The following is a 55,111-nucleotide window of genomic DNA, read 5'->3' as shown; positions in this document are numbered from 1 at the left end:
CGCGGGCGTCGAGCGCCGCGCCGAGCTGCTTGAGCGTGCCCTTGTAGGTGACCTTGACGGAGAGTCTGGCCAGCTCCGCGAGTGCCGCCTCGCCCGTGGCCGCCGACAGCGCGGTGACGCCCGCGCCCGCGATCTTCGGAGCCCGTGGGCCGACGCCGGGGACCTTGCGCAGGGCCGTCTCCACGAGGGCGCCGAGTGCACGGGTGAGGTCCGGCGAGGGCGGCAACTGTGCGGCGAGCCAGGCGGCGCCGCGGAGGGCGTCGGTGTTGCACGGGTCGAACAAGGCGTTGTGGTCGGGCCATCCCGGCCGCGTGTACAGCGTGAGGGTGCGGGGAGCGGCTGTCAGCCGGAGCCAGCCCAGCACCGCCCGCTGGAGCTCGCCGGGCCCGATCTCGTCGATCAGGGCGGCCGCGGCCTGCTGCCACCTGGCGGTGGGCCGGGCCGATGTCGCGGTACGCAGGTGTTTCAGCAGCCGTCTTCCGGCGTCCCCGAGACGCCCGGCGTCCGCGAGGGCCTGGTCCGCCCATGCCTCTCCGGGGTTGAGGAGAGGGTCCTCGATGCCCTTGAGCAGCACGGCCAGTTCGGGCGAGTGGGCATAGGTGTCGGTCATGGTGCGCCGCAGCAGGGCGACGAACGGGCCGGGCAGGCCGCGTCCCGCGTCCAGTTCGCCCCGGGCCAGGGAGACCAGCTCGGCGTAGGTGTGCAGGGAGTAGGCGGTGCCCAGTTCTTCGATGCGTCGGAGCCGTTCCACGCTGAACTCCCCCTCGGGCAGGCCACGGCCGGCGATGCCGGCGAGGGTCATCACCACGCCGCGCACCTGCTCGGTGTCCCCGCCGTCCTGGTGGCGGACGACCAGGGCATCGGCGAGACGCCTGCGCAGGTCGGTGTCCAGATCGCCGATCAGCTGCGGGATCCGTGCCCGCTCGCCGTCCCAGCGGTTTCCGGCGAGGGTGCCGATCCGCACCAGGTCCCGGGCCAGCCCGGCCATGTCGCCGTCCGCGATGCGGGTCTCGACCCGGCGGACGGCGTCACGGTCCTGTGTCGTCGTCGCCATCAGCCACCCACCAGGGGGACGAGCCGAAGGAAGGTGACCTCGGTGGAAGCCGTGAGTTCCACGCGCTCGTCGAGGTCGGTGAGCTGGCGGTCCCCGACGAGCACCAGGAAACCGTTGCTTCCGAAGGCAGCGAGGGCGCGCTCGTACGCCTCCTGGGCGCCCTCGCCGGTCTCCTGGAAGATCCGGCGGCGGATCAGCTCGCGCAGGGCCAGGCGCTCTTCCGCGACGGGCAGCCCCAGGGCGTCCCGCCGGTCACCCGATGTCGTCTCGTCGACGAAGGTCACCATAGCCATGGCCGAACAGTAGGACGCCCCACTGACAGTCAGGTCCCGGGGGGCGTGTCCAGCGGGGAGACCGGACGTTCGAAGAACGTCTCCAGCGAGACCGTCGCCTGGGTGCCGCTGACGCCTTCGATCGCGTACAGCCTGCGCAGTACGTCCTGGAGTTGTTCGGTGGTGGCGGTGCGCACCTTCACGAGCACGGAGGCGCTGCCCGCGATGACGTGGGCCTCCTGGATCTCGGGGATCGCGGCGAACGCTTCCGCGGACTCGCCCATCCAGGCGGAGGACTCGACCATCACGAACGCCAGGACCCCGCGCCCCAGGGCCGCCGGGTCCACCTCGACCGTGGTGCGGCGGATGACGCCGCGTTCCCGCAGTTTCCGTACGCGTTCGTGCGCGGCGCCGGCGGACAGGCCGACCGCCTTGCCGAGGGCCGCGTAGGCCGAGGTGGCGTCCTCCTGGAGGAGGGCGATGAGTTCACGGTCGACGGCGTCCATGGTTGGCGACCATAGCGCCTTCCGGCTCACCCTTGGCGGGCCGAAGCTTGTTCGGAGTCCTCCCCTGCCGGGCTGATGACGTCCCGGCTGAGCCGGTGGCCGATCGTCGACTTGCCGGACGGCCGCGGGCCCGTTGTCTGCGGCGGGCCCGCGGTCCGCGGGTCTACCGGGTGACGTGTTCGGCGAGGAATCCGGTGATGAGGGGGGTGACTTCCGCGGGCCGTTCCAGGCTGGGCAGATGCTGGGCCCAGGGCAGTTCCACGTGGCGGGCGCCGGGGATCAGAGCCGGCAGGCCGGCCGCGATCTGCCGAAAGTCCTCCACGTCGTGCGCGCCGGAGACAGCGAGGCAGGGTGCGTCGATGCGGGAGAGGTCGGGCTCGGGCGGCTGGGCAGGTCCGGCCTCGGCCTCTCCGGCACCGTCGGCGGCGCCTTCTGCGGGCTCCGCGTCCGCAAACTCCTTCTCGGCGGCCAACTGTACGTCGAAGGCGTGCCGCTGCATCTTCCGCACGGCTTCGCGTGTCTCGTCGTCGGCCTCCGGTCCGAGCCAGGTGGAGACGTTCAGTTCGACGGCCGCCTCGAGGTCACCGGCCTCGATCAGGGCGTCCTCCTGCCGGCCGAAGGCCCTGAGCTGCGGGCCCGGTGGCCGGCCCGGCTGCCCGGCGCAGAGCAGTACGAGCGCGGCGGCCAGCTCCGGCCTGCGCGCGGCCACCTCCAGGGCGACCTTGCCGCCGTAGGACGACCCGATCAGGGCGGCCCGGCGTATGCCGAGGGTGTCGAGGAGTGCGAGGACGTCGTCGGCGTCGCTGTAGGGGCCCGCTTCCGCGGGCGTTTCGCCGAATCCCCGGAAGTCGCAGCGCACCACCTCGTACCCGGTGTCCGTGAGCGACTGCCACTGGAAGTCCCACATCCGCCGGTCGCACACGCCCGAGTGCAGGAGTACGACGGTGGGGCCTTGGCCGGTCCGGTCGAAAGAGATCGTCATGGTGCCTGACCTTAAGGGCCCTTGCCGCCTGCGGCACACCTTTTCCATGACTGCTTGAACATGTTCAAAAGGAGGTCTACAGTCAGGACCGCCAGCTTTTGAACATGTTCAAGGGAGGGTGGGGCATGGACCTCACTGTTGTCACGTACGTCGCCTACCTGCTGATCAGCGTCGGCCTCACCGTCTGGGTCGCACGCACCCTCAGCAAGAACGGCCGGATATTCCTCGCCGACGTACTCAAGGGGAACGAGAAGCTGGCGGAGGCCGTCAACCACCTTCTGGTGGTCGGCTTCTACCTGGTGAACCTCGGCTTCGTCGCCCTCTACCTGAGGACGGCCGATGCGATCGAGGAGACCCGTGGTCTCCTGGAAGCACTGTCCGTCAAGATCGGTGTCGTCCTGCTCGTCCTCGGTGTCATGCACCTCGGGAACGTCTACGTCCTCAACAAGATCCGGCGTCGCGGAGTGATGGAGGACCGGCAGACCCCGCCGGTCGGCCCCCAGGGGTGGACCCAGCAGGCCCCCGCGGGCCCGTGGACGCCGCCGGCCACCGGCCGGGCCGGAGCGTGACACCGATGAGCCTCGCGGTCCGGGCACTGACCGTCCTGTACGACGCCGACTGCTCCCTCTGCGTGCACCTGCGGAGCTGGCTGCTGCGGCAGCCCCAGCTCGTGCCGCTCCGGTTCGTGCCCGCCGGGTCGGACGCGGCGCACCGCGCCTATCCGCAGCTCGACCACGCCCGCACGATGCGCGAGATCACCGTCATCGGCGACCGCGGCCAGGTCTACTCGGGCCAGGCGGCATGGATCGTGTGCCTGTGGGCACTGGCCGAGCACCGGCCGAGGGCCCACTGGCTCGCCACCCCGGCCGGCGCCCCGTTCGTGCGCGTCACGATGCTCGCGGCGGCCAAGTACCGCGAGATGACGGGTGCGGGGGCGGGTGCCGCTCCCTGCGACGACCGGTGCTCCGCACCCGACTAGGCTCGGACACCGTGACTGAAGCGAACGACCCGGCCGACACGAGGGCCCCCAAGAGCGAGCAGACCCGGACGCTCATCCTCGAGACCGCGCTCCGGCTCTTCCAGGAGCGCGGCTACGACAAGACGACGATGCGGGCCATCGCCAAGGAGGCCGGGGTCTCGGTAGGGAACGCGTACTACTACTTCGGCTCCAAGGAACACCTCGTCCAGGGCTTCTACGACCGGATCGCCGCGGAGCACCAGGCGGCGGTCCGGCCCGTGCTGGACAAGGAGACCGACCTCGAGTCGCGGATGGCGGGAGTGCTGACCGCGTGGCTGGACATCGCCGCGCCGTACCACGAGTTCGCGGCCCAGTTCTTCAAGAACGCGGCCGACCCGGAGAGCCCGCTCAGCCCCTTCTCCCCCGAGTCGGAGCACGCCCGCGAGGCCGCCATCGACGTCCACCGGGAGGTACTGGCCGGGTCGAAGTCGAAGGTGGCGGAGGAGCTGCGGGACATCCTCCCCGAGTTGATGTGGCTCTCCCAGATGGGACTGGTCCTGTACTGGGTCTTCGACCGTTCCGAGGGAAGCGAGCGCAGCAGGCGGCTGGCCGAGCGCGGTGCTCGGCTGACGGCCCGGGGTGTGGCCCTGGCCCGTTTCCGGGTACTGCGCCCGCTCGTCCGCGAAGTGCACGAGCTGTTCACGGACTTCCTCCCCGGCATGGCGGAGACCGTGGCGGCGCGCAAGAAGGACTGACCGCTCGCTGGCGGCAGTCTCCTACGCCTGACGCGACGCCAGCTCCACGACGGTGATGTCCGAGGACGCCCCGACGCGCACCGGAGGGCCCCAGGCGCCCGCACCCCGGCTCACGTACAGCTGGGTGTCGCCGTAGCGTTCCAGGCCGGCCACGGTGGGGTTGGCCAGTGCCGCCAGATGATTGCCGGGCCACAGCTGACCGCCGTGCGTGTGACCGGACAGCTGGAGGTCCACGCCCTGCTCGACGGCGTCGTGGATGACGACGGGCTGGTGGGCGAGGAGCACGGCGGCGCGGGCGCGGTCCCGGTCGCCGAGGGCCTTCACGAAGTCGGGCCCCTGTCCCTCGTCCTCGCCGGCCACGTCGTCGACGCCGGCCAGGTCGAAGCCGCCGGCGATCTCGACGCGTTCGTTGCGCAGGGGGCGCAGGCCGAGTTCCCGGACGTGGTCGACCCACTCGTCGGCGCCGGAGAAGTACTCGTGGTTGCCGGTCACGAAGAACGATCCGTGGCGGGAGCGGAGCCGGGCGAGCGGCTCGGCCGCGGACCCGAGGTCGGCCACCGACCCGTCGACGAGATCGCCCACGACGGCGACCAGGTCGGGCTGGGTGGCGTTGATGGAGTCGACGATGCGCTGCGTGTGGGACCGGCCCAGGATCGGCCCGAGGTGGATGTCGCTGACGACGGCGATACGGAAGCCGTGCGCCGCCCGGGGGAGCTTCGCCAGCGGAACGGTCACACGCTTGACGCGCGGGCCCCGGAGCACGCCGTACGTGCCGTACCCGACGGTTCCGAGCGCGGCGGTGGCGGCTGCGCCGCCGACGATGCGGGACACGAACAGACGCCGCGACACGCCCGTGGCGGGGCGGGCGTCGTCCCCGCCACCGGCGGTGGCGTCCGTGGCCCCGTGGGGTGCCGCAGGGCCGTCGGTGGCGGTGTCTGCGTCTGTTTCTGCTTCTGGGTCTGTTTCTGCGTCCGTAGCGGACGGCTGCGTCGCGGGGGCGCTGTCGACGGCGACCGCCGCAGCCCGGCCGTGACCGGCCCCGGCGTCATCACCCTTCCCGCCCACGGCGGCACCGGCGCCGGCAGGACGCAGCCGGTCCCCCGCCGTCCCGGACGCCTGTGCCGCGGCTGTGGCACCGGACGGCTCCGAGGGCTCGCCGTCCTCGTCCGGGCCGCCCGCGGCGGCGCGGTCCCGGCGATCCAGCACCCTGCGCAGCACGGGACGTACCGCCTCACCGACCAGCAGTGCCAGGACCAGGTACAGCAGTACCGCCAGCCAGAGGTAGCCCGGCCAGGCCAGGACCCGCTCCAGCCAGAAGGGCGCACCGACGCGCCCCGAAGTGAGGGCGGCGAAGGACAGCAAGGGCAGCACCCAGATCGCCGCCGTACCGAGCCGGCGGGCGAGCCCGCCCGGAGCGGTCGTGTCGCCGACGAGCCGGCGCCACACGTACCAGTGCACCCCGGCGAGCAGGGAGACCACCAGAATGATCACGAGCACGACGACCGCCGCCACGATCAGTTCCCCGTTCCCTGACCGCGCTCACGGCGCGAAGCGCGCACGCCGCGCAACCCGATGACCCCGATGACCGTCCCCAGAACAAAGGACGTAACGGCGAGCAGCAGATGGACCCAGAAGTAACCGGTGGGGTCGCCCGCGTCGTCGAAGGCGAGCCCGCTGCCGTCCTTCCACAGGTTTTTGACGAAAGTGATCCAGATGAACCAGCTCCACACCCCGAACGCGAGCAGGAACCAGGAGACGGAGCGGCTGAGCTTCATGAAGCAAGTATCGCGGCCGTCCGCCGACCGGGTTGTTCGGGGTGGGCTGTCCTGGCGTCAGTTCCGGACGAACAGCGGGCCGATCTCCATATTCTCAGACCGGCCCTGTACGTTCTCGTCCGTGTCTGCTCTGAAAACCACCGCGCGAAGGACCGCGTTGACGGTCCTGGCCGCCGCCTTGCTGTCCGCGATGACCGCTGCTCCGGCCTTCGCGGCCACGCAGGAAACCAATCCGGAGCGGAAGAAGCCGAAGCCGCCGGCGGTCATGTCCTCGGTCGGCGGGTCCCTGCTGGCGAAACCGGGTACACAGGTCCGGCTCGGCCCCGGCGCGCCCGTCCTCCCCAAGGACGTCAGCGGCAGGTCCTGGATCGTCGCGGACGCCGAGAGCGGGGAGGTGCTCGCCTCGCACAACGCGCACTGGCGGCTGCCCCCGGCCTCGACCATGAAGATGCTCTTCGCGGACACGCTGCTGCCGCGGCTGCCGAAGACCACCGTCCACAAGGTCGCCCCCGAGGAACTCGCCGGCGTCGGCGCCGGCAGCAGCCTCGTCGGGATCAAGGAGAACCACACCTACTCGGTCCACGACCTGTGGCTCGGCGTCTTCCTGCGTTCCGGCAACGACGCCGTCCATGTCCTGTCGGCGATGAACGGCGGTGTCGGCCGCACGGTCGCGGACATGCAGGCGCACGCGGAGGAGCTCCAGGCACTCGACACCAAGGTCGTCTCACCCGACGGCTACGACGCCCCCGGCCAGGTTTCGTCCGCCTACGACCTCACGCTGATCGCCCGCAGCGGCATGCAGAAGAAGGACTTCCGCGAGTACTGCTCCACGGTGAGCGCCGACTTCCCCGGCGAGCAGGAGAAGGGCAAGAAGCGCGGCACCTTCAAGATCCAGAACACCAACCGGCTGCTCACCGGGGCGAGCGGCATCAGCCCGTACAAGGGCATCGCGGGCGTGAAGAACGGCAGCACCACGCACGCCGGCTCGACCTTCACCGGTGTCGCGGAGCGCAACGGCAAGGTGCTGCTCGTCACCGTCATGAACCCGGACTCGGGCGAGAGCCAGGCCGTCTACAAGGAGGCGGGCAGGCTCCTGGACTGGGGCTTCGCGGCGGCCGGCAAGGTGCAGCCGGTGGGTGAGCTGGTCCCGCCGAAGTCGGCGGAGCCTGCGGCGTCCCTCGACCCGCAGCCCGTCAAGAACGACGGGGACAAGGACGGCTCCGCCGACCCGGTCGCCGCCTCACAGACCGGCTCGAGCGGATTCGGCGTCGCGCTGAGCGTCGCCGGCGCCGTGCTGGCAGGTCTCGGGACCACGATGTTCCTGATCAAGCGCCGGTGGCCGCTGCCGGACCGGGTGCGTCGCGCGCCTCGTCCGTAGCGGGCCGGGCGGGCTCCTCCTTGCTCTGCGTCGCCGTCCAGGCGGCGCAGAACAACAGCAGCTTGGCGGTGAAGTTGATCCACAGCAGCAGGGCGATCGGCACGCCGAACGCGCCGTACATGCTCCGCGAGGCGACCCCGCTGATGTAGCCGCCGAGCAGCAGCTTGAGCAGTTCGAAACCGACCGCGCCGATCAGCGCGGCCACGAACAGACGACGGCGCGGCGGCTGGACCCCGGGCAGCAGGGTCAGCACGTAGAGAAGGATCAGGAAGGTCGCCAGCACACCGACCGCTACGGCGGCGATCTTCAACAGCACCCCGCCGACGCCGCCCTCGTCGAGGCCGAGCAGTTCGGCGGTCCGGCCGACGGTCATGGAAGCGAGCGCGGAGGCCGCGAACGAGGCGAGGCCGGTGCCGCCGAGACCGGCGAGCACCCCCACGTCCTTGATCTTCCGGACGACCGGATTGCCCTCGTCCTCGTCGTCGAGCTCCCACACGGCCCGCAGGCACTCCCGCATCGAGCCGACCCAGCCCACACCCGTCAGCAGCAGCAGCGCGCCGGCGACGACCCCCACGGTGCCCGCGTTGGCCACCAGTGCCTGGATGTCGAGCTGGTCGGAGATGCCGGGCACCTGTTCGGCGATCTTGTCGTCCAGCTTGTCCAGCGCCTGCTGGTCGAGCGCGGCGGCGATGATCGCCGCCGCGACGGTGATCAGCGGGAAGAGCGCCAGGAAACTCAGGAAGGTGATCGCGGCGGCCAGGCGCGTCCAGTGGACCCGGTCGAGCGTCTCGTACGACCGCCAGGCATGGGTGCGCATCAGCCGCTGCACCATCGGGCCCACGACGGGAAGCTTGATCAGCCAGTCCATGGGCTACGCCTACCCGCCGTGACGCCACGCAGGCAGGCGGCACGCCGGAACGGCGTCGAACGCTACGCGCGGTGACCGGCGCGCCGGGTCAGAGGGTGGTGACGTGGTCGTCGACCGGTGCGCCCTGCGGGGGCACACCGGAGATGCCGCCGCCGAAGGCGAAGGTGGTGAGCTTGCGCCACACGGCGTCCGCGCCCTGCTCGTAGAGCGCGAAGGAGGCGCAGGTCCACTCGGCGCCGTACTCGGACAGCTCCTCGTACGCCCGGTCCATCGCCTCCTCGGAGATGCCGTGCGCCACCGTGACGTGCGGGTGATAGGGGAACTGCAGTTCGCGCACCAGCGGCCCGGACGCGTCACGCACCCGCTTCTGCAGCCAGGTGCAGGCGGAGCCGCCCTCGACGACCTGGACGAAGACCACGGGCGACAGCGGGCGGAACGTGCCGGTGCCGGACAGCCGCATCGTGAAGGGCCGGCCGGCGGCGGCGACGGACGCGAGGTGCGCCTCCACCGCGGGAAGCAGCGACGAATCGACCTCGGTGGGCGGCAGCAGGGTGACGTGAGTCGGAATGCCGTGCGCGGCGGGATCACCGAAGCCCGCGCGCCGCTCCTGGAGCAGGCTGCCGTAGGGCTCCGGGACCGCGATCGAAACGCCGAGCGTTACGGTCCCCACGTCGTTCTCCTCAGTCCTCGGTACGGATCGGTGAGTGGGTGTGCAGCCGCCAGTGTGGCGGCTGCACCCTCGCTGTGGCCAGAGTCCTTGGACACAGGTCCTCCGACTCTTTCCGGCTCAGTGCTTGGCGGGGACGAATCCCAACTTGTCGTACGTGTCGGCCAGCGTCTCCGCCGCGACCGCCCGGGCCTTCTCCGCGCCCTTGGCCAGGACCGAGTCCAGCGTCTCCGTGTCGTCCAGGTATTCCTGCGTACGGGTCCGGAACGGTGTGACGAAGTCGACCATCACCTCGGCCAGGTCCGTCTTGAGCGCACCGTAGCCCTTGCCCTCGTACTTCTGCTCCAGATCGGCGATGGCCGTACCCGTGAGGGTGGAGTAGATCGTGAGCAGGTTGCTGACGCCCGGCTTCTCCTCGGCGTCGAAGCGGATCACCGTGTCGGTGTCGGTGACGGCGCTCTTGACCTTCTTCGCCGTCGTCTTCGGCTCGTCGAGGAGATTGATCAGGCCCTTGGGCGTGGAGGCCGACTTGCTCATCTTGATCGTCGGGTCCTGGAGGTCGTAGATCTTGGCGACCTCCTTGACGATGTACGGCGCGGGGACGGTGAACGTCCGGCCGAAGCGGCCGTTGAAGCGCTCCGCGAGGTCGCGGGTGAGCTCGACGTGCTGGCGCTGGTCCTCGCCGACCGGCACCGCGTCCGCCTGGTACAGCAGGATGTCCGCGACCTGCAGGATCGGGTACGTGAAGAGACCGACCGTGGCACGGTCGGCGCCCTGCCGGGCGGACTTGTCCTTGAACTGCGTCATGCGCGAGGCCTCACCGAAGCCCGTGAGGCAGTTCATGACCCACCCGAGCTGGGCGTGCTCAGGGACGTGGCTCTGCACGAACAGGGTGCAGCGCTCGGGATCGAGACCGGCCGCGAGCAGCTGGGCGGCGGCGAGCCGGGTGTTGGCACGCAGCTCCGCCGGGTCCTGCGGGACGGTGATCGCATGCAGGTCCACGACCATGTAGAAGGCGTCGTGGGTCTCTTGCAGCGCGACGTACTGGCGGATGGCGCCGAGGTAGTTCCCGAGGTGGAACGAACCGGCGGTGGGCTGGATACCGGAGAGCGCGCGGGGTCGGGATGAGGCCATGCACACCATTCTCTCAGGTGCGGAACCGATCTCCGGCCGCCGGTGTATCAATGGTGTGAGGACGCGGGAGGGGACCCTCGAGCGGGGTCCGGAGGGGGGCCGCCTCGTCGATGCCGAGGGCGCGGTGATCGCCCGCGTGCGCGCCGGAGAGCCGGAGGCGTACGCGGAGCTGGTCCGCGCGCACACGGCGGTCGCGCTGCGGGCGGCGGTGGCCTTCGGAGCGGGCGCGGACGCGGAGGACGTGGTGCAGAGCTCGTTCCTCAAGGCGTATCAGGCGCTGGGGCGCTTCCGGGAAGGGGCGGCGTTCAGGCCGTGGCTGCTCCGGATCGTCGCCAATGAGACGAGGAACACAGTGCGTTCGGCGGTGCGGCTGCGGGCGGTCGCCGGCCGGGAGGCACTGCTGCTGGGACCCGAGCCGCTGATACCCGAGTCGGCCGATCCGGCGCTGGCCGCCGTCGCGCGGGAGCGGCGCGGGGTGCTGCTCGCGGCCCTGGCCGAGCTGACGGAGGAGCAGCGACAGGTCGTCACCTACCGCTATCTGCTGGAGATGGACGAGGCGGAGACGGCGGAAGCTATCGGCTGCCCGCGGGGCACGGTCAAGTCCCGGCTGAACCGCGCCCTGGCACGGCTGGGGCAGCTGATAAGCGGTGAGGGAGGTGAGGGGCATGGCTGACGGGGCCGAGGAGCGACGCGAGGAGCGGGGCGTGGGCGCCGGTGAGGACCGCGCGGAGGCACCAGGGGCGCCGGCGCACGACGGGCAGGAGCGGCGCGAGAGAAGGCATGAGGGGCACGACGACGGGCGCGAGCAGCCCGGGTCGGCGCACGGCGGGCACGAGGAGTTGGCGGAGGAGCTGCGCGGGCTGGGGCGCGGTCTCCGCATCCCGGACGTGGACGGCGGGACCATGGCGGAACGGGTCCTGGCGCAGCTCCTCGCCGAGTCGGCCGCGACCCCGGCCACGCCGGAGGTGGTGGCGCTGAGCGGCCCGTGGGCCCCGGCCGTCACCCGCAGGCGGCGGGCGGTGCGGTGGCTGCGCCGGCGGTGGCGCGCGCTGTCGGTGGGCCTGTCCGGAGTGCTGGTCGTCCTGGTGCTGACCCCGCCCGTGCGGGCGGCTGTCGCCGACTGGTTCGGCTTCGGTGGGGTCGAGGTGCGCCACGACCCCACGGCCCGGCCGTCGAAGGCCTCGGCCGTGCCGTGGTGCGAGGACCCGGTCGGACTCGCGGAGGCGGGCCGGCGGGCCGGGTTCACGCCCAGGGTGCCCGGCGCGCTGGGCACCCCGGAGGCGGTCTCGGTGGCCGTGGGGCCGGAGGGGCGTTCGGTGGTGAGCCTGTGCTGGCGCGAGGACGGCAGGACGGTCCGGCTGGACGAGTTCCCGGCGCGGCTCGACATCGGCTTCGCCAAGCAGGCCAGGCTGATGCCGCAGTGGCTGATGCTGGGCGACGACGGGACGGGGACGGGCACGCCGGAGTCGACCGGGCTGTGGTTCTCCGAACCGCACCGGCTGCGCTTCATGATGATCGACGCCCACGGCGACGACTGGGTCCAGGCCGAGCGGACGGCGGGGCCGACGCTGCTGTGGACCACGGCCGACGCCGTGACCACGCTGCGCCTGGAGGGTGTGGCGTCGGTGCCGCGGGCGGAGGAGATCGCCGAGTCGGCCCTCTGACGGCCGCGCACGGTCCGCGAGCGCCACGGGACGGTGGTGCGGTGAACCGGTGGGCGCGTGGGCGCGTGGGTGCGTGGCCGCGTGGGCGCTTGGTCACGGGGTCGGGTGGTCGGTGAGACCGGCTCGAACGGCGAGATTGGCGAGTCCGCGAGATCCGCAATATCCGTCAAAGATTTCCCCGCCGGGACGGAACCTGAGGCGCTCGGGCGGTGTACCAGAGATGACGCGGGTGCGGAGGGTCCGGGCCGTGCGTCGGCTGGGGGAAGTATGCGACTGCTACGACGAGTTGCCGCACTGACGGTCCTGTTCGCGCTGACGTGGGTGTTCGCGCCCGTGGCCGCAGCCGGCGGGCCGACGAGCGTGTTCCTCACCTCTCCGGAGAGCGGCGAGACGGCCTCGCTGTACTACTCCGACAAGGAGTACGGGACGCTGACCGACTTGCTGGGGCCGACCGGTTCCGACGGCACGAAGGAGCGGCCGCCGTCCCTCGACATGGCGATGGGGACACGGCAGATCACGGTGACGTGGATGGTCCACGATGTGGATCCGTGGCGGGTCGACCGGCTGTATCCGGGCGAGGCGCGCGACACCGTGTGGATACACACCTCGACGGAGAGCGGCGGGGAGCAGGGGACCTGGCACACGGCGCAGCGGCCCGGCGAGCTGGTCGAGTTGCTCCGCGAGCTGGGACTGATGGGTGAGAAGTCGCCGTCCGGGGGTGGAGCCGCGGGATACCCGGCGCCTTGGGAGCAGGATGCCGGCGCGACGGAGGAGGCGTCGGCCGAGTCCCCCGCCACGCCGCCGGCCGAGGACCGGCCCCGGCCGGCGGCGGCGGCGACCGCCACGACCGGCTGGTGGTGGTCGATACCGGGCCTGGCGGCCGGCGCGGCCCTCGCTCTTCTCCTCAGTCGGCTGCTGCCGTCCTTCCCGCTCCGCCGTGGCACCGGCGACCCGGGGCCGCGCCAAGAACTACTGGACGCTTCCTAGCGACGCGGCGGCGCGTCGGGGCGGGGCCTCGTCGGCCCGGCCCGGCCCGGCGCCGCGTGGCCGGGGGGTGGCCCGGCCGGCGCGGCGCGAGGGTGGCCGGGCGCGGCCCGGCTTGCGACGGCTCAGGCAGAAAGGCCGGGTGCCGGATGCGCGGCCATCAGGTCGGCCACCTCGGCGCGAATCGTGGCGAGCTCGTCCTCGTCGCCCTTGCCGGCCGCGGTGACGCCCCGGTCGATCCACGCGGCGACGGCGGCCATGTGCTCCGTGCCGAGGCCACGGGAGGTCAGGGACGGCGTGCCGATGCGGATGCCGGACGGGTCGAACGGCTTCCGCGGGTCGTAAGGGACGGTGTTGTAGTTGACGACGATCCCGGCCCGGTCGAGCGCCTTGGCCGCCACCTTGCCGGGGACGTCCTTGGAGGTGAGGTCCATCAGGATCAGGTGGTTGTCGGTCCCGCCGGACACCAGGTCGAAACCACGCGCGAGCAGCGCCTCGGCGAGTGCCTTGGCGTTGGCGACCACCTGGGCGGCGTAATCACGGAAGGAGGGCTGCGCCGCCTCGTGGAGGGCAACGGCGATGGCGGCGGTGGTCTGGTTGTGGGGACCGCCCTGGAGCCCGGGGAACACCGCCTTGTCGATGGCCTTGGCGTGTTCCTCACGGGACATCAGCATCGCGCCGCGCGGCCCGCGGAGCGTCTTGTGGGTGGTGGTGGACACGACGTCGACATGCGGCACGGGCGAAGGATGGGCGCCCCCCGCGATCAGACCGGCGATGTGCGCGACGTCGGCGACGAGTACGGCGCCCGCCTCCCGGGCGATGTCCGCGAAGGCGGCGAAGTCGATGGTGCGGGGCAGCGCCGTGCCGCCGCTGAAGATGACCTTGGGCCGTTCCTTGAGGGCGAGCTCGCGCACCTCGTCGAAGTCGATGAGGCCGGTGTCCTGGCGTACGCCGTACTGGACGCCGCGGAACCACTTTCCGGTGGCCGAGACGCCCCAGCCGTGGGTGAGGTGGCCGCCCATGGGGAGAGCCATGCCCATCACGGTGTCACCGGGCTCGGCGAAGGCGAGATACACGGCGAGGTTGGCGGGCGAGCCGGAGTACGGCTGGACGTTGGCGTGCTCGACGCCGAAGAGCGACTTGGCGCGGGCGACGGCGAGCCGCTCGACCTGGTCGATGTTCTGCTGGCCCTCGTAGTACCGGCGGCCGGCGTAGCCCTCGCTGTACTTGTTCTGAAGCACCGTGCCGGAGGCCTCGAGCACGGCCTGGGAGACGTAGTTCTCGCTGGGGATGAGCCGCAGCGTCTCGGACTGGAGCTGCTCCTCCGCGCCCACGAGAGCGGCGAGCTCCGGGTCGGTCGTGGAGAGAGCGGGGTGAGAGAGGGGAAGGGTCATCGGAATGGTCCTCCGGGGCGATCCGTGGTCGTCGGTCGTGTTCCCGGGGTGCCCAGGCGGGGCGACACCTCGTGCGAAAGCCCGCGCACGGCTTCCTCGGGGTCGTTTCCCCGTACGCCAGTCGCCGCGCGTGCCGCCCACAGTAGCGGCCCGCCGGGCCGCCGCGCGGTGTCGTCCACACTGCGAGCCGCGGCCGGAGAGCGACGATGGAGGTGAGCGCCGGCCGCGCCGGCGCCGGAGGTCCGTCCCGACGATCGGAGGCCCCGTGCCGAGCTCGACATCCGCCCTCACCGCCGCGGAGGCGCACAGCGCGCACAACTACCACCCGCTGCCGGTCGTCGTCGCCTCGGCGGACGGCGCCTGGATGACGGATGTCGAGGGACGCCGCTTCCTCGACATGCTCGCCGGATACTCGGCCCTCAACTTCGGGCACACCAACCGCCGGCTCGTCGAGGCGGCGAAGGCGCAGCTGGAACGCGTGACGCTGACCTCGCGCGCCTTCCATCACGACCGGTTCGGGGAGTTCTGCGCCCAGCTCGCGGAGCTGTGCGGGATGGAGACGGTCCTGCCGATGAACACCGGTGCGGAGGCGGTGGAGACGGCCGTCAAGACCGCCCGGAAGTGGGGGTACCGGGTCAAGCGGGTGCCGGACAACATGGCCAAGATCGTGGTGGCGGCGAACAACTTCCACGGCCGGACGACCACGTTGATCAGTTTCTCGACCGACCCGGTGGCGCGGGCCGACCACGGCCCCTACACACCCGGGTTCGAGATCGTCCCGTACGGGGACCTGACCGCGATGGACGCGGCGGTCACCGAGAACACGGTGGCCGTGCTGCTGGAGCCGATCCAGGGCGAGGCCGGGGTGCTGGTGCCGCCGGCCGGGTATCTGCCGGGCGTCCGCGCGCTCACCCGCGAGCGGAACGTGCTGTTCGTCGCGGACGAGATCCAGTCCGGCCTGGGCCGTACGGGCAGGACGTTCGCCTGCGAGCACGAGGGCGTGGTGCCGGACATGTACGTGCTCGGCAAGGCGCTGGGCGGCGGTGTGGTCCCGGTGTCGGCGGTGGTGTCCTCGGCGGAGGTGCTCGGCGTCCATCGGCCGGGTGAGCACGGTTCGACGTTCGGCGGGAACCCGCTGGCGTGCGCCGTCGCGCTGGAGGTGATGGCGATGCTGCGCACCGGCGAGTTCCAGCGGCGGGCCACCGAGCTGGGTGAGCGTCTCCACCGGGAGTTGGGCCTGCTGGCCGCCGAGGGTGCGGTGACCGCCGTGCGGGGACGCGGGCTGTGGGCCGGTGTGGACGTCGCGCCGGACCGCGGCACCGGCCGGGATGTGTCGGAGAAACTGATGGATCGCGGTGTGCTGGTGAAGGAGACCCAGGGCGCCACGATCCGGATCGCTCCGCCGCTGGTGATCAGCGAGGAGGACCTGGACTGGGGCCTTGCCCAGCTCCGGGCGGTACTGACGGACCGACCCGCACACACGTCCGCGCCGACGACCTGACCGACCGGACCGCGCCGAGCCGGACCGCGCCGACGACCTGACCGACGGGCCTGGCCCGGCGGGAGCCCGGCCCGGCCCCGCGTACACGAGGCCGTGACGCGCCCGGCGGGGCGTGGCTCACGCCAGTGAGCGGCACAGCGCGTCGAGCGCGCCCGACCACGCGCTGTCCGGCGGGGTCGCGTATCCGACGACGAGCGCGTCGCCGCGCGGTGGAGCGTCCGGATGCCGGAAGCGGCCCATCGGCTCGACGGCCAGACCGTGCCAGGCCGCGGCCCGCACGGCGGACTGCTCGGTTCCGGGCGGCAGTTCGAGGACCGCGTGCAGCCCGGCGGCGATTCCGCTCACCCGGACGCCGGGGGCGCGCTCCGCCAACTGCCGCACCAGATGGTCGCGGCGGCGCCGGTAACGCAGCCGCATGCCCCGCACATGCCGGTCGTAGGCGCCGGACGCGATGAACTCGGCCAGGGTGAGCTGGTCGAGCGAGCTCGACGTCCACTCGACGCCGCCCTTGGCCGCGAGCACCTCCCCGACCAGGCTCTGGGGCAGCACCATCCACGCCAGCCGCAGTCCGGGCGCCAGGGACTTGCTCGCCGTTCCCATGTGGACGACGCGCTCCGGGTCGAGGCCCTGGAGCGCGCCGACGGGCCGGCGGTCGTAGCGGAACTCCCCGTCGTAGTCGTCCTCGAGGATCAGGCCGCCCGTCCTGCGGGCCCAGTCGACGGCCGCGGTCCGCCGGTCCGGGTGCAGCGGCATCCCGACGGGGAACTGGTGGGCGGGCGTCATCAGCACCGCGCCGACGCCCCGTAGCCCGCCCTCGCCCAACCCGGCCGGGTCGGTGCCGAGTTCGTCGAAGGGGAGGGCCGGGATGCGCAGTCCCGCCTCGGTCAGCACGTTGCGGTGCTCGTCCAGTCCGTACGACTCGACCGCCACCTCCCTGACCCGGCGCTGCCGCAGCACCTTGCCCATCAGCATGAGCCCGTGCACGAAACCGGAGCAGATCACGATGCGTTCGGGGTCCGCGTGCACGCCGCGCGCGCGGGCCAGGTAGTCGGCCAGCACGGTCCGCAACTCGACGCGTCCGCGCGGGTCTCCGTAACCGAAGGCCTCGTGGGGAGCGGCGTCCAGCGCCCGGCGGGCCGCCTTGAGCCACTCCGCACGGGGGAAGGACGCGAGATCGGGGCTGCCGGGCAGCAGGTTGTAGGCGGGCCGGCCGCGGGCCGGACGGGTGCTCGCCGTGCCGGGTGCGGTCTTGCGGGGCGCGGAGCGGCGGGCCACCCGGGTGCCGGATCCCTGCCGTGCGGTGAGCCAGCCTTCCGCGACCAGTTCCGCGTAGGCGTCGGCGACCGTGTTGCGGGCGATGCCCAGGTCGGCGGCGAGCGAGCGGGACGACGGCAGCCGGGTTCCCGGTGCGAGCCTGCCGGTGCGGGCGGCCTCCCGCAGCGCGTCCGTCAGGCCCTGCCTCAGCCTCGGTCCGCGTACCTCGAGGTGGAGGTCCGTACCGGAAGTGGACCAGGATTCCGTCATGAAAATGGACCATACCGTTGCGCCACCGAGCCTCTAGGGTCGAGCCCATGACGACCACGAACGAGATCAACGCCCCGGAGCACACCCCCCGCCTGGCCATGATGGAGCTGGCTCCCGACGTCTACAAGGCCATGGTCAAGCTCGACCAGGCCGCCCGCCGGCACCTCGACCCGGTGCTGCTGGAGCTGGTGAAGATCCGCGCCTCGCAGATCAACCACTGCGCGTTCTGCCTCGACATGCACAGCAAGGACGCGCTCGCGGCCGGCGAGTCGGTGGAGCGGATCGTGCAGCTCAGCGCCTGGGACGAGTCGCGGCACTTCTACACGGAGAAGGAGATCGCAGCGATCGAGCTGACCGAGGCGGTCACCGTGCTCACCGACGGTTTCGTGCCCGACGAGGTCTTCGAGAAGGCAGCCAAGCACTTCGAGGAGACCGAGCTGGCCCATCTCGTCGCGGCCATCACTGTCATCAACGCCTGGAACCGCTTCGGCGTGACCGCCCGCCTGGTTCCCGGCCACTACACGCCCGGTTCGCTGAAGCACTGACGGGGACGCGATGACCGCGACAGCGGGGGCGTTCCGCGCCCTGCACCACGGCCGGGAGGCCGCAGACCCGCTCGTACTGCCGGGACCGTGGGACGCGGCGAGCGCCCGCGCCTTCGCCGACGCCGGCTTCCCCGCCCTGGCGACGCCGAGCGCGGGCGTGTCGGCGTCCCTCGGCCACGAGGACGGCGAGACGCCCGCGGACGAGATGTTCGCGGCCGTCGCCCGCATCGCACGTGCCGTCGACGTCCCCGTGAGCGCCGATGTCGAGGACGGCTACGGCCTGCCGCCGAAGGAGCTGGTGGCGCGGCTCCTGGAGGCGGGCGCGGTCGGCTGCAACCTGGAGGACACGGACCGCTCGACGAAGCGGCTGAAAGACCCGCGGGCGCACGCCGACTGGCTGGCCGAGGTCCGTGCGGAGGCGGGTGACGAGCTGTTCGTGAACGCCCGCGTCGACACGTTCCTGCGCGGGGTGGACGATCCCGAGCAGGCCGTGGCCCGCATCCGGCTGTATGTCGAGGCGGGCGCCGACTGCGTCTACCCGATCACCGTGCCCTCGGCGCGACTGCCGCTGCTGCGTGCCGCCACCGACGCACCGATCAACGTGTCCGCGCCCGCGTCGGACCCGCCGCTGGCCGAACTCGGCCGGCTGGGCGCGACCCGGATCACCTTCGGCCCCGGTCTGCACCGGCGGGCACAGGCGGTGGTGGCGGAGATCGCCCGCGAGTTGTACGGGCGGGGTCCGGCCAAGCTCTGAAGACGCTCAACTCCGGTTGCTCCCGGCCGTTCCCGGGAGACGATCACCTCATGCTCGGACTCACGAAGAAGGAACTGTCGGTGGTGGTGCTGCGCGACGCGGAAGGCATCGAGGCCGCCCTCCACGCCGCGCTGGAGCAGGCCGCGCCGGAGGAACGGCCGGGGCTGGAGCGCGCCCTGGCCGTCGTCGCGGAGGCGTCCGCGGCGACGGACGAGGAGCTGCGGGCCCGCTGGGTGGGGCAGCGGATGGACGCGGCGGGGGTGCGCGGCCCGGCGGACTCGGTCGAGGCGATCAAGGCGCTGCGCGAGGCCGCTCCCGGCCTCAGCCTCCTGTCGGCGGTGCAGCTGGCGAAGTCCGCGGAGTCCGTGCGCCGGAGCGCGTGAGAAGGCGCGGTGCCCCGCCGGCCGTCGGGCCGGCGGGGCACCGGACGCGGTCCGCCCGTGCGGGCGGGACCGCGGGTGTCACTTCTTCGGCAGCCACTGCTTCCAGGTCGCCTCGTTGGCCTTGACCCACTTCTCGGCCGCCGCCTCGGGGCTCATCTTCGCCCCGGCGATCATCTGCGCGACCTCGTTCTGCTGCTCGGTCGTCCACTTGAAGTTCTTCAGGAACTCGGCCGCCTCGCCGCCGTTCTTGGCGAAGTCCGCGTTGAGGAACTTCTGCAGCGGTGTGTTCGGGTAGGCGCACGCGATCTTCTTCGGGTCGGCGTCGCAGCCCTCCTTGTACTCGGGCAGCTTCACCTCGACGAGGTCGACCTGCGCGTTCAGCCACTGCGGGGTCCACCAGTACGTCAGGAAGGGCTTCTTCTCCTTCACGTACTTCTGGATGGCCGTGATCTGCGCCGCCTCGGAACCGGCGTAGTTGGTCTTCAGGTTCAGCCCGAGGTTCTTGATGATCGCGTCGTCGTTGGTGACGTAGTCGGGCGAACCCTCGAGGAGTTCACCCTTGCCGCCGCTCTCCGCGGTGGCGAGCTCCTTGGCGTACTTGTCGAGGTTCTTCCAGTCCGTCACATCGGGGTGCTTGTCGGCGAAGTACTTCGGCACGAACCAGCCGATGTGGCCTTCGACACCGAGGTCACCGCCCTTCACGACGGTCTTGCGGTCCTCGACGTACTGCTTCTCCTCCTTGGGGTGACCCCAGTCCTCCATGATCGCGTCGATGTCGCCCTTGGAGAGGGCGTCCCAGGCGAGCACTTCACCCATCTGCTGGGTCTTGACCTTGTAGCCGAGCTCCTCCTCCAGGATGTGGGACGCGACGGCCGTGTTGGCCTGCGCGCCGACCCAGGAGGGGACGGTCAGCTTCACGGTCTTCTCGCCGCCGGCCGCGTCCTGGCTCTTGCCGGTCTCCGCGGCGCTGCACGCGCTCAGGGAGAGCGCGCCGAGGGCGGCGGCGACGGCGACGGTGCGGAGGGTTCTGGTGCGGTTCATGGTGGTGCTCCTGCTGTGAGTGAGGGAGGTGAGTGGTACGGGGCGGGCGCAGGCGCCGGAGTGCGGCGCGGGGCCGTTCAGCCGCGCTTGCGGGCCGGTTGAGTGATCCGGTCCAGTACGAGGCCGAGGCAGACGATCGCGACTCCGGCCGTCATTCCGAGACCCATCTCGCCGCGGGAGAGACCCTTGACGACGTCGTAGCCGAGGGCCCCGCCGCCGACGAGCGCGCCGACGACGACCACGGCCAGGACCAGTACGACCCCCTGGTTGACGGCGAGCTGGAGCGCGGGGCGGGCGAGCGGCAGCTGGACCCTGAGCAGTTGCTGCCGGGTGGACGCGCCGAGCGACCTGGACGCCTCCAGTGCCGCGGGGTCGACCTCGCGCAGGCCCTGGGCGGTGATGCGGACCACCGCGGGCAGCGCGTACACGACGGCCGCGACGATCGCGGAGACGCGGGCGACTCCGAAGAGGGCGACCACCGGAATGAGGTAGACGAACTGCGGCATCGTCTGCATGGCGTCGAGCACCGGCCGCAGCCAGCGTTCCAGTCGTCCCGCGCGGGCGCAGACGATGCCCGCGAGCACGCCGAGGACGAGGGTGACGACGAGCGCCGCGAGTACCTGGGAGAGCGTGTCGAGGGACTTCGTCCACACGCCGAGCACGCCGATCGCGGCCATGGCGAGCGTGGCGGTCAGTGCCGTCATCCAGGTGCCGACGAGCCAGGCCAGGGCGGCGACCAGCAGCAGCACCGCCCACCACGGCAGCGCGGTCAGGCCGTCCCTCATGGGGTTGAGGACCCACAGGGTGAAGTGCTCGGACCATGTCTCCGTGCCGCCGAGCACCGGGATGCCGGACGACAGGTTCTCGGTGATCCAGACCTGGGCCTTGTTGACGGGCGTGGAGATGGCGAACGTCCAGCCCTCCGGCCACGCCGTGCCGGCCACGAAGCGCAGCAGCACGGCCGCGACGACGCCGCCGCCCGCCAGCGCCCAGGCGGAGCGGCCGTGCAGCAGGCCGCCACCGGGTGTGCTCCGGCCGATCCGGTCGCCGGCGGCGGCGGTCGTACGGTCGAGCCAGACGGCGATCAGCACGATGGGGATGCCGGCGGCGAGCGCCTTGCCCACGTCCACGGTGGACAGGGCCGAGTAGACCTCCTCGCCGAGGCCGCCCGCGCCGACGAGCGCGGCGATGACGACCATCGAGAGCGCCATCATGATCGTCTGGTTGAGGCCGAGGAGCATCTGCCGGCGGGCCAGCGGCAGCCGGGCCGTGCGCAGCCGCTGCCAGGGGCTCGCCCCGAGCGACGTGACGGCCTCGAGCACCGCGGGGTCGGCGCCGCGCAGACCGAGCGTGGTCAGGCGCGCCATCGGCGGGGCAGCGTAGATGACGGTGCAGAACAGGGCTGCGGGCGTGCCGGTGCCGAAGACCAGCACGAACGGCAGCAGGTAGGCGAAGGCCGGCAGCACCTGCATGGTGTCGAGCACCGGCCGCAGCAGGCGGTCGACCCGGTCGGAGAGCCCCGCGGCCAGTCCGATGACCACGCCCAGCAGCGCGGCGCAGGTCACCGCCACCACCATCAGGGCGATGGTGAGCAGGGTGGCGTCCCACATGCCGAGCAGCCCGCACACGGCGAACGCGCCGAAGGCCGTCGCCGCGACCTTGACACCGCTGCGGCCGAGCCCGGCCGCGCGCCAGGCGAACAGCACGCCGGCGGCGAACACACCGGTCCAGCCCATCGTGTCGAGCACGGTGTAGACGCCGCTGACGGCATCGGTGGCCGTGTTGGACAGGTGCAGCAGGAAGTAGAGGAACAGGGGGTGGCTGTCCCGGTTGTCGATGACCCACTTGTTGGCGTCGTCGAGCGGACCGGAGATGTCGACGCTCAGCGCGCCGGGCCACGGGCCGCTGCCCCACACGACCGCCGAGAGCGGTACGAGGACGGCCGCGAGCGCGGCGATCACCAGCAGCTTGCCCTTGACGGGATGACGCATCAGGTCCTGGAAGGACCCTCCCGTGGCGGGACGGCCGGCCTTTCCGGGCGCCTTCGTCTTCTCGGGTGCCGTGTCGGGAGCGTTGTCAGGAGTCTTGCCGGAAGCGGGAGTGGTGACGGCTGCGGTCATCGCGGCCACCGCCCCTCGGCCGCCCGGTGGAGGCACGTACGCGTGGTGCGTGTCATGCGGCCACCGCCTTGCCGCCGGGCACGCCGGCGACCACGCCGAGCAGCGCCGCGTGGTCCACCACCCCGAGGCACCTGCCGTCCTCGACGACGCGCGCGGTCTCGCCGGTGCGGGCGACGGCCTCGATGGCCTCGAAGACGGTCGCCCCGGGGGCGAGCGCCGGGCCGGCCTCCGCCTCCGCCGCCAGGGCGGGACGCATGGCCGTCCGCACGGTCATGACCTGCTCGCGCGGCACATCGCGGACGAAGTCGCGCACGTACTCGTCGGCCGGCTCGCCGACGATCTCCTCGGGGGTGCCGAGCTGGACGATTCGGCCGTCGCGCATCAGCGCGATCCGGTCGCCGATCTTGAGCGCCTCGCTGAGGTCGTGCGTGATGAAGACCATGGTGCGGCCCTCCTCGCGGTGCAGCCGCACGACCTCCTCCTGCATGTCGCGGCGGATCAGCGGGTCCAGCGCGCTGAACGGCTCGTCGAACAGCAGGACTTCGGGGTCGACCGCCAGCGCCCGCGCCAGGCCGACGCGCTGCTGCTGGCCGCCGGACAGCTGGCCCGGTCGGCGGGACTCCATGCCCTCGAGGCCGACCTTGGTGACGAACTCCGCCGCCCGTTCCCGGCGTTCCGCACGGCCGACGCCCTGGATCTCGAGTCCGTAGGCGACGTTGTCGAGCACCGAGCGGTGCGGCAGCAGCCCGAAGTGCTGGAACACCATGGACGCGCGGTGACGGCGCAGTTCGCGCAGCCGTCCGGCGTCCATCGACATGACGTCCTCGCCGTCGATGGAGATGGCGCCCGACGTCGGCTCGATCAGCCGGGTGAGGCAGCGCACCAGCGTCGACTTGCCGGAGCCGGACAGGCCCATGACGACGAAGACCTCGCCCTTGCGGACGTCGAAGGAGACGTCACGCACGGCGGCGGTGCAGCCGGTGCGCTCCCGCAGGGCGGCGGCGTCGAGGGCCCCCAGCTCGGGGTCGGCGGGCACCCGGCCCGCCTTCGGGCCGAAGACCTTCCACAGGTCGCGTACGGAGAACACAGGTGTCGGCGGCGTACTCATCAGGCATTACCTCCCAGCAGGTCCGCGCATTTCTCCCCGATCATCAAGACGGTGATCATCGGGTTGACGGCCGTCATCGTCGGGAAGACGGACGCGTCGGCGATCCGGACGCCGGTGAGGCCGCGGATCTTCAGATCGGGGTCGACGACGGCGAGTTCGTCGTCGGCCGCACCCATCCGGCAGGTACCGGCGGGGTGGTAGACGGTGTGCGCGACCTTGCGCGCGTACTCGCTGATCTCCTCGTCGGAGGTGACCTCGGGGCCCGGGCAGACCTCCCGCTTCAGCCAGCCCGCCAGCGGCTCCTGCTTCGCGATCTCACGCGCGATCCGGATGCCGTCGACGAGCGTTCGGCCGTCGTAGTCGTCCTCGTCGGTGAAGTACCGGAAGTCGAGGGCGGGTTTGACCTCGGGGTCGGCGCTGGTCAGGTACAGGCGGCCGCGGCTGCGGGGCTTGGGGATGTTGGGGGTCATCGACACGCCGTGCGCGGGGCGTTCGTAGCCGAGGCGCTCCGGGTTGTCGGTGAAGGGGATCTGATAGAAGTGGAACATCAGGTCGGGGCCCGCGGACGCGGGGTCGCGCCGTACGAACAGCCCGGCGTCGCTGTCCATCGCGGAGTTCTCCGGGATGGGCCCGTGGGTCTCCCAGACGATGACCGACTCGGGGTGGTCGAGCAGGTTCTCGCCGACGCCCGGCAGGTCGTGGACCACGGGTATGCCGAGCCTCTCCAGGTCGGCGCGCGGCCCGATGCCGGAGTGCATCAGCAGCCGGGGCGTGTCGACGGCGCCCGCGCAGACGAGCACCTCGCGGCGGGCCCGTACGGTCCGCTCCTCGCCGTCCTTGGCGCGTACGTGCACCCCGGTGGCGCGGGTGCCGTCCAGCTCCAGCCGGTACGCCCAGGTCTCCAGGGCGATGTGCAGGTTCGGCCGGTCGAGGAAGGGGTGGAGATAGGCGACGGACGCCGACGAGCGCTTGTTGTTCTCGGGGTGGTAGGCGAGGTCGAAGAAGCCGACGCCCTCGTGGAAGGGCTTCTCGTTGAAGCTCTCGATCCGCGGCACTTCGAGGGCGGTCCGAGCGGCGTCGACGAAGTCGCGGGCGATGGCGTTCCGGTCCGCCTCGTCGACGGGGACGATGTTGTTGCGCAGCTTGTGGAAGTACGGGTCCATGGCCGCGGCGTCCCAGCCCTTCGCACCGGCCCCGGCCCACTCGTCCCAGTCGGACGGCAGCGGCTTGAAGGCGATGAGGGTGTTGTGGGAGGAGCAGCCGCCGAGCACGCGGGCGCGGCTGTGGCGGATGTGCGAGTTGCCGCGCGGCTGTTCGGTGGTCGGGTAGTCGTAGTCGAGCTCACCGCCGAGCAGGCCCATCCAGCGCCGCAGGGTCAGCACGTCGTCGCGGCCGACGTCGCTCGGGCCGCCCTCGATGACGGCGACGGTCACGCCGGGGTCCTCGGTGAGCCGGGAGGCGATCACCGAACCGGCGGTGCCGCCGCCGACGACGACATAGTCGTACTCGTGAATGTGGTCGGTCATGGTGTGTTTCCCTGCCTCAGCCCGCGAACCAGCGCACGGGGCGCGGGGCGAGGTTCTGGTAGATGTGCTTCGCCTCGCGGTACTCGGCGAGGCCGGCGGGCCCCAGCTCACGGCCGGTGCCCGACTTGCCGAAGCCGCCCCACTCCGCCTGCGGCAGATAGGGGTGGAAGTCGTTGATCCAGACGGTGCCGTGCCGCATCAGCCGCGCCATCCGGCGTGCGCGTCCGGCGTCGGACGTCCAGACGGCGCCGGCGAGGCCGTATTCGGTGTCGTTGGCGAGGGCGAGTGCCTCTTCCTCCGTGCGGAAGGTCTCGACCGTCAGGACGGGGCCGAAGATCTCCTCGCGGATGACGCGCATGGAGCGGTGGCAGTGGTCGAGGACGGTGGGCCGGTAGAAGAAGCCCGGCCCCTCCGGCCGCTCGCCGCCCGCCCTCAGCACCGCGCCCTCGGCCAGCGCGGAGGCCACGAACTCCTCGGTCCTCGCGAGCTGCTGGGCGGAGACGAGGGGGCCGCACTCGACGCCCTCGTCGGTGCCGCGCCCGAGGCGGATCTTCTCGGCCCTGCGCGCGAGTTCGGCGACGAACCGCTCACGCAGCGACTCCTCGACGATGAGCCGCGAGCCCGCGGAGCAGACCTGCCCGCTGTGGATGAACGCGGCGTTGAGCGCCTGGTCGACGGCCGTGTCGAAGTCGTCGGGCGTGGTGCAGGCGTCGGCGAAGACCACGTTCGGGTTCTTGCCGCCGAGTTCGAGGGCGACCTTCTTGACGCTGTCGGCCGCGGCACGGGCGACCTTCGTGCCGCTGACGAGCCCGCCGGTGAAGGACACGAGGTCCACGTCGGGGTGTTCGGCCAGCCGGGCGCCGACGGGGTCGCCCGCGCCGGTGACGATGTTCGCGGCGCCGGGCGGCAGTCCCGCCTCGATCAGCAGCTCGATCAGGGCCACGGTGGTCAGCGGCGTGATCTCGCTGGGCTTGATCACCAGGGTGTTGCCCGCCGCGAGCGCGGGGGCGATCTTCCAGCTGGCCTGGAGCAGCGGATAGTTCCAGGGGGTGATCAGCGCGCAGACGCCGACGGGCTCGTGCACGACCACGCTGTGGATCTCGTCCGACCCGGCGTCGACGACACGGCCGCCGCTCTCGTTCATGACGAGGTCGGCGAAGTAGACGAAGGCGTCGCGTACGCAGTCGACGTCGACACGCCCCTCTTCGAGGGTCTTGCCCGCGTCCTGGCTCTCCAGCGCGCCGATCTTCTCCCGGTCCCGTTCGAGCAGGGCCGCGACGCGTCGGAGCAGCGCGGCCCGCTCCGCGACAGGGGTGCGCGGCCAGGTGCCGTCGTCGAATGCGGCCCGCGCGCAGGCGACAGCGTCATCTGTGTCGGCGATACCGCCCTCCGCCACGACGGCGAAGACGCTCCCGTCGACGGGGTCGATGATGTCGCGGGTGGCGCCGGAGAGCGCGAAACGCCACTCCCCGCCCACATGGATGGTCTGATGTACTGCCGACACGTCGCGTTATGGCCTTTCGTTCCCGTTTTGTCCTCCACCGGTCACACCCCGGCGATCTGGCCGCCTGCCCCCGGAACCAAGAACCATGCGGAACGGTTCACGGAACGTGACCCGGCTCACGAAGTGCCGGTGCCGCCCGGGCCCCGGGACCGCGGCGGGTCAACACGGGCATCACAGGGCGAATGTGACCGGGGTCACCGCCCGCCCGACGCCGTGATCGGTCGGCCTCGTAGGGTCAGGTACATGACCGCGAAGTTCAGTGATCCGTTCCTCAGCCTCACCGAGCAGCACGCCGCCTGGGGCGCGGAACAACTCGAGACGTTCAACGAGTTCATGCCGATCGGCGAGTGGAGTGCCGACCTCGGGCAGTGCCTGTACCGGCAGTCCGGCCGGGAACTGAGGATCTCGCTCCTCGGGACCTTCGACGTCAACGAGCATTCATGGCTGTGGGCCTGGGCCAACCCCGGCTTCGCCGGCTCGCCGGTGGTCGCGGCGGCGGAACGGCTCCGCGCGTACGGGCAGGCTCACGGCCTGAGCGAGTTCACCGAGGAGCTCGTCCCCCTCGCCGCCCACGACGACCCCCGCCGCGCCGTCGAGACCCTCGCGTTCACGGCGATGGGCGCGCTCGGCGCCGCCGGCTACATCGGCGTACAGGCGAGCGCCGACGGCCGCGCCTACATGGTGACGGACGATCCGCAGGTTCCCCGCGCCGAACCGGACGCCATCGCGATGCCGCGCGTCCTGCTCACCGGCGCGGGCCTCGTCGGCGGATCGGCACGCCGGGTCGTCTCCGGCTACTTCGGCCACCACGATCTTCCGCAACGCCGCACCGAGGACCGGATGAGCGCGGGTCTCCCCGACGGAGGCACGGTCGACGTCCTCTTCGACGATCTCGACCGGATAGCCTCCGTGCACGTCAACACGGGTGCGCCCGCGCCCGCTTGACGCGGACCAGCACGACGCACGGCGCACGACAACGGGGAGCATGAAGTGGGACCGATCACCGAGCTGGCGGAACGGCTCGTCGCCGCGGACACGGGCGGCTGGGGCACGGAGGGACTTCGGGCCATGGCCGCCTCGCTGGGCTGGACCTGGACCGAGGACGCCACAGGGCCCGTCCTCGGCACCGGCCCGGCGACCGGCGAGGCCCGGCCGATCCGGGCCGGGACGTACGAGGAGCGCTACACCAATGGTGAGGAGTACGTCGGGCTGGTGATCCCAGTGGGACGGCCGGAGCCCGATGACGCGGCCCAGGCGGCTGCCTTCGCGGCCGTGCGCGAGGAGCTGACCGCCGCACTCGGCAAGGCGCCGGTCATGGGCTCGCACGGCGAGATGGGTCCGTTCTTCACGAGCGGCCCCCTGTGGGGCAACCCGTTCCTGCGCTGGCGCGGCGAGCCGAACACGCTGGAGCTGCGCGCCGGGAAGAACGGTCCCGAGCTGGTGCTGCAGCCCACCGACCCGGCGGAGAACTGGTTCTGGCGCCAGGGGATCGGGGAGGAGCACTCGATCAGCGGGTACTTCGGCCACCGCCGTGACCCGGCCAACGCCGGCCTGAATTTCCCCGGCGGCTGGTCCGCCCGCAGCTGGGCGACGGTGACCTCGTCCCTGGCGGATTTCCTCGGCCCGCTGCCCGCCGAGACGGCCGCGCTCGGCGTCAGCATCGGCATGCCGGTCTACGGCCGCACGGAGAACGGCGCGCCGCTCCTCTTCGACATCGCCTGCGGCGAACGGCTCTCGATCGCCTGCTTCGCCGACGACGACGCCGCCGCGGCGGCCCTCGGCTGGGGCACGGTCGCCGATCACCCCGCCACCGCCGAGAGGTGGGACGACGACGACCCGGTCCGGCGCGTCGACGCCGGCGGCCCCGGCGAGCCCAAGGGCCGGGCGCTGGCGGAGATGCTGGTTGCCACGGCGAAGGCGGTCGGCGTGCGGGAGCCGGCCGGCCTGATCGTCGGCGGTGAGGGCACGTACGTGGGCGACTACCGCGTCACGTACTACGGTCTGGGCCTCGCCACGGGCTGAAGGCGGCGGTCGGCCGGCCGGAGTGCCACCGGGGGAACTGAGCGGCGGACCCGGCCGTCCCAATGATCAGACCACCCGATACAGAAGCGAACAAAGGGGGCCCGCATGGCGGTCACGCTGGGCGAGGAGATCATGCTGCTGTCGCTGGACGACGAGTCCGGTGCGGCGAAGGACCGGCAGTCCGCCGGATGGGCCGTGGCTGGGGGCATCCTGCTCGACCTGGTCATGGCCGGCCGGGTCTCGGTGGACGACGGCCGGGTGCGTGTCACGGACCAGGCCCCCACCGGTGTCCCCCTCCTCGACGGCCGCCTCGAGCAGCTCGCGGCCTGGGCGGGCCGCAGGCGCAGGCCCCCGAAGGTCACGGAGTGGCTGACGAAGGACCACTCCAAGGCCGTGACCGCCACGATCGAGAGCCTCCGCGAGCGCGGTCTCGTGGCGGAGGAGCAGCACAAGGTGCTGGGTCTCTTCCCGGTCAAGCGCTACCCGGAGGCGGACGGGGCCGCCGAGCGCGAGCTCCGCGAGCGCCTCACCGCCGTCGTCCTCGAAGGGAACGACCCCGACGACCGGACGGCGGGTCTGATCGCACTGATCCACTCGGCGAAGCTGCACCGCATCGCCTTCCCCGGCGTTCCGCGCAAGGAGCTCACCGCGCGGATGTCCGAGGTCTCCGAGGGCCAGTGGGCGGGTGACAGCCTCCGTAAGGCCATCCACGACATGCAGGCGGCGATGGTCGCGGTCACGGTGATGACGGCGGCCGCGGCGGCGGGCTGACGCCCCGACAGGTCCGCCACCGGCCCCGCACCGAACCGAAATCCGTTGTCCGCCGGCCCGGCACATGGCTAGCGTTCGATCTCATCGACGTGTAGCTCAGCAGCAGAGCGCCGGGCTCGGGACCCGGAGGGCGCGGGGGCGGAACCCGCCACGTCGGCTTATGAACGAGAACGCTGAGAAGCAGCCACTCATCGCAGCGCCGTCGTACGCGTCCGGGCAGTTGACGAAGGCCTTCACCACCGCGCTGACGCACCAGGACGCCGGGACACGCACCCGCGCGCAGCAACGGATGCGGCGCTGGCGTGACGTGCTCGACGGGATGGCCGACGGGCGGCTGCGGATCGGTTCCCGCACGCCGGTGGCCGGCTTCCCCGCCTGGGTGACCCCCGAGGTCGTCCACGGCGGCTTCGCGACCGGCAGCGCGGCCGCGGGCGGCCCCCTGCTGCCGTACGAGACGGAGGCCGCCCGCGAGGCAGGCGTGCCCGCCGACCGCAGGGCGCTGTTCGACCACTTCCTGACCGAGTCCGGCCTCGTCACTCTGTGGGACCTGCTGGACAGCGGGCGCTACTCGGTGGCCGTGCCGGAGGAGGCGGCGCTGCTCACGGTGGCGTGGCTGGTCCGCGCCGGCGAGGTGCCGCGGGCGCTCGAACTCGTCGGCGCCCTCGATCCGTTCGCGGGCCGGCTGCGGTTCCTGCCCCGGCCGTCGGACGTCCCTGGGCCGGACACCCTGGCCGTGCACCGCCGTACCGTCGCCGACGTCGGCCAGGCACTCGCCCGCCGCGGGACGAACACGGCGGTGGAGACCCAGCGGGAGGCGCTGACCGTTTGGCTGCCGTTCACGGACGAGCTGCTCGCGCACTGGCTGGAGACGACGGGACCGGGTGAGATCCCCGCGGACGGCGACTGGCTCGAGCGCGGTGCGGAGCTGCTGCGGCGTTACCGGCTGCTGGCACAGGAGCACACGCTCTGCGGCAAGCACCGCCGCCCCAAGGAGAACCTGGCGGTGCTGCGGGACGCGCTGGAGGAGGCCGTCGCCGGGCGGCCGCTGGAAGCCCGCCGGCTCGGCCTGCTGCGGCACGCCGTCACCTCCATGGTCCGCAAGCGCGGCACGCCCGGCTCCGAACGGCACACCGCCCTGCGTCACCGGCAGGCGGGCCAGGCGGCGCTGCCTTCGCACCACGCGCTCGCGCAGGTCGTGCTCAGCCGCCTCTCCGGTCTGCCCCAGCACGTCGGCGCGGCGGACGTCGCTCCGCTCGTCACCCCGGTGACGCAGCAGGAGCACAGGGAGACGGGCCTGCCCGCAGGCGCGGAGATCCCCGCGGCGATCCGTCAGGTCGTCGAGGCGGCGCTCAGCGCGCCGATCGGAACCCTCGTGGAACGCGGCGTGGTGCCGTCGGCCGAGGTGCTGGCCGAGCTCGTGCCGCAACTGGTCGCCGCGACCACGGCGCAGGCGTACGAGGACGAGTCGCTGCGCACACTGATGGCCGCGGTCTACCGGGCGTTCCGCAACCGGCGCTCCCTGCTGCTGCTCGACCTCGAGCGGCAGGTCCGGATCGAGGAGCTGCCCTGGGTACAGGCGGTGGCCGACCGGCGCGAGAGCGGGCCGGCCACCGAGGAACCCGCTCTGACCGCGCTGCGCCGACTCGGCGAGCTGGCCGTTCAGGCGTTCCCGGGCACGCTGCTGCCCAACCCGCTGGTACGCGAACTCGGCGTGCTCGCCCGCCAGGCGGACCTGGGCGCTGCGCTGGTGGAAGAGCTGGCCGCGGACATCTTCATGGGAACGTTCGGCCCGAAGTTCCTCCGGGCCGCCAGGGACGCCGCCGAGCTGCTGCGCGGCACGCTGTACGAGCGCTACTACGGGATCGACTACGCCGCCGTCCGCAACATGGCCGTCGTGGAGGCCGGCGAGGCGCTGACACGGTCGTACGGTGCACGGACCTCGCCCGGCTTCGCGAGGCTGTGCACGGAACTGGCCGGCCCCGGCGGGTACGGCTCGGTGGCGGCGAACGGGAAGATCATCGAGCAGGCGCAGATCCTCACCACCCACAATCTCGCGACGCTGGTGCTGCGCGCCGGGATCCTGCCGGAACCCGGCTGGGCGGATCTGGCATGCCGCTGCTTCCGCACCGTGTGCGTGCTGACTGCGCGGGTCCACGGCAACCCCCGCCCGCTGGGGACGATCAAGGACGCGGCGTACGCCTGGCGGCAGATGCTCTTCCACCTGTCGCTGTGCACGGCGGACGAACAGCAGCGGGTGCTCGGTCAGCTGGACGATGAAGCGGCTCGTCACCCTTGGCATGTCGCCGCCCGCCTCGCCCCGGCGCTCGCGGGGCTGCGTCTGGTCGTCGCGGGCGGGAGTTTCGACGGCGACGGCACGGCGGACGGCGGCCGGGCGCGGCGCCTGCTCGGCTGGAGCACCGACGGCCACTGGCTGCGGCCGGACCCGTCGCCGGGTGCGCGCCTCAACCCCGGCCACCTCTGAGCCGCCGGGCCGGGCAGCCGTCGCGCGTGCCTGGCCCGGCGGCCCGGCGCGGCGCCTGCTCGGCCGGAGCACCGGCAGCCACTGGCTGGGGCCGGAGTACCGGCATCCACTGGCTGCGGCGGACCCGTCGCCGGGTGCCTAGAGCCGGACCACCGCCGGCGGACCCCGCTGAGCCCCCGAGCCGGACCGCCGCTGGGCCTACGGGCCGGGCTCGCCGCTGGCGGGACTACTTCTGAGCCGCCGGGCCGGGCCACCGCCGGCAGAACCGCCGGGGTCCGGGCCCGGCAGCCGGTGACGGCGCCGGCCCGGTTGTGCGGCGGCTCACGCCGCCTTGCGGCCGCCGAACGCGGCAAGGGTGCGCTCCAGCGCGGGCATCGCGCGGACCGTACGCCGGGAGCGGATCAGCATGTCCCACGCGGGCTCGAACTTCTTCCACCCGCCCGCGTACGCGAGGTGCCGCATCCGCTCGTGCGGGCCGGGCTGGGCGGAGGCGCCGCGCCAGATGTTGGACCAGCGGTAGAAGTCGCGGTAGGCGCGCCAGTAGCCGTCCTCCAGTTGCCGGGGGGTCATGCCCTTGGGCCGGTAGACCACATGGCGGGTGTCGTACAGGTCCCAGTCGCGGTGCACGATGCGGTCCTCGGCCTCCATCTGCTTCCACAACCCCGTGGAGGGATACGGCGTCATGATGTGGAACGTCGCCGTCTCGATGCCCTGCTCGACCGCCCATTCCACCGTGCGGTCGAAGACGTCCGGGCCGTCCTGGTCGAGGCCGAAGACGAAGCTGGCGTTGACCATGACGCCCGCGTCATGGAGGCGGCGGACCGCCGCGCCGTAGTCCTTGCCGATGTTCTGGTTCTTGCGGCGCTCCGCCAGGTTCGCGTCGTTGACGGTCTCGAAGCCGACGAACAGGCTGCGCAGGCCCGCGTCGACCGCGCGCTCCAGAAGTCCCGGCTGGAGTACGGAGTTGACCGTGCCGGCCGCCTGCCACAGGCGGCCCATGCCCGACATACCGTCGAACAGGGCTTCCGCGAAGCGCCGGTTGCCCAGCAGGTGGTCGTCGAGGAAGTAGAGGTGGCGGCCGGGCAGCCGCTCGATCTCCGACAGGGCGTCGTCGACGGTCTGCGTGTAGAAGGACTTGCCGCCCTCGAAGAACGCGTCCTTGTAGCAGAAGTCGCAGTGGTGCGGGCACCCGCGCGAGACGACGATCGAGTTGGGCACGAGATACAGGTGACGCTTGATCAGGTCACGGCGCACGGGCGGGAGGCCGGCCAGGGTGCGCTGCGCCGTGGAGTCGTAGCGCCGGGCCGCCGCGCCGTCGCGGAAGTCCTTCAGGAACAGCGGCCACTGCTCCTCCCCCGGCCCGGTGAAAATGGTGTCCGCGTGCTGCGCGGCCTCGTCCGGCAGTGAGGTGACGTGGAGTCCGCCCACCGCCACATGCACGCCCCGCGCGCGGAAGTGGTCGGCTATCTCGTAACTGCGGCGCGCCGATGTGATGTACGGCTGGAGCACCAGCAGGTCGGGGCTGGGCAGGGACTCGATGTCGATGCGCTCGACGTGTTCGTCGTACAGCGTCACCTCGTCCGACTCGTCGAGGTACCCCGCGAGGGTCGCGAGACCGAGCGGCGGGAACAGCGAGTACTTGATGGGACGGAAGAGCGGACTGGTCGCTTCGGTCAGGGCCGGGAGGATCATCATCACGCGCATGACAGCCGAGACTGCGGAAACCGGTCCCGCAGTTCCCGCACACACGTGCGCCCCGGCAGCACGGGGCTGCCGGGGCGTGGTGCGTGCGCCGGACGCCGCGGACGTCCGCGGCGCGGGGGTCAGAGAAGGCCGAGCTCGCGGACCGCGTCGCGCTCCTCCACCAGCTCCTGCACCGAGGCGTCGATGCGGGTGCGGGAGAACTCGTTGATGTCCAGGCCCTGGACGATCTCGTACTTGCCGTCCTTGCAGGTGACCGGGAAGGAGGAGATCAGGCCCTCCGGGACGCCGTAGGAACCGTCGGACGGGATGCCCATGGAGGTCCAGTCGCCCTCGGCGGTGCCGTTGACCCAGGTGTGGACGTGGTCGATGGCGGCGTTCGCGGCCGAGGCGGCGGACGACGCGCCACGGGCCTCGATGATCGCGGCGCCGCGCTTGGCGACGGTCGGGATGAAGGTGTCGGCCAGCCACTGCTGGTCGTTCACGACCTCCGCGGCGTTCTTGCCGGCGATCTCCGCGTGGAAGACGTCCGGGTACTGGGTGGCGGAGTGGTTGCCCCAGATGGTGAGGCGCTTGATGTCGGAGACGGAGGCGCCGGTCTTGGCGGCCAGCTGCGAGATCGCGCGGTTGTGGTCCAGGCGGGTCATCGCGGTGAAGCGCTCGGCCGGTACGTCCGGGGCCGCGGCCTGGGCGATGAGGGCGTTGGTGTTGGCCGGGTTGCCGACGACGAGGACGCGGATGTCGTCCGCGGCGTTGTCGTTGATGGCCTTGCCCTGGGGCTTGAAGATGCCGCCGTTGGCGGACAGCAGGTCGCCGCGCTCCATGCCCTTGGTGCGGGGGCGGGCGCCGACGAGGAGGGCGACGTTGGCGCCGTCGAAGCCGACGTTCGGGTCGTCGGTGATCTCGATGCCCTTGAGCAGCGGGAAGGCGCAGTCGTCGAGCTCCATGGCGGTGCCCTCGGCGGCCTTGAGGCCCTGCGGGATCTCGAGCAGGCGCAGCTTGACCGGCACATCCGCGCCGAGCAGGTGGCCGGAGGCGATGCGGAAGAGCAGCGCGTAGCCGATCTGGCCGGCCGCGCCGGTCACGGTGACGTTGACGGGAGTGCGGGTCATGGCGATCTCCGTAAGACAGCTGGCGGTGGGCAACACTGCCCCTCGTACGGGACCTCTCGTCCACGCCCGGGGTGAATCTTGACGTGAAGAGATTTCCAGCGGTCAGGCTATCCGACCCGGGCACGGACCGATCCACGCCCCCTTGTGGCGCGTCTCACCGTCCGCGCCACAAGGTGTGGGTCACGGTGCGGTCGTGCAGCCCTCCGTGCCGGTCGTGAGCGTGGCGCACGCCTTGGCGTCGGCCGGGTCGGGCGCGGCCGCCATCGGGGTGTACGCGTCCTTGTCGGCGTTGACCAGGGCGCTCGCCCGGGCCTTGCCGCCGACGGCTATCCGCACCGAGTCCCCCACGGCCGCCTTGGTGATACGGGCCCATGCCGCGCCGCACACCTGGCTGTGCCGGACCTCTATCACCGCCGTGCCGACGGTGGCCGTCGAGACGGTCTTGGCGTATTCGCCGCCGCAGCCCATGATTTCCGGGTCCTGGCCGGCGCAGTCGGCGCCGTTGCACTTCACTCCGGCCGGCAGCTCGGGGGCGGTGGTGGTGGGCGCGGCCGAAGGGCTCCGCGTCGCCCGGTCCTCGCGTCCGTCACCGCCGTCGCCGTTGACGAGGAACCAGCCGCCCGCGGCCACGATGAGCACGCTCACCACGGCGGCCGCGACGAACGGGCCCTTACGGGGGCGCCTGCCCGGACGCCCGTCCGCGGCGGGGCCGCCGTACGCGCCCGGGTCGGCGGGTCCGGCAGGGCCGCCGTACACGCCGGGGCGGGGCGGGTTGCCGTACGCGCCGGGCGCGCCGGAGCCTTCCTGCCCGTGCAGGCCCTGCGGCGGTGAGCCGGCGGGGCGGCCGTACGGGTCGGCAGCGGGCCCTCCCGTACTGCCGTGCGGTCCGGGGCCGTACCCGCCCGCCGGCACGCGTCCCGCCGCGTCCCTGGGCCCACCGGCACGTCCCGCGCCGCCGGGCCGCGCGGCCGGCGGCATGGTCGGGCCCGGGCCGCCGGCACCGCCGAGCGCCTCACGCGCCTGCGAGATCCGTATCGCTTCCATCGTCATGTCGTGGCGCGCCTCGGCGCGGCTCCAGGCACGCTCCGCCAGCTCCCACATGGTGGTCACATGGCCGGCGTCGGTGCCGGTCACGTCGGCGAGCGCGACGGCCGCGCCCTTGGGCGCGAGAAGCCGTCCGTTGAGATAACGCTCCCAGGACGTCCTGCTGTAGCCGGTGCGGTCGGAGACCGCCGCGATGCTCAGTCCGCTGCGGTCGACGAGCCCGCGCAGCTGGCCGGTGAACTCGCGTACCTCCGGGTCCAGCCCCTCGGGCAATTCCTTCCAACGAGGCATTGGTACTTCCCCCTTGTCCCCCGAATGTGCTTTGTATACCCCCCGTGCAGCCGACGGTCCTCGGATGCGGCCCCAGTGTCGCATCCGTAGCACGACGATCACACCGTGGCGGAATGGTCACTTCCGTGCCACAGGCCACAGTCGTCCCTTGAACGGATTTGGCGCGTCCATGACTCTTGAAGCACGACGGCGCCCGTCCTCCCTCGGGGGAGAGGACGGGCGCCGTCGCCCGTTTCCGCCGCGCCGCTTCTCCGGCATCCGTCCCGGCGCGGTCACGGCGCCAGATGGTCGGCCATCTTCTTCTGCAGACCGGCGTCCAGCGTGTCCAGGAACTGCTCCGTTGTCTGCCACGGCTGGTTGGGCGAGATCAGCAGGGCGAGGTCCCGGGTCATCTGTCCGCCCTCCACGGTCTCCGCGCACACCTGCTCCAGCACCCGGGCGAACCAGGTCACCTCCGGCGTGCCGTCCAGCCGTCCCCGGTGGGCGAGTCCCCGCGTCCAGGCGTGGACGGAGGCGATGGGGTTGGTGGACGTCTCCCGGCCCTGCTGGTGCCGGCGGTAGTGGCGGGTGACCGTGCCGTGGGCGGCCTCGGCCAGGACGGTCCTGCCGTCGGCCGACATCAGGACCGAGGTCATCAGCCCCGGCGAGCCGAACCCCTGCGAGATCAGCGCCGACTGGACCTCGCCGTCGTAGTTCTTGCACGCCCAGAGGTAGCCGCCCTCCCCGCGGAGCGCGGCGGCCACCATGTCGTCGATCAGCCGGTGCTCGTACGTCAGGCCCTCCCGGGCGAACTCCGCCTTGAACTCGGCGTCGAAGACCTCCTGGAAGATGTCCTTGAACCGGCCGTCGTACCGCTTGAGCACCGTGTTCTTCGTGGAGAGCAGGACCGGGCAGCCGCGGGCCAGGCCGTAGCGGAACGAGGCGCGCGCGAAGTCGCGGATCGAGTCGTCGTGGTTGTACATGCCGAGCGCCACGCCCGGCCCGGGGAAGTCGTGCACCTCCAGCTCGACCGGGTCGGAGCCGTCGCTGGGCGTGTAGGTCATCGTCAGGGTGCCGGGGCCGGGGATCTTGAGATCGGTGGCCCGGTACTGGTCGCCGAAGGCGTGCCGGCCGACGACGATCGGCCTCGTCCAGCCGGCGACGGTTCCGGGGACGTTCGCCATGATCACCGGCTCCCGGAAGACGACGCCGCCGAGGATCTCTCGCACGGTCCTGTTCGGCGAGCGGTACATCGCCTTGAGGTTGAACTCCTCGACCCGCGCCTCGTCGGGCGCGATCGTGGCGCACTTGATGCCGACGCCGTACTTCCTGACGGCGTCGGCGGCGTCGAGTGTCACCTGGTCGCCGGTGGCATCGCGCTGCTGGATGCCCAGGTCGAAGTGGATCAGCTCGACATCGAGATACGGCAGGATCAGCCTGTTCCTGATGAACTGCCAGATGATGCGGGTCATCTCGTCGCCGTCGAGCTCGACGACGGGACCGGCTACCTTGATCTTGGCCATCGGGTGAACGTCCCTCTCGCGCGTCGACCGGCCCGGTGTCACGGTGAGTGACACCGGGCCATCTCGACTTCAAGCTACTCGCGTGAGAGGCCGACCCTTTGGACCCGGGCGCTAACGCACCGTGAAATGAACCGCGTCCTCGAGGAACGGCACGTCCAGCCACGGTTTCGGCTGCGCCACCAGGGCGAGCAGCACGATCAGCGTTCCGAGCAGCCCGTACGTGATCATGTCCGTGAAACGGGAGCGGACGGCGAGCATGCCGACGGACGGCGTGACGCGGCGCAGCACGGCACCGAGGAGGAGAGCCGCGCCGACCAGCATCGTGCCCACGCGGAAGGCGTCGGCGAAGGCGTTGGTGCCGACGATCAGCAGGCCGACTCCCGTCAGGGAGAGCACCGCGAGCAGCGGCCACTGCCGTGCCGGGGCGGGCGCGTCCCCGGGCGCGGCCCGCCCGCCGCCCTCGGGCCGGGCGGTGTCCAGCGTGACGGCGGGCGGCCTGCGCGAGCCGCCCCTGGGGTCGGGGTCAGCGTCGACCCGGTGCCCGTCGGCCGCCGGACCGTCGCCCGGTCCCGCTCCCGCTCCGTCCTCGGCAGCCTCGGGTGCGTCGTCCGTTGAGGCCGCGGCGGCCGCGGAGGCCGAGCCGGGGCGCGACGCCGTACCGGCAGCCTCCGCGGACGTGCCGGACACCGCCTCCGCTGCGGCCTCTCCGGAAGCCGTGCGAGCCCGGCCGGAAGCGGTGCGGGCCTCGCCGGAAGCGGTGCGGTCCGGGACGGCCTGGTCCGGACCCGGGGCGCCGTCGCCGTCGCCCGGCCCTCGGGTGCCGCTGCTGTCCGCGCGTACCACCATGGGTCAGCCTCTTCCCGTCAGGCCGCGGACTCGGCCGACGCCGCGCGCTCGGCGGCCTCGACCACGTTCACCAGCAGCTGCGCGCGCGTCATCGGGCCCACGCCACCGGGGTTGGGGGCGACCCAGCCGGCCACCTCCGCGACGCCGGGGTGGACGTCGCCGACGATCTTGCCGTTCTCGTCACGGCTGACGCCGACGTCGAGCACGGCCGCGCCGGGCTTGACGTCCTCGGGCCGGACCAGGTGCGGCACACCGGCCGCGGCGACGATGATGTCCGCCTGGCGCAGGTGGGCGGAGAGGTCACGCGTGCCGGTGTGGCACTGCGTCACGGTGGCGTTCTCCGACTTACGGGTCAGCACCAGCGGCATCGGCCGCCCGATGGTGATGCCGCGGCCGACGACCACGACGTTCGCGCCCTTGATCTCCACGCCGTGGTGGCGCAGCAGCTGGACGATGCCGTACGGCGTGCAGGGCAGCGGCCCCTCGATGCCCAGCACGAGCCGGCCGAGACTCACCGGGTGCAGCCCGTCCGCGTCCTTGGCCGGATCCATCAGCTCCAGGACGCGGTTCGCGTCGATGCCTTTGGGAAGCGGGAGTTGGACGATGTAGCCGGTGCACTCGGGGTTCTCGTTGAGCTCCCGTACGACCGCCTCGATCTCCTCCTGCGTGGCGGTCCCGGGCAGTTCGCGCTGGATCGACGCGATGCCCACCTGCGCGCAGTCGCGGTGCTTGCCGTTGACGTACCAGCGGCTGCCCGGGTCGTCCCCGACGAGCAGGGTCCCGAGACCGGGTGTGATCCCCCGCTCCTTGAGGGCCGCCACCCGGGCGGTCAGGTCGGACTTGATCGCGGCTGCGGTGGCCTTGCCATCGAGAATCTGGGCAGTCATGCCCCCATCCTCCCGGATGGACCCGTCCCGGTTCCAATCCGCCCGGCCTCCGTCTCGACGGGCGGATGGCCGAGAGGTTGCACTTGCACAACACCTGTGGATACCGGCTGGACAAAAAGTCCACTCTCAGACGACGATGAGCCGCGCAGTGCCGCGGGCAGTGCCGGGGGGCAAAACAGTAATAACAGCACAGTTCCTCCGCTCGGGCCGCGTCGTCCCCGCATTTCCACACGGAGGAACCCGCCATGAGCTTCGGCGACCCGAACAACCCCTACAGCCAGCAGCAGGGCCAGCAGCCCGGCTACGGCTACCCGCAGGCCCCGCCGGTCCAGCCCTACGGCGGCGGCGGCTTCCCGACCGGCCCGCAGGAGATGCCGGGCGGCGTCAAGGCGGCTCGCGTGATGCTCTACATCATCGCCGGCTTCCAGCTGATCGGCACGATCCTGTTCGCGCTCAGCGCGGTGGCCATCGGCAAGGCGAAGGACGACCCGGCGCTCAGGGACGACGTCCAGTTCCAGGACCTCGCCGACTACTCGTCGGGCGTCCTGTGGCTGCTCACGCTGCTGGTGCTGGCCTGGGGCGTCTTCGCCATAGTCCTCGCCGTCAAGTTCGGCAGCGGCGGCAACGGCATCCGCATCGCGGCGATGGTGTTCGGCATCATCACCGCCATCCTGGGCATCTACCCGTTCATCCTGGTGGGCCTCGTGCACACCGTCCTGGCGATCCTCGTGACCGTGTTCGTCGGCAAGTCCGACGGTGGCGCCTGGTTCAACCGCCAGCGCGTGTGAGCCCCTCGCCCCGCACCGGCCGAAGGCCGTGAGACCCCCGGGTCTCACGGCCTTCGGCCTTTTCCGGCCGGCCGACTTTCGTGCCACACCGGGCGAACGCCGTGCCCTTGCCCGTACCTGTCCCTACCCTGGCGCTGATTCCGTCGGGGGAAAGGGATTGGGATGTACAGCATCGTCGTCGTACCGGCATCCTGCGTCACCGCACAGGAACAGATCAGGCTCGCACCGGGGGACACGCTCCGCTTCGGCCGCACACCGGCGCCGGGCGGCGGCGGCCGGCAACTGACCATCCCGCACCCGTGCGTCTCGCGCGCCGCGGGCGAGATCACCGCCTCGGGCACCTACTGGTCGCTCAGCAACCTCAGCGGCACGTCCACCTATGTGGTGGAGAACCCGGAAGGTGCCGGGGAGCACATCAAGATCGCACCCGGGCGCATCGGCGCACCCGTGCCGTTCGAGTTCTCCCGCGTCGTGCTGCCCGCGGACGAACCGGTCAGCTTCGACGTCTGGGCCCCGCGCCACGACTACGCCGACGCCGAAGGGACCGACCCGGACGGCGAACCGACCGCGCTGGCCTTCGCGCTGGACCGCACCAAGCGCTACTTCCTGGTGCTCACGGCCCTCTGCGAGCCCCGCCTGCGCGGCGCGCTCCACGCGCCGCTGCCCACCGTGGAGCAGGTCGTGGAGCGGCTGCGGCCGGTGTGGCCCACGGCGAACCGGGCGGCCGTGCAGTGGAACATCGACTATCTCGCGGTGAAGCTGCGCCTCAAGCCCGGTCCTGACACCGTCGACCAGGGGCCGCGGCTGAACGGCAAGAAGGAGTCCCTCGTCTCGCTGGCACTCCGCTTCGACCTCGTACGCGAGGACGATTTACCGGCGCTCGCCGTCGCGGCGACGAGCGGGACCGTGCGATGACCGCCCCGGGGCCGTACGGCATCGCCGCCGTGCCCGCGGGCTACCGCGTCGGGGCGTGGATCGTCGACGAACCGCTGGGCGCCGGGGCGTTCGGCAATGTGTACGCGGCGCGTCACACCGCTCCGGAGCCCGGCGGCCCGGCCCGGGCCGCCCTGAAATTCCTGCCGACCGGCACGCACACCCCACGCCAGCTACGGCATCTGCGGGAGCTCGCGGAACGGGAAGTGGAACTGCTCAGCAGACTGCGCTCGCCACGCCTGATCCGGATGTACGAGGCGCTGACGGTCGACGACGCCGCCCACCCCGAGCTGGACGGTGCCACCGTGCTCGTGCTGGAGGCCGCACAGGGCTCGCTCGAGACACTGCTCGCGAGGGAGAACCGGCCGCAGGCGGGACCCACGCTGCTGACGCAGGTCTGTGAGGGGCTGCACCAACTGCACGGCGCGGGCTGGGTGCACGGCGACCTCAAACCCGGCAACGTCCTGCTGATGCCCGACGGCACCGCCCGCCTCGGCGACTTCAACATGGCGGCGGAACTGGAGGGCACCCACGCTTACGCGCCGGCCTTCGCGACGGCCGACTACACGCCGCCCGAGCTGCTGTGGTCGGAGATCGGCGAACGCGGCCGCAAGGTACGGCAGACCGCGGACATCTGGGCCTTCGGCGTTCTGGCGCACCTGGTCCTGACCGGGTCGTTACCCATGCCCGGAGGCTCCCCCGCGGCCCGCCGCGACGCCGCCGTGCGCTACGCCCGCGGCGAGGAGGAACTGCGGCTCTCCCCGGAACTGCCCGCGCTCTGGCGGGAGATCGTCGAGGACTGCCTGGCCCGCACGCACGAGGAACGGGCCAGGCACGACGCGACGTCCCTGCTGAGGCGGACGGCGGACGCGGCGGCCGGACTCGTACCGCGCCGAAGACGGGCGCGGCGTCCGCTGCTCGCCGTGGCGGCCGGCGTACTCGCCCTGGCGGCGGCCGGCTTCGGCGTGCGGATGCTGGTCGCCGACGACCCGGCCACGAAGCCACGCGCCGACGCGGCCGCCGGGCCCACCGCGAGCCCGAGCACGGCCGGCGGCAACGGGACGGCACAGACGGCCACGGGCTACGACCGCTGTGAGCCGGGGTCCGTCTGCTTCTTCTCCGAGGCCGGCGGCGAAGGCAGGATGTGCGCCTGGGAGGGCGACGACCCGGACTGGTTCGACGGCGAGAACGACTGCTCCTGGGCGTCCACCGACCGCCCCCGCTCCCTCTTCAACAACGGCACGCCCGACCCCAAGGGCTTCATCCACGTCACCTACTTCGCGAAGCCGGGACTGCAGCAGCCCCTGGGCTGCGTCGAGAAGGGACAGCGGCAGGATCTCGCCGTGGACTCCTCCGTCCTGTCGCACACGTGGGCCAAGTCCTGCTGACCGCCACCCTCTGACGTACGAGGTACCCCCTGCCCGGCTCCGGCGCGATGGTGGTGATGCACCGCCGAACGGGCGGTGCGCCGAACGGGGGGCAGGGCATGAGAGGCAGGTTCATCGCCGCGTGTGCGGTCGCGGCGGCCTTGGCGGCCGCGGCGGCCGGGTGCACACAGGAGGACGGCGGGCAGGGGGCGTCCGCCGCCGCGCCGGGCCGGCATCCGGATGGGAACGGCCCGGCCGCAGAGCTGGGCCACGCCGACGAGCTGCGGATCTCGGACGCCGAACAGCGCCTGGTCAAGCAGTGCATGAACCGGCGCGGTTTCCCGTTCTCGGAACACCGGCCGCTCACCCTGGAGGAGAGCCGCCCGGTCGGCTACGTCCAGGACGACGCCGACTGGGCCCGCGAGCACGGCTACGGGAGCCGTATCGAGGCCAAGAGCGACCGGGCCAGACGGCACAATCCGAACCTCATCCATCGCAACAGCCTCTCCGCCGAACGGCGCGCGCTCTACGACACCGCGCTGGACGGCGGCCGGGACGCCGCCGTGCTCACTGTCGAGGTGCCGGGCGGCGGCGGAACCATCCGCAAACGCACCGGCGGTTGCGTCGGCGAGGCCGAGAAGCAGTTGTACGGCGACCAGAAGACGTGGTTCCGGGCCGAGAAGGCGGCGCTCAACCTCCGCCCGCTGTACGTCGCGGATCTTCTGCGGGACCAGCAGTTCGGCCAGGCCGTCAAGGCATGGTCGGCATGCATGACACGTGCCGGCCACCCCTACCCCGACCCGGAGGCCGCCCGCGAGGGTGCCCGGCGGACGGCCCGGGACCTGCCGCCGGACAGGGCGTTCGCCGTCGAGAAGAAGATCGCCACCGCCGACGCCCTGTGCGCCCGGGACGGCTCGCTCAGAGCCGTCGGCCGGCAGCGCCAGGCCCACTACATCGGCACGTTGCGTCCCGAGTACCGCGAAGCGCTCGACACCCACCGACGTCTCCAGCGGAACGCCCTGGCGCGTGCCGAGGAGATCGTGGGCCCCCGCGCCTGACGGGCGGCCCCCACACCCGCACCACCTCACACGAAGACGAACGGGAGTTCATCATGCGCAAGTTCACCATGACCCTCGCCGCGCTCGGCCTGGCGGCCGTCGGCCTCGCCGCACCCGCCACGGCGGCCCAGGCGGCCCCGGTCGCCCCGGCAGGGGTCGGCTGCGACAACGCGTGGCCCGGCGGCAGTGACGGCTACGTCCGCGCCTGGGACGGCTACGACTGCTCCGGCGCGTACCTCGGCGGAACGCAGGGTGACGACCCCAACTGGGCCGACGGTTCCGGCGTGTTCACAGGGTCCGACAACGACCGCGCGTCGTCCGTCATGAACAGCGGCTACTCCGGCGGCGAGGACGTCGTCGCGTTCTACCGTCACGCGGGCTACACGGGCGGCTACAACTGCCTCAAGCGGGGCGAGCTGTACGTCGACAACCTGTCCCGCAACACGTACACCACCGGCTACAACATGAACAACAGCATCTCGTCGCACCAGTGGGTGTACGCCAGCGGGTGCTCGCGCTTCATGAGCTGAGCCCGCGGCACGCGTGCGGCCCGCCGGTCCATCCGACCGGCGGGCCGCACGCCGTGCTCGCACGGCTCAGTGGAAGAAGTGCCGCGTCCCCGTGAAGTACATCGTCACGCCCGCCTTCTTCGCCGCCTCGACCACCAGCTCGTCGCGGACCGAACCGCCCGGCTGGACCACGGCCTTGACGCCCGCCGCGGTGAGGATCTCCAGGCCGTCCGGGAACGGGAAGAACGCGTCCGACGCGGCGTACGCGCCCCGGGCCCGGTCCTCGCCGGCCCGCTCGACCGCGAGCTTCGCGGAGTCGACGCGGTTGACCTGGCCCATGCCGACGCCCACAGAGGCGCCGTCCTTGGCGAGCAGGATGGCGTTGGACTTGACCGCGCGGCACGCCTTCCAGGCGAAGGCCAGCTCGGCCAGCTCCTCGGCGGACAGGGCCTCGCCCGTCGCCAGGGTCCAGTTCTCCGGCTTGTCGCCGTCCGCCTGGAGGCGGTCGGTGACCTGGAGGAGCGCACCGCCGTCGATGGGCTTGAGCTCGACCGGGTTCGCCGGGGCGCCCTCGGCGCGCAGGACGCGGATGTTCTTCTTGCGGGCCAGGACCTCGACCGCGCCGTCCTCGTACGCCGGGGCCACGATGACCTCGGTGAAGATCTCGGCGACCTGCTCGGCCATCGCCACGGAGACCGGGCGGTTGACGGCGATCACGCCACCGAACGCGGAGAGCGGGTCGCAGGCGTGCGCCTTGCGGTGCGCCTCCGCGACGTCCGCGCCGATCGCGATGCCGCACGGGTTGGCGTGCTTGATGATCGCGACGCAGGGCTCGGAGTGGTCGTACGCGGCCCGGCGCGCGGCGTCGGTGTCCGTGTAGTTGTTGTACGACATCTCCTTGCCGTGCAGCTGCTCCGCCTGCGCGAGGCCGCCGCTGCCGGAGGTGTAGAGCGCGGCGGGCTGGTGCGGGTTCTCGCCGTAGCGCAGGACGTTCTCGCGCTCCCAGGTGGCGCCGAGGAAGTCGGGGAAGTCGCTCTCGTCGGCGGGCGCGTAGGAGGAGGCGAACCAGGACGCGACGGCCACGTCGTACGCGGCGGTGTGCTGGAAGGCCTCGGCGGCCAGGCGCTTGCGGGCGGCCGGCTCGAAGCCTCCCTCACGGGCGGCGGTCAGCACGTCCGCGTATCGCGCCGGGCTGGTGACGACCGCGACCGAGGGGTGGTTCTTGGCGGCGGCACGGACCATCGACGGACCGCCGATGTCGATCTGCTCGACGCACTCGTCCGGGGTCGCGCCGGAGGCGACGGTCTCCTTGAACGGGTACAGGTTCACGATCACCAGGTCGAAGGGCTCGACGCCCAGCTCGGCGAGCTGCCGCTGGTGGTCCTCCAGGCGCAGGTCGGCGAGGATGCCGGCGTGCACGCGCGGGTGGAGGGTCTTGACGCGGCCGTCCAGGCACTCGGGGAAGCCGGTGAGCTCCTCGACCTTGGTGACCGGGACGCCCGCCGCGGCGATCTTCGAGGCGGTGGAGCCGGTGGAGACGAGGGAGACACCCGCCTCGTGCAGGCCGCGGGCCAGCTCCTCAAGGCCGGTCTTGTCGTAGACGCTGACGAGTGCGCGGCGGATGGGGCGCTTCGTACCTTCGGCGGTCACGGGATTGTTACCTTTCGTCCCTCAATGCGGTAGCCGTGCCGGGCCAGACGCCCCACGACCTCGACGAGCAGCGAGCGCTCGACTTCCTTGATGCGCTCATGGAGAGCGGCTTCATCGTCCTCGTCCCGGATCTCGACCACGCCCTGGGCGATGATCGGGCCGGTGTCGACGCCGTCGTCGACGAAGTGGACGGTGCATCCGGTGACCTTCACGCCGTACGCGAGGGCGTCGCGCACTCCGTGGGCACCGGGAAAACTGGGCAGCAGCGCCGGGTGGGTGTTGACGATCCGGCCGCCGAAGCGGGCGAGGAACTCCTTGCCGACGATCTTCATGAAGCCGGCCGAGACCACGAGGTCGGGCTCGTAGGCGGCGGTGGCGGCGGTCAGTGCGCGGTCCCACTCGTCGCGGGTGGCGTGGTCCTTCACCCGGCACACGAAGGTGGGCAGTCCGGCCCGCTCGGCCCGCTCGAGACCCGCGATGCCGTCGCGGTCGGCGCCGACGGCGACGATCCGGGCGCCGTACCCGTCGGGGTCGGCGGCGATGGCGTCGAGCAGGGCCTGGAGGTTGGTACCGGACCCGGAGACCAGGACGACGATGCGGGCGGCGGCCACGGGGACTCTTTTCGCGTTACGGTGCGGCTTACGGTGCAGCTTTGTGCGGTCGTACAAATGGAGCGCATCCCCGGATACGGGGAACTCTACGAAGCGGTCGACCGTCAGCAACGATACCGGCACACAGCACGGCCCCCACGGGACGGGGGCGTGGCCGGAAGGTAGCGTCTGGGGGCAGGGCCCGCGCCCAGGCGGTCCCGATCAAGGGCATGACGAGGGGAAGACGTTCACCAGATGCCGGACCGACGCCGTCGTACGGACCTCCTGTTGCCGCGGGAGCGCCAGTCCACGGACGACAACAACCCCTTCGCGCCGCCGCCGGAGGGCAGGCCGGACCAGCCGTGGCAACCGCGCCACCCGTCGTCCGACGACGACTCCTCCTCGTCCTCCGGCCGGTCCGGCGGCGACGGCTCGGACAACGGCTCGGAATCGGGCTCCGGATCGGGCTCGGGCTCGAACTGGGGCAGCCAGTGGAGCAGCCGCCAGCCCGGCCGCTCTTCGGGCGGCGGCTTCGGCGGCCGTCCGCGCCCCGACGGCAACGGCGGCCAGGGCGGTCCCGGGGCCCCCGGCCTGCGCTGGGACCCGACGGACCCCGCGCAGCGGCGGGCACGGTACGCGCTGCTGTCGGGCATGTGGGCGTTCTTCTTCGCCCTGTTCGACTTCCCCGAGATCGCCCTGTTGCTCGGTGCCCTCGCGCTGTACTGGAGCATCAGCTCCCTGCGCGCCAAGCCCCGGCGCCGGGTCGACGCCGACGCCCTGACGACGGGCGGGACCCCGGCGAACGCACCGGCCGCCCCGCAGCACGCTCCCGCGTCCGCGCCGCCCGCCTCCCCCGGCAGGCCGCAGATCACGGCGGCGGTGAGCGGCCTCGTCATGGCGAGCATCGCGCTGCTGATCGTGGCGGCGTCCTTCACGGCGCAGCTGGTCTACCGCGACTACTACACCTGTGTGAACGACGCACTGACCAAGTCGGGGCAGCTGGCCTGCAACGAGAAGCTCCCGGAGCCCCTGCGGGGCGTCCTGGGCGTCAAGGAGTAACACGCGCGACAGCGCACGGGAGCCGCGCCGCAGGTCAGTGGGCGGCTTCCTCGGAGGGCTCGGGCGGATCCCCGCCCGGGCCCTTCGCCGTCTGCGACGCGGGCGGCGAGGCGGACGGCGAGATGGGCGGCGAGGCGGGCGGGGACGCCGGGGCGGGCCCCGGCCCGGCGTCGGACTCGGACCGGCAGTCAGGCTCGGGCCCGGCCGGTGGTGCGGGTACCTGAAGCGGGGGGAAGTCCGGCATCAGGCCGCCGGAGGACTCCTTCAGCGCGGTCCAGCGGTCCTCACGGGGCCCGCCGGCCGTCCAGGTGTCCGCCGGGAGGAAGTCGTACAGCTCGGACTCGTCGTCGAGCGGGCCGGACCCGCCGTCGAGGTCCGTGTCCGACGGCTCCTCCCCCGCCGCCGGAGCCGAGGGCGCCGGGGACGTCGCCGGTACCTCCACGAACGGCACCGCGTCCCCTTGCCCTTCGACCTCGGCGCCGCCACGGCGCAGCAGCCCGCGCAGCCCCCGGCCGGGCGTCCGCAGCCGCCACGCCCGCAGCGCCAGCGCCAGCGGGACACCCGGGCCTGCCGTCCAGAGCAGGGCGGCGCCGCCGGTGAGCCACCACACGGGGCCGAACTCCGAGAGGCGGCCGGTCCCGAGCGGACCTCCGGACGCCGCGGCGAGCAGGCACATGAGCACGGCGCAGCCGACCGCGCCGAGCAGCACCGTGAGGGCGGTCCCGCCGGAGCTCCAGGCGCTCTCGCGCTCACCGTGCCGCGGGGCCGCCGCTCCCACCGTGAACCAGGCGAGCACCACGCCCGCGACGAGGGGCACCGCGACCGCCGCCCAGTGCAGCGGCGTGCCGGGCCCCTGCCCCGGCACCGCCGCGAGCAGCGGGAAGTCGGGCAGCGCGGGCGTGCCGGTCGCCGCGAGCGGTGCCGCCGTCGCGCCCGTGCCGAGGCTGAAGCCCGGCCCGAGCCCGTAAGCGGCGCCCCACACCGCCGCGTTGGGCAGCAGCGCGAGCGCCAGCAGAGCGAGGGCCGCCCGGCCCGACCACTCCCCGGACAGGCCCAGGAACGACTCCTGTGCGGCCCGCCCGTGCCAGACGGTGGAGGTCACGGCCAGCACCACCCCGCCGACGATCAGGGTGAGCGTGCCCGCGCCGGCGGACCGCAGCGCGGCGGACACCCTGGCATGGGCGACGGCCGCCCGCAGCCGCTGCGGCACCCGGGCCGGCAACGGTCCCAGCGGCCGGCCGCTCGCGGTCCAGGCCCCGGTGGCCGCGGCCAGGAAGGTCACGAGCGGCAGATGGACCAGTGCGCTCAGTGGGTCGGCGGCGAAGGAACCACCGGCGACGTAGAGCACGACCGGCGCACCGACCATCACGTAACCGCTGGCCACCATCGTCGGCGCGCTCCAGGCGGACGGCCTCGGCCGGCCATCCGCCGGTTCCAGGGCGTCGCGTGCCGCACGGTGGGCCAGCCAGACGGGCACGGCGACGAGCAGCAGCGGCACGATCCCCATGGGCGCGGGCGCCCCGGAGAGCGTGTCCGTCCGCACGAGTTCCGTGCCGTGCGCGAGCAGCCACAGCGCCGCCGCGACGTGCAGCGCGTCGGACGGGTCGCTGTCGGGGAAGGGCGAGCTGATCCACATCACCATCACGAGCACGGTGATCACGCCGAGCCCGAGTCCGGCCGCCGTCGCGCCGCGTACGAACGACGCGACCAGCGCGACCGACGCGCCGCCCTGCACGGCGACCGGGGCTTGCGGCACTGGGTGGCTCTGTTCGGTCACTTGGGTCACGCGGCCATGCTGCCAACGACACGCGCTTTATCCATGTAACGGGCGAATGACCGATGTGTCGCCCAAGATACGTTTATGTGCTTTTTCGTCGAGTGCAGTGCCGTGAGGGGCCCTTCATGACCGAGAGCATCACCCGCTCCGCGTCCGGAACCCCCCTGCCGCCCCCGAAAGAACGGCGCAGGCTCCGAGAGGCGAATTCCCTCTCCGAGGACGAGGTCGCGACGACGATGGGAGTCACCCGGGCGACGATCCGGTCCTGGGAGACCGGACGCACGAACCCCAGGGGGCGCAAACGCCAGGCGTACGCCGGGCTGCTCGCCGCCCTCGACACGCAGACCGTGGAGAGCCCCCCGGGCGGCGGGCCACTGACGGACGACCGGGACCTGAATGGCAGGGGCGAGGACGGCGGGGACGGAGACCGGGACCCGAACGGCAGGGACGAAGAGACCCAGGGCGAAGACGGCCGCGTCCGCACCGCACGGCCTACCCGCACGGCGCAGCCCACGGCGAACACCCGCCCCCGCCCTGTCGTGAAACGCGCCGCGAAACCGCCCACGATCCTGCCTCCGAGGCCCGTCGGCAGGCCCGGACCGCCGTCCGCGACGGCGCCCTCCGCCGAGGTCCCGCGTGCCGTCGGCTCCCTCGGCCCGGCGGCCCTGACCGTGCCGGCGCCCAGCCCGGAGGAGGCGTTCGACGTGCTCTACGCGGGCGCCGCCCCGGACCTGGTGCGCCAGACGTATCTGCTCACCGGACGCCGGCGGCTCTCCCAGGAGTCGGTCGAACGTGCCTTCCACCACGCCTGGCAGCGCTGGCCGGAGGTCGCCGTGGACCGGGACCCGGCGGGCTGGGTGCGGGCGGTCGCGTACGACTACGCCATGTCCCCGTGGAACCGGCTGCGGCCCACGCACCGGTACCCCGACGAACCGCCCGCCGAGGAACCCCGGCGGGAACTGCTCGAGGCGCTGCAGGAACTCCCCACCTCCTACCGCCGCGCGCTGCTGCTCCACGACGGCCTGGGGCTCGGACTGCCGGACACAGCGGCGGAAACGGAGGCGAGCACCCCGGCCACCGCGAACCGTCTCGTGCACGCGCGTGAGGCCATGGCCGAGCGGCTCCCCGAACTGGCGGACACGAGCCTGCTGCGGGACCGGCTGGGGGCGCTGGCCTGCGCCGGGCCCGCACCTCTCATGACACCGGCGTGCGACGTGCGCAGCGGGTGCGAGCGCAGGGCGCGGATGTGGACACGGGTGGCCGTCGCGGCGACCGCGCTGATCGTCGCGGCGACCGCCTTCACCTTCGTCACGGCGCCACGGCAGTACGATCCGCCGCTCTCGCCGGCCCAGCAGATCGAAGGCGTACCCGCACCGCAGTACGGGCCGCCCCGGCTGACGAATCAGGACAAGGCGCTTCGCGACAAGCTCCGTTCGGACCCGGCGAACGGGCCTGGGCGCCTCGTCCCGCTGCACGGCTGACAGGCTCGTTCCGATACGCGTGCGGGCCCGCCCCGGTCACCCGGGGCGGGCCCGCACATGTGCTGCGAAAGGTCAGCCGGCGAGGATGGCGCGCGCCAGCTTGGCCGTCTCGGTCGGCGTCTTGCCGACCTTGACGCCCGCAGCCTCGAGGGCCTCCTTCTTCGCCGCGGCGGTGCCGGAGGAGCCGGAGACGATGGCGCCGGCGTGGCCCATGGTCTTGCCCTCGGGGGCGGTGAAGCCCGCGACGTAGCCGACGACCGGCTTGGTGACGTTGGCCTTGATGAAGTCGGCCGCACGCTCCTCGGCGTCGCCGCCGATCTCACCGATCATCACGATCAGGTCGGTGTCGGGGTCCGCCTCGAACGCCGCGAGGGCGTCGATGTGCGTCGTACCGATGACCGGGTCGCCACCGATGCCGACGGCGGAGGAGAAGCCGATGTCACGGAGCTCGTACATCATCTGGTAGGTCAGCGTGCCGGACTTGGACACGAGACCGATGCGGCCGGGCTTGGTGATGTCGCCCGGGATGATGCCGGCGTTGGACTGGCCCGGCGTGATGAGGCCGGGGCAGTTCGGGCCGATGATGCGGGTCTTGTTGCCCTTGGACTTCGCGTAGGCCCAGAAGGCGGCGGAGTCGTGGACGGCGATGCCCTCGGTGATGACGACCGCGAGGGGGATCTCGGCGTCGATCGCCTCGACGACGGCGGCCTTCGCGAAGGCCGGCGGCACGAAGAGGACGGAGACGTCGGCGCCCGTCTTCTCCATGGCCTCGGCGACGGAGCCGAAGACCGGTACCTCGGTGCCGTCGAAGTCGACGGACGTGCCGGCCTTGCGCGGGTTCACGCCGCCGACGATGTTGGTGCCGTCACCCAGCATGAGCTTGGTGTGCTTCATGCCCGTGGCGCCGGTCATGCCCTGGACGATGACCTTGCTGTCCTTGTTCAGGAAGATAGCCATGGTTCTAGATCCCTCTTCCCTTACTTCGCAGCAGCGGCGAGCTCGGCGGCCTTGTCGGCCGCGCCGTCCATGGTGTCCACGCGCTGCACTAGCGGGTGGTTGGCGTCGGAGAGGATCTTGCGACCCAGCTCCGCGTTGTTGCCGTCGAGGCGCACGACCAGCGGCTTGGTGACTTCCTCGCCCTTGGACTTCAGCAGTTCCAGGGCCTGGACGATGCCGTTGGCGACCTCGTCGCAGGCGGTGATGCCACCGAAGACGTTGACGAAGACGGACTTGACGTCCGGGTCGCCGAGGATGATCTCGAGGCCGTTCGCCATGACCTCTGCGGAGGCGCCGCCACCGATGTCGAGGAAGTTGGCGGGCTTCACGTTGTCGTGGGCCTCGCCGGCGTAGGCGACGACATCGAGGGTCGACATGACCAGACCCGCGCCGTTGCCGATGATGCCGACCTCGCCGTCGAGCTTGACGTAGTTGAGGTTCTTGGCCTTGGCGGCAGCCTCGAGCGGGTTGGCTGCGGCCTTGTCCTCGAGGGCCTCGTGGTCCGGCTGGCGGAAGTCGGCGTTCTCGTCGAGCGACACCTTGCCGTCGAGGGCGATGACCTCACCGCTCGCGACCTTGGCCAGCGGGTTGACCTCGACGAGGAGCGCGTCCTCGGCGATGAAGGTCTTCCACAGGGTCACCAGGACCTCGGCGACCTTCTCGGCGACCTCGGCCGGGAACTGGGCCTGGGCGACGATCTCGCGGGCCTTCTCGATGGAGACGCCCTCGTTGGCGTCGACCGGCACCTTCGCCAGCTTCTCGGGGGTCGTCGCGGCGACCTCCTCGATGTCCATGCCACCGGCTACGGAGGCCATGGCCAGGAAGGTGCGGTTGGTGCGGTCGAGGAGGTACGAGACGTAGTACTCCTCGGCGATCTCCGGAGCGGTCTCCGCGATCATCACCTTGTTGACCGTGTGGCCCTTGATGTCCATCCCGAGGATGTCCGTCGCACGGGCGACGGCCTCGTCCGGAGTGGCGGCCAGCTTGACGCCGCCGGCCTTGCCGCGGCCGCCGACCTTCACCTGCGCCTTGACGACCGACTTGCCGCCCAGTCGCTCGGTGGCCTCGCGCGCCGCCTCAGGCGTGTCGATGACTTCACCGGCCAGCACCGGTACACCGTGCTTGGCGAAGAGGTCCCTCGCCTGGTACTCGAACAGGTCCACGCGCGTCCGTCCCTTTTCTGATGATCGCGGTTCGTTGTCTGCGTGGGCGTGCCGCGAAGGGCAACGTGACTGCTCTTGTCACAAGGGAGGCACACACGGTGTCCGTGGGCGCGGCATGTCCGCCTGGCAGGTTATCCCCGCCGGAGGTGCGCCCCTAAATCGCAGATCACACCTGAGCGGTGATTACGGTCACAGAGCGCACCCCGATCATACGGCCGGACGGGGGCCGAAGGCCTCCCACGACGCAAGGGGCGGGACGCCACCGGAACCCCGGTGACGTCCCGCCCCTGCCGCTGGTTGCCTGGTCAGGCACCTGACGGGCGCCTCGGCGCGGGGCTGCTCAGATGCCGTACGGGAGGTAGCTCGGGGTCACGTCGGAGACGACGTCCTGCACCCCGCCGACCGCGTTGCCGGCGAGCGGCGCCGCGTCGCCCGTGACGTTCGTCGCAATACCCTGCGCGAACGGCTGGACCTCGGACACCACGCCCGCCGCGAACGGGTCCACCTGGCCGGTCAGGCCGTAGGCCAGGTCGCCGGCGCTGTCGCCGACGCCCTGCGCGAGCGGCTGGACGTGGCCGGCCACGGTGTCGACCAGCGGCTGGACCTCAGCGACCACACCGGCCGCGAACGGCTGCACCTCGCCCGCGACGCCGCCGGCGAAGGGCTGCACCTCGCTCACGACGCCCGTCGCGAACGGCTGCACCTGGCCGGCGACGCCGCCGGCGAACGGCTGCACGTCGGAGACGACGCCCTGGGCGAGGACGCCCGCGTCACCGGCGGCCTGAGCGGCGACCGGCTGGGCGCCGGCCACGGCGGTCGCGACGACGGGCGGCAGCACGGCCGCGGACGTCTCGTCGACGATGGGGCCGGACGCGTCGACCGCGCCCTGTGCACGGGCCTCGGCAGCGGCCGGGGCCTCCTCCAGCTCGTGCGCGAACGCGGACAGGGGACCGAAGAGGTAGTCGATGTCGGCGTCGACGGCCGGGGCGGCGGGGACGTCCACCGACGGGGCCTCGGGGGACGGCAGGCGGACGTCGGGAACGGACGGCGCCTCGTACGAGGGGAGCTCGCCCTCGACGTACTCACGGGCCTGGTCCGCGGCACCGGTCGCCACGTCCTGGACGTCGGCCTCGGGCAGCAGCGCGTCGGCGCCCGGGTCCACGTCGGTCACCACGTCGAGGGTGGCGTCGACGGCCTGGTCCGGGGTGGACAGCGGCACGGAGGCGGGCGCCTCGTCGGCGCTGGCCACGGCGGTCCCGAGGGCCCACATACCGGTGGCGGTGGCCGCGACCGCGATGGAGCGGCGGATGTTCTTGTGCATGTTCGGTGATTCCTTCGAATTCGTTCGGCGGTCCGGAGAACAGGGCTCCGGAGTGGCGGGCAGACCTGCCCACCCCCGCGTGGCAGGTCAGGAGGCGGGGGAAGGCCTGCCCTAGCCGGGGAATTCGAGGACGTCGCGCGGCCTGTCGCGGGTCGGCGGCTCTGCCGCCGGGCAGCCGTGACCGCGGGCGAACGCGTCAGGGGAGCCGCCGGCCGAGGTGGCCGCCGGCTGGTCGCCCGCACGGGGCGTGTGCGTCTCACCGGAGTGGTGCACGGCGCCCGGCCGGTCCTTGCACGGGTCCACAGGGGCCGGCGCGGGCGCGGGAGACTGCGCGGACTCGGCCCGCGCCGCGCCTGGGTGACCGCCGGACGCGCCGCCGCAGTCACGGCCCGGTGCGCCGGCGGCACCGGTGGGACCTGCGACGGAAGGGGTCGTGTCGCCGGCCGCCGGGGCGATACCGGCGGGCGCGACGGTGAACGCCCCGCCGCCCGGCACGTACTGCCGCGGTGAAAGGTCGTCAGGGAGCACGACGCCACCGCCGCCCGGCAGCGCGCCGCCGGGTTCCGGCAGCCGGCCGTCGGGCAGAGGGCCGGTGACGAGAGCGAACAGCGGACCGGCGAGCCGGCGCACGCCGTCGGTGACCGGACGGGCAGCCTCGCGGACTGTTTCCACGGCCTGCCCGGCTCGCGTGGACCCGACGGCGCTCAGGGAACCGTCAGCCACGCGCCGCAGTTCCCGTGCTGCCCGCTGCTCGGCGCGCTCCACCGCGGCCGCGGTCCCGGCGGCGGTGGACGGTCCGGCGGAGCCGGGTGATCCGGCCGTCCCCGCCGACGTGCCCGAAGGGATCGGCGCGGCGACGGCGTCTCCCGCACCGGCCGGCCCCGGCACGGCGGCAGTGTCGGCGCCGCTCCCGGTCCGGGCTCCTGCCTGGACCTCGGCCGTGACGTCACCGGCCGGAGGCTCGGCCGCCTGGGCCTGGCCGCAGAAGAGCAGGCCCAGCGTGAGAACTCCAACGAGAAGCAGCAGAAGGCGCAGCGTCCGCGAACCGGCCACCGCCCGGCGCAGCGTGCGCGGGACGGCAGCGGTGCGGAGCGCTGCGGCAGTCACGGTGGAGGGGCTCTCTCTCGGTCGGCGTCAGCCGGGATCGCGACGATGCTCGCACGAAGCTCCCCGGGCAACGCAAGTCCCGTGTTACCGATGGGTCACCATGTCACGTCCTGTTACTGATGGGCTGCCATGTCCGGTATGGGCAGGGGGCGTTTCTCGATGGCCGCCGCCATGACGTCCGGGAAAAGGTCCGGCGTGCAGGCGAACGCCGGTGCCCCGAGGGCTCCGAGGGCCGCGGCGTGCTCGCGGTCGTAGGC

The 55,111-nt window shown here is 72.2% G+C and carries 52 protein-coding genes, 1 tRNA gene and 1 riboswitch (2 of these 54 only partly in view); of the genes, 23 read left to right on the top strand and 30 right to left on the bottom strand.

What is annotated here, in order from left to right; translation table 11 throughout:
- The 4 genes from ACTMTU_RS13965 to ACTMTU_RS13950 all read right to left on the bottom strand — a co-directional run.
- Window positions 1-1,054: the beginning of a DUF4132 domain-containing protein gene (locus ACTMTU_RS13965; RefSeq protein ID WP_441263803.1), read on the bottom strand. The gene continues 1,439 nt to the left of window position 1, outside the view; the window shows 1,054 of its 2,493 coding nt (coding positions 1-1,054); it begins with the start codon at window positions 1,052-1,054; its stop codon lies off the left edge, out of view.
- A complete protein-coding gene (locus ACTMTU_RS13960; RefSeq protein WP_441263802.1) occupies window positions 1,054-1,347 on the bottom strand; it encodes a hypothetical protein in 294 nt (97 codons plus the stop codon). Before ACTMTU_RS13960 ends, ACTMTU_RS13965 begins: the two co-directional genes overlap by 1 nt.
- Window positions 1,348-1,376: 29 nt before the next feature.
- Window positions 1,377-1,832, bottom strand: coding sequence for an Lrp/AsnC family transcriptional regulator (locus ACTMTU_RS13955; RefSeq protein ID WP_441263801.1), 456 nt, complete (start codon window positions 1,830-1,832; stop codon window positions 1,377-1,379).
- A 163-nt stretch (window positions 1,833-1,995) separates the two neighbouring features.
- Window positions 1,996-2,814, bottom strand: a complete 819-nt coding sequence (locus ACTMTU_RS13950) for an alpha/beta fold hydrolase (protein ID WP_441263800.1) — start codon at window positions 2,812-2,814, stop codon at window positions 1,996-1,998.
- 125 nt (window positions 2,815-2,939) lie between these two features.
- Between ACTMTU_RS13950 and ACTMTU_RS13945 the strand changes: the two genes are divergently transcribed.
- From ACTMTU_RS13945 to ACTMTU_RS13935, 3 genes are read left to right on the top strand one after another with little or no spacing between them, the layout of a single operon-like run.
- The gene (locus ACTMTU_RS13945; protein WP_441263799.1) at window positions 2,940-3,383 is read left to right on the top strand and encodes a hypothetical protein; all 444 of its coding nucleotides are present in this window, start codon (window positions 2,940-2,942) and stop codon (window positions 3,381-3,383) included.
- 5 nt (window positions 3,384-3,388) lie between these two features.
- Window positions 3,389-3,793: a thiol-disulfide oxidoreductase DCC family protein gene (locus tag ACTMTU_RS13940; RefSeq protein ID WP_441263798.1), complete on the top strand. Its 405-nt coding sequence runs from the start codon at window positions 3,389-3,391 to the stop codon at window positions 3,791-3,793.
- An 11-nt stretch (window positions 3,794-3,804) separates the two neighbouring features.
- Entirely contained in the window at window positions 3,805-4,527 is a 723-nt protein-coding gene (locus tag ACTMTU_RS13935) for a TetR/AcrR family transcriptional regulator (RefSeq protein WP_364586759.1), read from the top strand.
- 21 nt (window positions 4,528-4,548) lie between these two features.
- Here the strand turns inward: ACTMTU_RS13935 and ACTMTU_RS13930 are convergent, their stop codons facing one another.
- Window positions 4,549-6,039, bottom strand: a complete 1,491-nt coding sequence (locus tag ACTMTU_RS13930; protein ID WP_441263797.1) for a metallophosphoesterase — start codon at window positions 6,037-6,039, stop codon at window positions 4,549-4,551.
- A gap of 2 nt (window positions 6,040-6,041) precedes the next feature.
- Window positions 6,042-6,302, bottom strand: a complete 261-nt coding sequence (locus ACTMTU_RS13925) for an SCO4848 family membrane protein (RefSeq protein ID WP_159688293.1) — start codon at window positions 6,300-6,302, stop codon at window positions 6,042-6,044.
- Between ACTMTU_RS13925 and ACTMTU_RS13920 the strand changes: the two genes are divergently transcribed.
- Complete coding sequence (locus tag ACTMTU_RS13920) at window positions 6,292-7,680, top strand: D-alanyl-D-alanine carboxypeptidase family protein (protein ID WP_441264218.1); 1,389 nt, start codon at window positions 6,292-6,294, stop codon at window positions 7,678-7,680. The genes ACTMTU_RS13925 and ACTMTU_RS13920 overlap by 11 nt on opposite strands.
- Here ACTMTU_RS13920 and ACTMTU_RS13915 read toward each other — a convergent pair.
- The 3 genes from ACTMTU_RS13915 to trpS all read right to left on the bottom strand — a co-directional run bounded on the left by ACTMTU_RS13915 (window position 7,628) and on the right by trpS (window position 10,349).
- On the bottom strand, window positions 7,628-8,548 hold the full coding sequence (locus tag ACTMTU_RS13915) for a YihY/virulence factor BrkB family protein (protein ID WP_441263796.1): 921 nt from the start codon (window positions 8,546-8,548) through the stop codon (window positions 7,628-7,630). The genes ACTMTU_RS13920 and ACTMTU_RS13915 overlap by 53 nt on opposite strands.
- Window positions 8,549-8,636: 88 nt before the next feature.
- Window positions 8,637-9,218 carry a 2'-5' RNA ligase family protein gene (locus ACTMTU_RS13910; RefSeq protein WP_441263795.1) on the bottom strand — a complete coding sequence of 194 codons (582 nt, stop codon included), beginning with the start codon at window positions 9,216-9,218 and terminating at the stop codon, window positions 8,637-8,639.
- A 117-nt stretch (window positions 9,219-9,335) separates the two neighbouring features.
- Window positions 9,336-10,349: a tryptophan--tRNA ligase gene (gene trpS, locus ACTMTU_RS13905; protein WP_441263794.1), complete on the bottom strand. Its 1,014-nt coding sequence runs from the start codon at window positions 10,347-10,349 to the stop codon at window positions 9,336-9,338.
- A gap of 55 nt (window positions 10,350-10,404) precedes the next feature.
- Here trpS and ACTMTU_RS13900 point away from each other — a divergent pair, with 55 nt between their 5' ends.
- The 3 genes from ACTMTU_RS13900 (at window position 10,405) to ACTMTU_RS13890 (ending at window position 13,000) form a co-directional block, all read left to right on the top strand.
- The gene (locus ACTMTU_RS13900) at window positions 10,405-11,022 is read left to right on the top strand and encodes an RNA polymerase sigma factor (protein WP_441263793.1); all 618 of its coding nucleotides are present in this window, start codon (window positions 10,405-10,407) and stop codon (window positions 11,020-11,022) included.
- Window positions 11,015-12,013, top strand: a complete 999-nt coding sequence (locus ACTMTU_RS13895) for a hypothetical protein (protein ID WP_441263792.1) — start codon at window positions 11,015-11,017, stop codon at window positions 12,011-12,013. Before ACTMTU_RS13900 ends, ACTMTU_RS13895 begins: the two co-directional genes overlap by 8 nt.
- Window positions 12,014-12,280: 267 nt before the next feature.
- Entirely contained in the window at window positions 12,281-13,000 is a 720-nt protein-coding gene (locus ACTMTU_RS13890; protein ID WP_441263791.1) for a hypothetical protein, read from the top strand.
- 122 nt (window positions 13,001-13,122) lie between these two features.
- On the opposite strand, the gene glyA is transcribed toward ACTMTU_RS13890, so the two are convergent.
- Window positions 13,123-14,391, bottom strand: a complete 1,269-nt coding sequence (gene glyA, locus ACTMTU_RS13885; RefSeq protein WP_441263790.1) for a serine hydroxymethyltransferase — start codon at window positions 14,389-14,391, stop codon at window positions 13,123-13,125.
- 43 nt (window positions 14,392-14,434) lie between these two features.
- A riboswitch (ZMP/ZTP riboswitch) is annotated at window positions 14,435-14,526 on the bottom strand.
- A gap of 130 nt (window positions 14,527-14,656) precedes the next feature.
- Here glyA and rocD point away from each other — a divergent pair.
- Complete coding sequence (gene rocD, locus ACTMTU_RS13880; protein WP_441263789.1) at window positions 14,657-15,892, top strand: ornithine--oxo-acid transaminase; 1,236 nt, start codon at window positions 14,657-14,659, stop codon at window positions 15,890-15,892.
- A 117-nt stretch (window positions 15,893-16,009) separates the two neighbouring features.
- Here the strand turns inward: rocD and pdxR are convergent, their stop codons facing one another.
- The gene (pdxR, locus tag ACTMTU_RS13875; protein WP_441263788.1) at window positions 16,010-17,416 is read right to left on the bottom strand and encodes a MocR-like pyridoxine biosynthesis transcription factor PdxR; all 1,407 of its coding nucleotides are present in this window, start codon (window positions 17,414-17,416) and stop codon (window positions 16,010-16,012) included.
- A 47-nt stretch (window positions 17,417-17,463) separates the two neighbouring features.
- Between pdxR and ACTMTU_RS13870 the strand changes: the two genes are divergently transcribed.
- From ACTMTU_RS13870 to ACTMTU_RS13860, 3 genes are read left to right on the top strand one after another with little or no spacing between them, the layout of a single operon-like run.
- Complete coding sequence (locus ACTMTU_RS13870; RefSeq protein WP_441263787.1) at window positions 17,464-17,961, top strand: carboxymuconolactone decarboxylase family protein; 498 nt, start codon at window positions 17,464-17,466, stop codon at window positions 17,959-17,961.
- Window positions 17,962-17,971: 10 nt separating this feature from the next.
- Window positions 17,972-18,715 carry an isocitrate lyase/PEP mutase family protein gene (locus ACTMTU_RS13865; RefSeq protein WP_441263786.1) on the top strand — a complete coding sequence of 248 codons (744 nt, stop codon included), beginning with the start codon at window positions 17,972-17,974 and terminating at the stop codon, window positions 18,713-18,715.
- A gap of 50 nt (window positions 18,716-18,765) precedes the next feature.
- On the top strand, window positions 18,766-19,098 hold the full coding sequence (locus ACTMTU_RS13860; protein WP_441263785.1) for a hypothetical protein: 333 nt from the start codon (window positions 18,766-18,768) through the stop codon (window positions 19,096-19,098).
- A gap of 78 nt (window positions 19,099-19,176) precedes the next feature.
- On the opposite strand, the gene ACTMTU_RS13855 is transcribed toward ACTMTU_RS13860, so the two are convergent.
- The 5 genes from ACTMTU_RS13855 to ACTMTU_RS13835 all read right to left on the bottom strand — a co-directional run bounded on the left by ACTMTU_RS13855 (window position 19,177) and on the right by ACTMTU_RS13835 (window position 26,397).
- Complete coding sequence (locus ACTMTU_RS13855) at window positions 19,177-20,139, bottom strand: ABC transporter substrate-binding protein (protein WP_441263784.1); 963 nt, start codon at window positions 20,137-20,139, stop codon at window positions 19,177-19,179.
- A gap of 77 nt (window positions 20,140-20,216) precedes the next feature.
- Window positions 20,217-22,259: an ABC transporter permease gene (locus ACTMTU_RS13850; RefSeq protein WP_441263783.1), complete on the bottom strand. Its 2,043-nt coding sequence runs from the start codon at window positions 22,257-22,259 to the stop codon at window positions 20,217-20,219.
- A gap of 52 nt (window positions 22,260-22,311) precedes the next feature.
- Complete coding sequence (locus ACTMTU_RS13845) at window positions 22,312-23,367, bottom strand: quaternary amine ABC transporter ATP-binding protein (protein ID WP_441263782.1); 1,056 nt, start codon at window positions 23,365-23,367, stop codon at window positions 22,312-22,314.
- The gene (locus tag ACTMTU_RS13840) at window positions 23,367-24,893 is read right to left on the bottom strand and encodes a GMC family oxidoreductase (protein WP_441263781.1); all 1,527 of its coding nucleotides are present in this window, start codon (window positions 24,891-24,893) and stop codon (window positions 23,367-23,369) included. The genes ACTMTU_RS13845 and ACTMTU_RS13840 overlap by 1 nt, the downstream gene beginning before the upstream one ends.
- Window positions 24,894-24,909: 16 nt before the next feature.
- The gene (locus ACTMTU_RS13835) at window positions 24,910-26,397 is read right to left on the bottom strand and encodes an aldehyde dehydrogenase family protein (protein ID WP_441263780.1); all 1,488 of its coding nucleotides are present in this window, start codon (window positions 26,395-26,397) and stop codon (window positions 24,910-24,912) included.
- Window positions 26,398-26,640: 243 nt separating this feature from the next.
- Between ACTMTU_RS13835 and ACTMTU_RS13830 the strand changes: the two genes are divergently transcribed.
- The 5 genes from ACTMTU_RS13830 to ACTMTU_RS13810 all read left to right on the top strand — a co-directional run bounded on the left by ACTMTU_RS13830 (window position 26,641) and on the right by ACTMTU_RS13810 (window position 31,672).
- Window positions 26,641-27,342: a DUF6882 domain-containing protein gene (locus tag ACTMTU_RS13830; protein ID WP_441263779.1), complete on the top strand. Its 702-nt coding sequence runs from the start codon at window positions 26,641-26,643 to the stop codon at window positions 27,340-27,342.
- 45 nt (window positions 27,343-27,387) lie between these two features.
- A complete protein-coding gene (locus tag ACTMTU_RS13825) occupies window positions 27,388-28,419 on the top strand; it encodes a hypothetical protein (RefSeq protein WP_441263778.1) in 1,032 nt (343 codons plus the stop codon).
- A 105-nt stretch (window positions 28,420-28,524) separates the two neighbouring features.
- Window positions 28,525-29,190: a GOLPH3/VPS74 family protein gene (locus ACTMTU_RS13820; RefSeq protein ID WP_441263777.1), complete on the top strand. Its 666-nt coding sequence runs from the start codon at window positions 28,525-28,527 to the stop codon at window positions 29,188-29,190.
- 85 nt (window positions 29,191-29,275) lie between these two features.
- A tRNA-Pro gene (locus tag ACTMTU_RS13815) sits at window positions 29,276-29,347 on the top strand.
- 3 nt (window positions 29,348-29,350) lie between these two features.
- Window positions 29,351-31,672 carry a hypothetical protein gene (locus tag ACTMTU_RS13810; RefSeq protein ID WP_441263776.1) on the top strand — a complete coding sequence of 774 codons (2,322 nt, stop codon included), beginning with the start codon at window positions 29,351-29,353 and terminating at the stop codon, window positions 31,670-31,672.
- Between the two features lie 321 nt (window positions 31,673-31,993).
- Here ACTMTU_RS13810 and ACTMTU_RS13805 read toward each other — a convergent pair whose 3' ends face one another.
- The 6 genes from ACTMTU_RS13805 to ACTMTU_RS13780 all read right to left on the bottom strand — a co-directional run bounded on the left by ACTMTU_RS13805 (window position 31,994) and on the right by ACTMTU_RS13780 (window position 39,055).
- Window positions 31,994-33,376: a B12-binding domain-containing radical SAM protein gene (locus ACTMTU_RS13805; RefSeq protein WP_441263775.1), complete on the bottom strand. Its 1,383-nt coding sequence runs from the start codon at window positions 33,374-33,376 to the stop codon at window positions 31,994-31,996.
- A 119-nt stretch (window positions 33,377-33,495) separates the two neighbouring features.
- A complete protein-coding gene (locus ACTMTU_RS13800; protein ID WP_441263774.1) occupies window positions 33,496-34,485 on the bottom strand; it encodes a malate dehydrogenase in 990 nt (329 codons plus the stop codon).
- A 180-nt stretch (window positions 34,486-34,665) separates the two neighbouring features.
- Window positions 34,666-35,820 (bottom strand): helix-turn-helix domain-containing protein, encoded by a 1,155-nt coding sequence (locus ACTMTU_RS13795; RefSeq protein ID WP_441263773.1) that lies wholly within the window; start codon window positions 35,818-35,820, stop codon window positions 34,666-34,668.
- A gap of 272 nt (window positions 35,821-36,092) precedes the next feature.
- Window positions 36,093-37,322, bottom strand: a complete 1,230-nt coding sequence (locus tag ACTMTU_RS13790; protein WP_441263772.1) for an NADP-dependent isocitrate dehydrogenase — start codon at window positions 37,320-37,322, stop codon at window positions 36,093-36,095.
- A gap of 111 nt (window positions 37,323-37,433) precedes the next feature.
- On the bottom strand, window positions 37,434-38,168 hold the full coding sequence (locus tag ACTMTU_RS13785) for a DUF3017 domain-containing protein (protein ID WP_441263771.1): 735 nt from the start codon (window positions 38,166-38,168) through the stop codon (window positions 37,434-37,436).
- A gap of 17 nt (window positions 38,169-38,185) precedes the next feature.
- A complete protein-coding gene (locus ACTMTU_RS13780; protein ID WP_441263770.1) occupies window positions 38,186-39,055 on the bottom strand; it encodes a bifunctional methylenetetrahydrofolate dehydrogenase/methenyltetrahydrofolate cyclohydrolase in 870 nt (289 codons plus the stop codon).
- A gap of 245 nt (window positions 39,056-39,300) precedes the next feature.
- Between ACTMTU_RS13780 and ACTMTU_RS13775 the strand changes: the two genes are divergently transcribed.
- From ACTMTU_RS13775 to ACTMTU_RS13755, 5 genes are all read left to right on the top strand, one after another.
- On the top strand, window positions 39,301-39,843 hold the full coding sequence (locus ACTMTU_RS13775) for a hypothetical protein (protein WP_441263769.1): 543 nt from the start codon (window positions 39,301-39,303) through the stop codon (window positions 39,841-39,843).
- Window positions 39,844-40,005: 162 nt separating this feature from the next.
- Window positions 40,006-40,758 carry an FHA domain-containing protein gene (locus ACTMTU_RS13770; RefSeq protein WP_441263768.1) on the top strand — a complete coding sequence of 251 codons (753 nt, stop codon included), beginning with the start codon at window positions 40,006-40,008 and terminating at the stop codon, window positions 40,756-40,758.
- Entirely contained in the window at window positions 40,755-42,164 is a 1,410-nt protein-coding gene (locus tag ACTMTU_RS13765; RefSeq protein WP_441263767.1) for a serine/threonine-protein kinase, read from the top strand. Before ACTMTU_RS13770 ends, ACTMTU_RS13765 begins: the two co-directional genes overlap by 4 nt.
- Window positions 42,165-42,262: 98 nt before the next feature.
- Window positions 42,263-43,201, top strand: coding sequence for a hypothetical protein (locus ACTMTU_RS13760; RefSeq protein ID WP_441263766.1), 939 nt, complete (start codon window positions 42,263-42,265; stop codon window positions 43,199-43,201).
- Between the two features lie 53 nt (window positions 43,202-43,254).
- Complete coding sequence (locus ACTMTU_RS13755; protein WP_441263765.1) at window positions 43,255-43,731, top strand: hypothetical protein; 477 nt, start codon at window positions 43,255-43,257, stop codon at window positions 43,729-43,731.
- A gap of 66 nt (window positions 43,732-43,797) precedes the next feature.
- Here ACTMTU_RS13755 and purH read toward each other — a convergent pair whose 3' ends face one another.
- A complete protein-coding gene (gene purH, locus ACTMTU_RS13750; RefSeq protein WP_441263764.1) occupies window positions 43,798-45,360 on the bottom strand; it encodes a bifunctional phosphoribosylaminoimidazolecarboxamide formyltransferase/IMP cyclohydrolase in 1,563 nt (520 codons plus the stop codon).
- On the bottom strand, window positions 45,357-45,971 hold the full coding sequence (gene purN, locus ACTMTU_RS13745) for a phosphoribosylglycinamide formyltransferase (RefSeq protein WP_441263763.1): 615 nt from the start codon (window positions 45,969-45,971) through the stop codon (window positions 45,357-45,359). Before purN ends, purH begins: the two co-directional genes overlap by 4 nt.
- A 234-nt stretch (window positions 45,972-46,205) precedes the next feature.
- Here purN and ACTMTU_RS13740 point away from each other — a divergent pair, with 234 nt between their 5' ends.
- Window positions 46,206-47,009, top strand: coding sequence for a hypothetical protein (locus tag ACTMTU_RS13740; protein ID WP_441263762.1), 804 nt, complete (start codon window positions 46,206-46,208; stop codon window positions 47,007-47,009).
- A gap of 34 nt (window positions 47,010-47,043) precedes the next feature.
- Here the strand turns inward: ACTMTU_RS13740 and ACTMTU_RS13735 are convergent, their stop codons facing one another.
- Window positions 47,044-48,795 (bottom strand): cell division protein PerM, encoded by a 1,752-nt coding sequence (locus ACTMTU_RS13735; RefSeq protein WP_441263761.1) that lies wholly within the window; start codon window positions 48,793-48,795, stop codon window positions 47,044-47,046.
- 116 nt (window positions 48,796-48,911) lie between these two features.
- Between ACTMTU_RS13735 and ACTMTU_RS13730 the strand changes: the two genes are divergently transcribed.
- Complete coding sequence (locus ACTMTU_RS13730) at window positions 48,912-50,267, top strand: sigma factor-like helix-turn-helix DNA-binding protein (protein WP_441263760.1); 1,356 nt, start codon at window positions 48,912-48,914, stop codon at window positions 50,265-50,267.
- 72 nt (window positions 50,268-50,339) lie between these two features.
- On the opposite strand, the gene sucD is transcribed toward ACTMTU_RS13730, so the two are convergent.
- The 5 genes from sucD to ACTMTU_RS13705 all read right to left on the bottom strand — a co-directional run.
- Complete coding sequence (gene sucD / locus ACTMTU_RS13725; protein WP_053557004.1) at window positions 50,340-51,224, bottom strand: succinate--CoA ligase subunit alpha; 885 nt, start codon at window positions 51,222-51,224, stop codon at window positions 50,340-50,342.
- 20 nt (window positions 51,225-51,244) lie between these two features.
- Entirely contained in the window at window positions 51,245-52,426 is a 1,182-nt protein-coding gene (gene sucC, locus ACTMTU_RS13720) for an ADP-forming succinate--CoA ligase subunit beta (RefSeq protein ID WP_441263759.1), read from the bottom strand.
- Between the two features lie 340 nt (window positions 52,427-52,766).
- A complete protein-coding gene (locus tag ACTMTU_RS13715; RefSeq protein WP_441263758.1) occupies window positions 52,767-53,747 on the bottom strand; it encodes a hypothetical protein in 981 nt (326 codons plus the stop codon).
- 111 nt (window positions 53,748-53,858) lie between these two features.
- Entirely contained in the window at window positions 53,859-54,854 is a 996-nt protein-coding gene (locus ACTMTU_RS13710) for a hypothetical protein (RefSeq protein ID WP_441263757.1), read from the bottom strand.
- A gap of 113 nt (window positions 54,855-54,967) precedes the next feature.
- On the bottom strand, window positions 54,968-55,111 hold the final stretch of the coding sequence (locus tag ACTMTU_RS13705) for a VWA domain-containing protein (protein ID WP_441263756.1). The gene runs 1,032 nt beyond the window's last position; the window shows 144 of its 1,176 coding nt (coding positions 1,033-1,176); the start codon falls outside the window, past its right edge; its stop codon occupies window positions 54,968-54,970.

The sequence above is a fragment of the Streptomyces sp. OZ13 genome (assembly GCF_052068155.1).
GTDB lineage: Bacteria > Actinomycetota > Actinomycetes > Streptomycetales > Streptomycetaceae > Streptomyces.
This window is presented reverse-complemented; position numbering and strand designations above follow the sequence as displayed.

What these genes read in the sequence shown, in the direction of transcription:
- ACTMTU_RS13960 (WP_441263802.1), bottom strand. Translation starts at nt 1,347, where the DNA reads ATGGCTATGGTGACCTTCGTCGACGAGACGACATCGGGTGACCGGCGG.
- ACTMTU_RS13955 (WP_441263801.1), bottom strand. Translation starts at nt 1,832, where the DNA reads ATGGACGCCGTCGACCGTGAACTCATCGCCCTCCTCCAGGAGGACGCC.
- ACTMTU_RS13950 (WP_441263800.1), bottom strand. Translation starts at nt 2,814, where the DNA reads ATGACGATCTCTTTCGACCGGACCGGCCAAGGCCCCACCGTCGTACTC.
- ACTMTU_RS13945 (WP_441263799.1), top strand. Translation starts at nt 2,940, where the DNA reads ATGGACCTCACTGTTGTCACGTACGTCGCCTACCTGCTGATCAGCGTC.
- ACTMTU_RS13940 (WP_441263798.1), top strand. Translation starts at nt 3,389, where the DNA reads ATGAGCCTCGCGGTCCGGGCACTGACCGTCCTGTACGACGCCGACTGC.
- ACTMTU_RS13925 (WP_159688293.1), bottom strand. Translation starts at nt 6,302, where the DNA reads ATGAAGCTCAGCCGCTCCGTCTCCTGGTTCCTGCTCGCGTTCGGGGTG.
- ACTMTU_RS13915 (WP_441263796.1), bottom strand. Translation starts at nt 8,548, where the DNA reads ATGGACTGGCTGATCAAGCTTCCCGTCGTGGGCCCGATGGTGCAGCGG.
- trpS (WP_441263794.1), bottom strand. Translation starts at nt 10,349, where the DNA reads ATGGCCTCATCCCGACCCCGCGCGCTCTCCGGTATCCAGCCCACCGCC.
- ACTMTU_RS13895 (WP_441263792.1), top strand. Translation starts at nt 11,015, where the DNA reads ATGGCTGACGGGGCCGAGGAGCGACGCGAGGAGCGGGGCGTGGGCGCC.
- ACTMTU_RS13890 (WP_441263791.1), top strand. Translation starts at nt 12,281, where the DNA reads ATGCGACTGCTACGACGAGTTGCCGCACTGACGGTCCTGTTCGCGCTG.
- glyA (WP_441263790.1), bottom strand. Translation starts at nt 14,391, where the DNA reads ATGACCCTTCCCCTCTCTCACCCCGCTCTCTCCACGACCGACCCGGAG.
- pdxR (WP_441263788.1), bottom strand. Translation starts at nt 17,416, where the DNA reads ATGACGGAATCCTGGTCCACTTCCGGTACGGACCTCCACCTCGAGGTA.
- ACTMTU_RS13870 (WP_441263787.1), top strand. Translation starts at nt 17,464, where the DNA reads ATGACGACCACGAACGAGATCAACGCCCCGGAGCACACCCCCCGCCTG.
- ACTMTU_RS13865 (WP_441263786.1), top strand. Translation starts at nt 17,972, where the DNA reads ATGACCGCGACAGCGGGGGCGTTCCGCGCCCTGCACCACGGCCGGGAG.
- ACTMTU_RS13860 (WP_441263785.1), top strand. Translation starts at nt 18,766, where the DNA reads ATGCTCGGACTCACGAAGAAGGAACTGTCGGTGGTGGTGCTGCGCGAC.
- ACTMTU_RS13855 (WP_441263784.1), bottom strand. Translation starts at nt 20,139, where the DNA reads ATGAACCGCACCAGAACCCTCCGCACCGTCGCCGTCGCCGCCGCCCTC.
- ACTMTU_RS13850 (WP_441263783.1), bottom strand. Translation starts at nt 22,259, where the DNA reads ATGACCGCAGCCGTCACCACTCCCGCTTCCGGCAAGACTCCTGACAAC.
- ACTMTU_RS13845 (WP_441263782.1), bottom strand. Translation starts at nt 23,367, where the DNA reads ATGAGTACGCCGCCGACACCTGTGTTCTCCGTACGCGACCTGTGGAAG.
- ACTMTU_RS13840 (WP_441263781.1), bottom strand. Translation starts at nt 24,893, where the DNA reads ATGACCGACCACATTCACGAGTACGACTATGTCGTCGTCGGCGGCGGC.
- ACTMTU_RS13830 (WP_441263779.1), top strand. Translation starts at nt 26,641, where the DNA reads ATGACCGCGAAGTTCAGTGATCCGTTCCTCAGCCTCACCGAGCAGCAC.
- ACTMTU_RS13820 (WP_441263777.1), top strand. Translation starts at nt 28,525, where the DNA reads ATGGCGGTCACGCTGGGCGAGGAGATCATGCTGCTGTCGCTGGACGAC.
- ACTMTU_RS13810 (WP_441263776.1), top strand. Translation starts at nt 29,351, where the DNA reads ATGAACGAGAACGCTGAGAAGCAGCCACTCATCGCAGCGCCGTCGTAC.
- ACTMTU_RS13805 (WP_441263775.1), bottom strand. Translation starts at nt 33,376, where the DNA reads ATGCGCGTGATGATGATCCTCCCGGCCCTGACCGAAGCGACCAGTCCG.
- ACTMTU_RS13800 (WP_441263774.1), bottom strand. Translation starts at nt 34,485, where the DNA reads ATGACCCGCACTCCCGTCAACGTCACCGTGACCGGCGCGGCCGGCCAG.
- ACTMTU_RS13795 (WP_441263773.1), bottom strand. Translation starts at nt 35,820, where the DNA reads ATGCCTCGTTGGAAGGAATTGCCCGAGGGGCTGGACCCGGAGGTACGC.
- ACTMTU_RS13790 (WP_441263772.1), bottom strand. Translation starts at nt 37,322, where the DNA reads ATGGCCAAGATCAAGGTAGCCGGTCCCGTCGTCGAGCTCGACGGCGAC.
- ACTMTU_RS13785 (WP_441263771.1), bottom strand. Translation starts at nt 38,168, where the DNA reads ATGGTGGTACGCGCGGACAGCAGCGGCACCCGAGGGCCGGGCGACGGC.
- ACTMTU_RS13780 (WP_441263770.1), bottom strand. Translation starts at nt 39,055, where the DNA reads ATGACTGCCCAGATTCTCGATGGCAAGGCCACCGCAGCCGCGATCAAG.
- ACTMTU_RS13775 (WP_441263769.1), top strand. Translation starts at nt 39,301, where the DNA reads ATGAGCTTCGGCGACCCGAACAACCCCTACAGCCAGCAGCAGGGCCAG.
- ACTMTU_RS13770 (WP_441263768.1), top strand. Translation starts at nt 40,006, where the DNA reads ATGTACAGCATCGTCGTCGTACCGGCATCCTGCGTCACCGCACAGGAA.
- ACTMTU_RS13765 (WP_441263767.1), top strand. Translation starts at nt 40,755, where the DNA reads ATGACCGCCCCGGGGCCGTACGGCATCGCCGCCGTGCCCGCGGGCTAC.
- ACTMTU_RS13760 (WP_441263766.1), top strand. Translation starts at nt 42,263, where the DNA reads ATGAGAGGCAGGTTCATCGCCGCGTGTGCGGTCGCGGCGGCCTTGGCG.
- ACTMTU_RS13755 (WP_441263765.1), top strand. Translation starts at nt 43,255, where the DNA reads ATGCGCAAGTTCACCATGACCCTCGCCGCGCTCGGCCTGGCGGCCGTC.
- ACTMTU_RS13740 (WP_441263762.1), top strand. Translation starts at nt 46,206, where the DNA reads ATGCCGGACCGACGCCGTCGTACGGACCTCCTGTTGCCGCGGGAGCGC.
- ACTMTU_RS13730 (WP_441263760.1), top strand. Translation starts at nt 48,912, where the DNA reads ATGACCGAGAGCATCACCCGCTCCGCGTCCGGAACCCCCCTGCCGCCC.
- sucD (WP_053557004.1), bottom strand. Translation starts at nt 51,224, where the DNA reads ATGGCTATCTTCCTGAACAAGGACAGCAAGGTCATCGTCCAGGGCATG.
- ACTMTU_RS13715 (WP_441263758.1), bottom strand. Translation starts at nt 53,747, where the DNA reads ATGCACAAGAACATCCGCCGCTCCATCGCGGTCGCGGCCACCGCCACC.